This window comes from Photobacterium sp. BZF1 (assembly GCF_014349205.1).
GTDB lineage: Bacteria > Pseudomonadota > Gammaproteobacteria > Enterobacterales > Vibrionaceae > Photobacterium.
Genome location: NZ_JACSOF010000016.1, coordinates 1 through 57,671, shown reverse-complemented (window position 1 = coordinate 57,671; position 57,671 = coordinate 1). Strand labels below are relative to the sequence as shown.

Genomic DNA, 57,671 nt, shown 5'->3' with positions numbered 1-57,671 from the left:
CGCCAGAACTTGCATCACTTGCTGGATGGCAGTGCTTTTCCCTGCGCCTTCCAACCCTTCAATTACGATAAATTTACCAGTCATTATTTTTGTCTTAGGATTCTTAAATATTCACGGACAGCACGGTTGTGTTCAGTCAGTGTTCTCGAGAATTTATGGCCGCCTTTGCCATCAGCCACAAAGTAGTAATAGGTGCTGTCGTCTGGGTTGACTGCGGCAAGTACCGATGCTTCGCTTGGCATGGCGATAGGCGTCGGCGGCAAGCCGAACATGGTATAAGTGTTATACGGCGTCGGTGTTTGCAGATCGCGCTTACGGATCCGGCCTTCGTACTTATCACCCATGCCGTAGATCACAGTTGGATCCGTCTGCAGGCGCATACCCTTATGAAGACGATTCATAAATACCGAGGACACCAAGCCGCGCTCGTCATCCACTGCCGTTTCTTTCTCGATGATCGACGCCATAATCAGCGCTTCATACGGGTTTTTCAATGGAATTTCAGCATCGCGCTCATCCCATGCTGTGCCCAGCAGGTTCTGCATGTCGCGGTAAGCCCGGCGTAGCAATTCCAGATCTGACGTACCGGCTGTGTAATGGTAAGTTTCAGGCAACAGGTAGCCTTCCAGCTTTTCGACATCAGCACCTAGGGCTTTAGCAATATCTGCTTCACTCATTCCCTCTGTTGCGTGGGTCACGTGCGGCGCTTGCTGTAATTGTGCCAGCCAATCGACAAAGCGCTCACCTTCCACTAAAGTAATGGCAAACTGCTGCTCACGACCAGAAGCGACCAGCGCAAGCACCTCTTTCAGGCTCATCGCCGGGTTGATCTGATAGGTACCTGATTTCAAGTTTGCCAATTGCGGTTCAAGCCTTGGGATCCAGCGTGTCCATGGCGACTCGGCAAAAAGGTCCTCTCTCACTAACTGGTTGAGCAGGCCACGGTATGACGTACCAGCCTTAACGGTCAACAAGACTTCCTGTTGGTTTTCCGCCTGCATATCCAGCGATGATTTCACTTGCTGATAAGACCACCCCAGTCCACCAGCAGCCACTAGGCCCAGCAGGATCACAGCTATTGCCAACTTCTTTAGCACGTGTACAACCTCTTGTTCAGTTCACCCAGCAAGGAGCGCTGGGCAAATGTTATTCCATTGATTTCATTAACTGGCACTAATGCCATAAGGGCATTAGTAATAAAGACTTCATCAGCACAAAGCAAGCCATCGAGCGGTGAATTGACAATTTCTAAACAATAATCCAATTCGCTTACCAACTGTAATACGTGCCGCCGCATGACTCCCCTCACACCCGACAACTCAAGGCTAGGGGTATATACGGTGTTACCTTTGCGCCAAAAGATATTTGAGGCAATGGACTCCACCACATTGCCAGCAACATCCAGTACCACTGCATCCAGCCACTGGTGCTGCTCCGCTTCCCTTTTAAGCATTACTTGCTCTAGCCGGTTGAGATGCTTAAAACCCGCTAGCATCGGCGAATGTGACAGACGTTGCTGGCATACTCCCAGTGCAATGCCATCTTGTTGCCAACTCTCATAATGTGCAGGCCACGCAAACTCAGACACAACAACTTGCGTATCCTCGCAACCTGAGCCGCTGTATCCCCGGCCACCACTCCCCCGACTGATCAGCACCTTGATGCCACCTTTATGCGGGTAGTTGGCTGCCAATTTGCAGACCAACCCGGTGAGATCATTCCAATCAGGCTCGGAAATAGCCAGCAAGGCAAGGGTTTCCTTTAATCGCTCAAGGTGAAAGGGCCACAGCCGGATTTCACCATTTTCTACCAGCATAGTCGTAAAACAGCCGTCGCCGTACTGCATCGCCCGGTCTGTTACCGCAACCTGGTTGCCTGGTTTCCCGTTGATCAGGATCATCGTGCTGCCTACCTGCTAGTTTCACACTCGATAGATAAAAAAACGGCCCGGTGCATAACACCGGGCCGCTATATGATAACAGGTTATCGTTAGATTTTCTTGAACAGCAATGAGCCGTTTGTACCACCGAAACCGAATGAGTTACACAGTGCGTACTCAAGGTTTGCCTGACGCGCTTCGCCTGGTACGTAATCCAGATCACAGCCTTCATCAGGGTTGTCTAGGTTAATTGTCGGCGGAACAGCCTGATCAACCAGAGCCATGGCAGTAATAATAGCTTCAACAGAGCCAGCAGCACCTAGCAAGTGACCTGTCATAGACTTGGTAGAAGAAACCATCACTTTATCTACGGCTGCGCCCATTGCACGCTTGATACCTAGCGTTTCAGCAACGTCGCCTGCAGGGGTAGAAGTACCGTGAGCATTCACGTAACCGATTTGGTCAGCATTGATACCAGCGTCACGGATAGCCGCTTCCATTGCCAATGCACCACCAGAACCGTCAACGCTTGGTGAGGTCATGTGGTAAGCATCGCCACTCATACCAAAGCCAACAAGCTCTGCATAAATTTTCGCACCACGTGCTTTGGCGTGCTCATATTCTTCAAGCATCATCATACCGGCGCCGTCGCCCAGTACGAAACCGTCACGCTCTTTGTCCCATGGGCGAGATGCGCCTTGAGGATCGTCGTTACGGGTAGAAAGTGCTTTAGCAGCTGCGAAGCCGCCCATGCCTAGCGGAGTCGATGCTTTTTCTGCACCACCAGCTAGCATCGCATCGGCATCACCGTATGCGATCATACGTGCAGCATGGCCAATGTTGTGAAGGCCAGTTGTACACGCGGTAGAGATTGCGATATTTGGACCACGAAGACCGTGCATGATAGACATGTGGCCAGCAATCATATTTACAATTGTTGATGGAACAAAGAACGGGCTGATTTTACGCGGGCCCTTCTCCATCAATGATTGATGGTTAGCTTCAATCAAGCCAAGACCACCAATACCAGAACCGATAGCAACACCGATACGGGCTGCGTTTTCTTCAGTGACTTCAATGCCAGAGTCTTTTAATGCTTGGACGCCTGCTGCAATGCCGTATTGGATGAACAGATCCATTTTACGGGCATCTTTCTTCGACATGTATTCTTCACAGTTGAAGTCTTTGACCATACCAGCAAAACGGGTAGCGAATGCGCTAGCATCAAAATGTTCAATAGTGCTGATACCGCTAGTACCGGCTAGTAGGGCTTTCCAAGATGATTCAACAGAATTACCTACCGGTGATAGCATACCCATGCCAGTAACAACTACGCGACGCTTAGACACGATTAATTTCTCCGGGAATTGGGGATAAAACAGGTTTCAAAAGAAAATCAGGCGGTCATGGTGACCGCCTGGAGGGAGTTCTTTAATTACTCAGAAGCGCCAACAACGTAGTCGATTGCAGCTTGAACTGTAGTAATTTTTTCAGCTTCTTCGTCTGGAATCTCAGTGTCGAATTCTTCTTCAAGAGCCATTACTAGTTCAACAGTGTCTAGAGAGTCAGCGCCTAGATCGTCAACGAAAGATGCTTCGTTCTTAACTTCTGCTTCGTCTACACCTAGTTGCTCAACGATGATTTTTTTTACGCGTTCTTCGATGTTGCTCATTAATCTATTTCCTTAAAACAAGAATTCGCTAATGCGATTTGCTGTAGTTTATTCAATACTGCAAAAGTTGCAATACTCAAGATGCTGGTCAAACCACGATTTTCGGTGAAAACTAGTTGAGTTTGACTTGCATCATCAAGTTATGCAACTTTTTTGATTAAATCATGTACATGCCGCCATTGACGTGCAAAGTTTCACCGGTCACATAACCAGCATCTTCAGAGGCCAGGAAGGCCACTGCTGCTGCGATTTCACGCGGATCACCCAAGCGACCTGCCGGTACACCAGCCAGTGTGGCAGCACGCTGCTCGTCGTTTAGGGCTTTTGTCATGTCGGTTTCAATGAAACCTGGTGCCACAGCGTTCACCGTAATGCCACGAGAAGCGACTTCACGTGCCATAGATTTAGTAAAGCCGATAAGGCCCGCTTTAGCCGCTGCATAGTTAGTCTGGCCAGCGTTACCCATGGTACCTACCACTGAACCGATGCTGATAATACGGCCGTGACGCTTTTTCATCATTGCACGCAGTACCGCTTTAGACAGGCGGAAGATAGACGTCAGGTTAGTATCCATGATGTCTTGCCACTCGTCGTCTTTCATACGCATCAGTAGGTTATCACGGGTAATACCTGCATTGTTAACCAGGATGTCTACATCACCGAACTCTTCTTTGATCTGCTTTAGCACAGCTTCAATAGACTCTGGTGAAGTGACATTTAGCGCAAGGCCTTTACCATTGTCACCCAGATAAGCGCTGATCGCTTCTGCGCCGTTGTCAGAGGTTGCAGTACCGATAACCGTTGCACCACGTTCAACTAGAATCTCGGCAATCGCACGACCGATACCACGGCTCGCACCTGTTACCAGCGCAATTTTTCCTTCCAGGCTCATTGTTAATCCTCTTTGATGAAATGTGTTACTTAGCAGCGTCAAGGCTAGCGGTATCATTAACCGCTGCGCCGCTCAGTGAACGATTGATTCGTTTTGTTAGGCCAGTCAATACTTTACCAGGGCCAAACTCAAGCAGAGACTCAATACCTTCAGCAGCCATACGCTCAACAGATTCTGTCCAGCGAACAGGGCTGTGCAACTGCTTAACTAGCGCTGTCTTGATAGCAGCAGGATCAGTCTCTGTTGCTACGTCAGCGTTATTGATGACTGGTAGTACTGGCGCAGAGAAAGTGATGTTCTCTAGGGCATCTGCCAGTTTGTCAGCAGCAGGCTGCATCAGTGCACAGTGAGAAGGCACAGAAACAGGTAGTGGCATTGCACGCTTGGCACCGGCTTCTTTACAAAGCACGTTAGCACGCTCAACCGCTTCTTTGTTACCTGCGATAACAACCTGGCCCGGTGAGTTGAAGTTAACTGGCGAACACACCTGGTCTTGGGCTGCTTCTTCACATGCCTTGGCAATTGCGTCGTTGTCCAGGCCAATAATGGCAGACATCGCACCGATACCAGCAGGGACAGCCGCTTGCATAAGTTGGCCACGTAGCTCAACCAGCTTCACAGCGTCTTTGAATTCGATAACGCCCGCACAAACTAATGCCGAGTATTCACCTAGGCTGTGGCCAGCCAATACTTCTGGCTGAGCGCCACCCACTTCTTGCCATACACGCCAGATAGCCACTGAAGAAGTCAGTAGCGCAGGCTGGGTACGGTGAGTTTGATTTAGGTCTTCAGCTGGGCCGTCTTGTACCAGTGCCCACAGGTCATAACCCAAGACTTCAGATGCCTCAGCAAAAGTTTGCTTAACCACATCGTACTGCTCAGCCAAATCAGCCAGCATACCTACGGTTTGAGAACCTTGACCCGGAAATACAATCGCGAACTTAGACATTCGAGAATCCTTATTCTGTGTAACTGAAAACTCAGTTTTGCTAAATCGGGCGAATAGATAATCCTTACTCGCCCAAACTAAATAAAAAGATGGTGTTTAGAACTTCACCAGCGCAGAGCCCCAGGTGAAACCGCCACCAAAGGCTTCAAGCAGAAGCGTCTGACCACGCTGGATACGGCCATCGCGGACCGCTTCGTCGAGTGCTGTCGGTACCGTTGCTGCAGAGGTATTACCGTGACGGTCCAATGTAACAACAACCTGATCCATCGACATCGACAACTTCTTCGCTGTTGCCTTGATAATACGCAGGTTTGCCTGATGCGGAACCAACCAATCGAGTTCTGACTTATCCATATTATTGGCAGCCAGCGTATCCTTCACTAGGTTGGACAACTGGGTAACGGCAACTTTGAACACTTCGTTGCCTGCCATGTAAAGCCACTTGTCGTCACTAAATGCTTGGCCGTGTTCTGGCGTAGCAAGGCTGAGTAGACCACCAAAATGGCCATCAGCATGAAGATGAGTAGAAATTATACCCGGCTCTTCGCTAGCACCGATGACAACAGCGCCTGCACCATCACCAAACAAGATGATCGTCGAACGATCTTCTGGATCACATTTGTGTGAAAGCGCATCGGCACCGATCACCAGAACATTTTTCGCCATACCCGTTTTGATATGCTGATCTGCAACACTCAAGGCATAAACAAAACCAGAACAGGCCGCAGCAATATCAAACGCTGGACAGCCTTTGATATCCAGCATACCTTGCACTTGGCAAGCGGCCGATGGGAACGCGTGGCTCGCACTGGTAGTCGCTACAATGATCAGGTCGATGTCATCTTTTTCAATGCCTGCCATTTCAATAGCATTCAATGAAGCCTGATACCCCATCACCGCGACAGTTTCGTCTTCGGCGGCAATGCGGCGCTCTCGAATACCGGTACGAGCAACAATCCACTCATCACTGGTTTCAACCATTTGTTCTAAGTCGGCATTAGAACGTACTTGCTCCGGCAGATAGCTGCCAGTACCTAAAATTTTGCTATACATGAAGACTAATAATGCCTCTCGAGTAAGACTTCTTCCAAACGGTCACTGATTTTTGTCGGTATTTGCCGTTTGACCTCGTGTACCGCTTCACCAATCGCATTGGTAAAGGCAGTTGTATCAGCACTACCATGGCTTTTCACCACAATACCGCGCAATCCTAACAGACTCGCGCCGTTATACTGGTCGGGGTTCAACTGTTTCAAGCTATTAAATAGGTCACTAAACAGCCATCTAGCAATCAACCGTTTAACCGGATTACCGTAAATAGCACGTTTGATCGCACCAATAAACAGGTTAGCCACGCCTTCGCTGGTTTTCAGGCTGACATTACCGACAAAACCATCGCAGACAATCACATCCGCCTTACCACTATAAAGCTGATCACCTTCAAGATATCCGATGTAATTGATATCTGGCGACTCGGCCAGCATTTCGGCACAACGCTTGACGAGATCATTACCTTTAATCTCTTCTTCACCAATATTGAGCAACGCAACCCGTGGAGGGACAGCATGTCCCTGTTCAGCCAATACTGACCCCATTACCGCAAACTGGAACAGGGTATCGGCATCACAAGAAACATTAGCCCCTAAGTCTAGCAGCCAGGTCTTGGTCTCGTTCTGAGTCGGAATAGCAGAAACCAATGCAGGGCGATCTACCCCAGGTAACTGCTTGAGGATATAACGGGACAAAGCCATCAAGGCGCCGGTATTCCCTGCACTGACACAGGCATCGGCTGAACCTTCTGAAACCGCTTCTAAAGCTGCACGCATTGACGAGCCTTGGCTACGGCGCAACGCTTGAGACGGGCGGGTATCGTTTGCTATTACGTGGTCGCAGTGAACAATGCGAAGACGAGGGTGATTCGTTTGATTCAGGAGGGATAGTTGGGCAGTGATCGCACTTTGATCACCAAATAAAATGACTTTGAGCTCTGGGAATTGCAACAGTGCCTGCACGGAGGCAGGCACTGTTACATGAGGACCGAAGTCCCCGCCCATTGCATCAAGTGCAACGGTTAGACCACTCAAGGCTCAACCTTACTTGTTGATAACCTTACGGCCACGGTAGAAACCGTCAGCAGTTACGTGGTGACGTAGGTGAGTTTCACCACTTGCAGAATCTACAGATACAGCTGCAGTTGTTAGTGCATCGTGAGAACGACGCATACCACGTGCTGAACGTGATTTTTTGCTCTTTTGTACGGCCATTAACCCTACTCCTGTTAAATTACTTACTTAGATTTTTCAATACTGCAAACGGATTCGGACGCTCATCAGCAACGGGGATCTCACCAAAAGTCATGTTTCCACTGGCTTTGCAGTCAGCTTCATCATGCATAGCGACTTGAGGTAATTCCAGAATCAATTCGTCTTCGACAATTTGAATCAGGTTGATCTCACCATTTTCGTCGACATCAGCCGGCTCATAAGCTTCCGGTAAATCATCTGCTGCCTCTGGTTTGAGGAGCGGACTGTAACAGAACTCAACACGATACTCGTGTTTGAATCCTTCCTGACATCTCTGACAGGTCAGCATCACTTCGATATCTGCGCTACCGCGCATAAATGCGATTCGACGCTGGTCCAAGTCAAATGACAAGGTGACGTTTGCATCACGTGTTACGCTCTGCGTTGACTCGGCCAATCGCTCAAGTAATTCGGCTTTGATGATGCCATCATAGTCGAGTTTTTTTTGAGCAGCGCGAACCGGATCAACCGTAAGCGGCAATTTTACCTTTTGCATAGGGCGCGAATATTAGCCTTGTAATCAGTTTGAGTCAAAGGAAATGTGTGCGAATTAACAGCATTTAGCCAATTCGTATGCTTGATGCCTGATACAAGCTCTCCAGCACTGCCACTTCCACCATTTTGTCTGTTATCTGCCTATCCACCAATAACTTGTACTGCTGCACACATCAGCTCAAATAACACACAAAAAGTGGTGAAAACCCAACCAGCAACCCCGCTTTACTTACCATTATAACGTAGCCTTCACAAAGCAAGATGCGTAGACTAACACAACCTAGCAATAACCCGGTAATCGTCATGCACCAACCAATACTCCTGGCTTCAACCTCCCCTTTCCGCCAATCACTGCTACGGAAACTTGCCCTGCCCTTCACCACGGCCAAACCTGATGCCGATGAGACCCCATTACCCGGCGAGCAAGCCGAGCAGTTAGTGATCCGGCTTGCAGAAGCAAAAGCAAAGGCCTGCGCCAGTGAGCATGAAGAGCACCTTATTATAGGCTCCGACCAAGTTTGTGTGATTGATGGCCAAATCATTGGCAAGCCCCATACAGTAGAGAATGCTTGCCGCCAACTCAAAGCCGCCAGTGGAAAAACCATCACTTTTTATACAGGGCTATGCCTACACAACGCCCAAACAGGCGTTAGCGAGGTTATCTGTGAGCCTTTCCATGTCCACTTCCGTGAGCTGACCGATGAAGAAATCCACAATTATGTCGAGCGTGAGCAACCACTCAACTGTGCAGGCAGCTTCAAGAGTGAAGGGCTTGGTATCGCCCTGTTCGACAAACTGGAAGGTCGCGACCCAAACACCTTAGTCGGTTTACCGCTCATCGCATTGCGGGAAATGCTCGCCAAGCAAGGCATCAGCGTTCTATAAATAAACGGCAGTCTGAACTGCCGTTTTTTTTGTCTAGAAGCAATATAAGGATGGCATTACGCTTTACGGCGCAGTTTCTCTACCGCCTGTTTAAGCTTCTTCTCCATCGGCGCACTGATGTCCATCTGCTCATCACTGCCCGGGTGGGTAAACTTGATGTTTGCCGCATGCAAGAACAAACGGTCTAGCCCAGCCTTTTTGGTAAAAGCGTCAAAACGCGGATCGCCATAGCGGTCATCCCAGGCTATCGGGTGGCCGGTATACTGGCAGTGCACACGGATCTGGTGGGTGCGGCCTGTTACCGGGCTCGCCTGTACCAGAGTCGCTTGCTCTAGTCGCTCAAGTACCTTGAAACGGGTATCAGACGGCTTGCCATTCGGGTTAACCCGGACAATGCTGTTGACCTCGTTTTTTAGCAATGGCGCCGTCACTTTCTTGCAACTCGCCTTCCACTCGCCCATCACCAAGGCAAAGTAGTATTTCTGTACCGTTTTGTTGCGGAACTGCTCCTGTAGCTTACGCAGCGCAGAACGCTTCTTCGCTACCAGCAAGATACCGGAAGTATCACGGTCGATACGGTGGACAAGTTCAAGGAAGCGCGCATCGGGACGCAGAGCCCGCAATGCTTCAATGGCGCCGAATTTCAAGCCACTGCCACCATGAACCGCTGTACCGGACGGTTTGTTGAGGATCAGCATGTGGTCATCTTCATAGATGATGCACGCCTCAAGCTCAGCGACCTTGTCCAGCTTAGTGCTAATCGGTGCTTGGTCTTCTTTTTCCGGTACCTTTACCGGAGGAACCCGAACAAGATCACCGTCCTGCAATTTGTATTCTGGTTTTATACGTTTTTTGTTCACTCGCACTTCACCTTTACGCAAAATGCGGTAAATCATACTTTTTGGTACATTTTTTAGCCGTGCGCGAAGAAAGTTATCGATCCGCTGGCCTGCAAAGTCATCAGATATTTCGATGAACTGCACTTTTGGTTTATCATCTTTCATGGGTTTCATTCTAACATGCATGCAAAGCAGATTGCCGCAAAAAAGTCACCCTGCTATCATTGGCGTGCAGAGGTAGGAAAATTTGCCTACTTTGCCAACAGGGTGAACAGAATAACACCCGACTGATGACTATATATACCGCTCTGATGAAAAACGCAGCATGTGGCGTAAGACGTTTATTTCTTCGGAGTGTTTTTTTAGTGCCCTTTAGTGGCAAATTATTTATTGGTGTGACAGATACCGCCGTCACCATCGGTGAGCCAGCTGTACATTTTCAGATCTAAACATCTTGGTACAGTTGGATGATACGTGTTGCCACATAGCACCCCTGAATTCCAGCCGTGAGGTTGCATTTGAGATCAGACTTGGGGTCCGGCACCACCAGTAAAGACACGTTGCTAAGTGCACTAGCACATGAAAAAAACGAGTACAATATAATGAAAAGAATGTTGATTAACGCAACTCAGAAGGAAGAGTTGCGCGTCGCATTAGTTGATGGACAGAAGCTGTTCGATCTTGATATCGAGAGCCCTGGCCACGAATCTAAAAAAGCAAATATCTACAAAGGACGCATCACACGTATCGAACCAAGTCTGGAAGCAGCGTTCGTTGACTACGGTGCTGAACGCCACGGTTTCCTCCCTCTTAAAGAAATCGCCCGCGATTACTTCCCTGCTGACTACTCTTATCAAGGCCGCCCTAATATCAAGGAAGTGCTGAAAGAAGGTCAGGAAGTTATTGTTCAGGTTGACAAAGAAGAGCGAGGCAACAAAGGCGCCGCCCTTACCACCTTTATCTCTCTTGCAGGTAGCTACCTGGTACTAATGCCAAATAACCCACGTGCTGGCGGTATTTCTCGCCGTATCGAGGGTGAAGAGCGTACCCAGCTGAAAGCGGCGCTAAGCACGCTTGAATTGCCTCAGGGCATGGGTCTGATTGTACGTACAGCCGGTGTTGGTAAATCTGCTGAAGATCTGGAATACGATCTGAACTACCTACTTAACCATTGGGAGCGTGTCAAAGACGCTGCTGACTCGGCACCTGCGCCTTTCCTTATTCATCAGGAAAGTAACGTGATTGCCCGTGCTATTCGTGACTACCTACGCCGTGATATCGGTGAGATTGTTATCGACAGCAAGAAAATCTTTGACCGTGCCCGCGATCACATCCAACAGGTTCGTCCAGACTTCCTGTCCCGTGTGAAGCTATACGAAAACACAGAAACACCGCTGTTCAACCACTACCAGATTGAAAACCAGATCGAATCCGCCTTCCAGCGTGAAGTTCGCCTGCCATCTGGTGGTTCGATTGTTATCGACCCAACTGAAGCACTGACCTCAATCGATATCAACTCTGCCCGTGCAACCAAGGGTGGCGATATCGAAGAGACTGCACTTCAAACTAACCTTGAAGCCGCAGACGAAATTGCTCGCCAACTTCGCCTTCGTGACCTTGGCGGCTTGGTGGTTATCGATTTCATCGATATGACGCCGGTACGCCACCAGCGTGAAGTAGAGAACCGACTGCGTGAAGCGGTACGTATGGATCGTGCCCGTGTTCAGATCGGCCGTATTTCTCGCTTTGGCCTGTTGGAAATGTCTCGTCAGCGTCTGAGCCCGTCTCTTGCTGAAGCTAGCCACCATGTGTGTCCTCGCTGTAGCGGTACTGGTGTCATCCGTGACAGTGAGTCTCTATCGCTTTCAATCCTTCGCCTGATCGAAGAAGAAGCACTGAAAGACAATACCTCTCAGGTACTGGCCATTGTGCCGGTGGCGATTGCCTCGTACCTGCTTAATGAGAAACGTCGCTCGGTACAGTACATTGAGAAATCACACAATGTACGCGTGATCATCGTACCAAATGCCAACATGGAAACCCCTCACTTTGAAGTGGTCCGTGTCCGTTCTGGTGATGAGCACGATACGCTGTCTTACAACCTGCCAAGCACGTTGGAAGCACTGCGTGAAGCCGAGTCAGCAGAAACGGCTCCACAAGAGCGTGTAACGAAGAAACGCGAAGAGCCTGTTCTTCAGGGCTTCAGTGCACCGACACAAACACCTTCAACGCCGAAAGCCAAGCCACAGCCAACTAAGAAAGCGGCACCGGCAGCCAAAGCGAGCGAAGAGAAGCCAGGTTTCTTCAGCCGTATCTTCTCGGCAATTGCAAGCTTCTTCTCAGGCCCTGAGCAGGAAGAGCAGCCTAAAGAGAAGAAAGAGGCGAATAAACGTAACCGTCGCGATCGCAAAGACAACCGTCGCAACCAGGACAACCGTCGTGGTGAGCGTCAGGAAGGCCGTCGTGGTGAGCGCCAGCAAGACAACCGTCGTGGTGGCAAAGACAACCGCCGTGGTCGTCAGGAACGTACAGACCGCCAAGAAGCGGACAGCAACAAGAAGCAGCAGGTAGCTGAGCAGCGTGAACAGCGCCAGGCGCGTCGTCGCAATGAAAAAGCGAAAGACAAGCCGGAGCAAAACGCTGAGAAGCCAACCCAGCAGCAGCGTAAAGACAAAGACCAGAAACGCCAGCGTCGTGACCGTGATGATGCCCAGGCCCAAAAACCTCGTCGCGAACGCGATCAGGAGCAAAAAGCCAAAGCTGACAAGCCGGTTGTTGAAGAGCAGCGTCAGGAGCAGGAAAAAACTGCCAAGGTGAAACAGCGCCGTCAACGTCGTGAAATGCGCAAGAAAGTGCGTATTGTCGACAATGCCGAGCTGAATGCAGCCGAAGCGGCGAAGCCTGAAGTTGCTGAAACACCAGTAGCGAAGTCAGAGCTTCAAGAAATGGGCACTGCGATGGCTCAGGAAGCGAAAGCAGTTGCAGAAACATCTGAAGAGAAAAACGGTGAGCAAGAAGGCCAGCGTCGTAACCGCCGCTCCCCTCGCCACCTGCGTGCAAGTGGCCAGCGCCGCCGCCGTATCCGTGACACCCGCCCTGAGAAAGGTGAAGACATGGAGACAATGGTGACAGACGCTGTCGGTCACGCGGTTGAAGAAGTCACCGATACCCTGAACGATATCGAAAATGTGGTTTCAATCGTTGAAAAACGTAAACCAACCGTTCGCCTGAAGAGCGGCGTTGCATCGCCTGAAATGGCAATGGGCAAAGTATGGCCTGCAGCAGGTAAGCCAGCAGTTGCGGCTATCGAAACTCCTGCTGAGACTGAAGCGCCGGCGACAACAGCAGCACCTACCGCTGAAGTTGCTGACAAGGCGGCTCCTGCCCTAGGTGGTGTTGCTATGCCTGAGCTTGCTATGGGTAAAGCTTTCCCACTGCGTGCTGAAGTGGCTGCACAACCAGTAGTTGAAGAAACTGTTGTCGAAGAAGCTGTTGTTGAAGAAGCTGTAGCTCAAGAGCCAACAGTAGAAGCACCTGTTGCTGAAGAGCCATCACTAGAAGCGCCTGAAGTTGCAGAAACAGCAGAAGAGACTGCTGAAGAAGCACCTAGAGCGGAAGCAGAAACTGATGTCGCTGCAGCTATTGCTGCTGCACAAGCTGCAATGCTGGGTATGCACGCACAGCAGGCGGCTGAAGAGCAAGCAGAAGAAGCACCGGTAACGGCTACTGAAGCAAGCACTGAAGCGCCAGTAGAAGAGGCTAAAGCCCCTGTTGCTGATATTGAAACGGCCACTGCGCAGATTTGTGCCACGTCTCCACGCGGCCAGCATGCAACAGCTGCCATGGCAAAGGCACCAGCCCCGGCGGAAACTGCTGAAGCTGAAGTCGTTGCTATTGCACCGCTACGTGAAGCACGCTTCGCAGCGCGCCAAGCAGGTAGCCAGACAGCAACTAGCCACGCAACGTCAAGTGCGCAGTCTACGATGCCAAGAGCATAGTAAGCTAACGCTTGCAACCTGATAGAAAAGCCATGCATAATTGCATGGCTTTTTTTTGCCTGCAATTTCCCCGTTAACTGGGCCCTCCCTTTGCAATGACTGCAACTTTTCACTAATAACATTACTGACATCAAACTTTCTTACACTAAGTAACAGGCAGGATGAATAATTCAGCTTGAAAGTTGAACTGAATCACAGATTTCTGTAGGATCCGCGGCTTTGTAGCCTTAATAGCAAAGCTACTCCAATCAATCACCAGAGTCAGATCAAAACCTATAAGCATGTTTGAATTCCCACAATTTTCACGACAATCCGTCAAGAATGACGTTCTTTCGGGGCTTACAGTTGCCCTTGCCCTTGTACCTGAAGCAGTAGCATTTGCCTTTGTCGCTGGTGTTGACCCAATGGTTGGCCTTTACGCTGCCTTCATCGTTGGCTTGGTAACGGCTGTACTTGGCGGTCGTCCGGGTATGATCTCTGGTGCTACCGGTGCTATGGCCGTTGTTATGGTCAGCCTAGTCGCAGAACACGGTATTCAGTACCTTTTTGCCGCCATTATGCTGGCCGGTGTTCTGCAAATCCTAGCCGGTGTCTTCAAGCTTGGTAAATTCATCCGGATGGTACCGCATCCGGTAATGATCGGCTTCGTTAACGGTCTGGCTATTGTTATCTTTCTCGCCCAGCTGGGTCAGTTCAAAGTACCGGATGCAACCGGTGCCCTACAGTGGATGCAAGGCTCCCAGCTTTACGTCATGCTTGGCTTGGTTGCCCTAACTATGTTCATCATCCACTTCCTGCCAAAGCTAACCAAAGCAGTACCGTCTTCACTGGTTGCGATTATCACGGTAACCGTGCTGGTTCATGGCCTTGGCTTGGATACCCGTACGGTGATTGATTTCGTCCGTTCAATGAGTGGCGATGCCAACGCGACCCTGGCAGGTTCACTACCGACATTCGCTATCCCTGAAGTGGGTTTCAACATGGAAACCCTGCGCATTATCTTGCCATATTCTTTGATTTTGGCGGCTGTCGGCCTGATTGAATCGCTGTTGACCCTGACGGTTATCGACGAGATGACAGGTACTCGCGGCCAAGGCAACCGTGAGTGTGTGGGCCAGGGCGTTGCTAACGTCACCTGTTCTGTTTTTGGTGCAATGGGTGGCTGTGCGATGATCGGCCAGTCGATGATTAACATCAACTCTGGTGGCCGTGGCCGTCTGTCAGGCATCACAGGTGCGGTTGGCCTATTGCTGTTTATCCTATTCGGCTCGTCGCTAATCGAAATCATCCCTCTAGCTGCACTGGTTGGTGTGATGTTCATGGTTGTTATCGGTACCTTTGAGTGGGCAAGCTTCAAGATGGCCCGCAAAGTGCCTAAACATGACTTCTTCGCCATTATCTTGGTAACCGGGGTAACCGTTGCATTTGACTTGGCACTGGCTGTTATCGTTGGTGTGATTTATTCTGCGCTAGTCTTTGCCTGGAAACATGCCAAACACATTTACGCATCAAGCTATGTTGATGACAATGGTTCGAAAGTCTATGCACTAGACGGCCCGCTGTTCTTCGGTTCGGCAGCTAACTTCCTTGAGTTGTTCGATGCTAAAAACGACCCTGCTGATGTGATCATTGATTTTGCAAAGTCACGTGTTGCGGATCACTCAGCAATCGAAGCCATTGATACGATTGCCGAGCGTTACGCTAACCAAGGTAAGACATTGCACATCCGCCACCTAAGCCCTGAGTGCCGCTCGCTACTGAAAAAAGCGGGTAACTTGGTGGAAGTGAACCTGATGGAAGACCCAACTTACAAGGTTGCCACCGATACGCTTGGTTAACCCCTTTGGTTGAGTAGAAACAAAAAAACGCCCGCATTAATCAATGCGGGCGTTTTTATTGATAGGATTACATTACTTGTATCAGGGGCTGTTAAAGTTTATCGAGTAAACCATCTGAGGCTTCTTCGACTAAATCGAGAACATAATCAAAGCCGCGCTGGCCACCATAATACGGGTCTGGAATTTCCTCGACATCAGCCCGGCCGAATTCCAGAAACAGTGCGAGCTTACGATGGAGGTGGGTTGGGCAACTGCGCTTGAGGTCACGCAAGTTATCGTTATCGGCAGCCAAAATCAGGTCAAACACTTCAAAGTCGCCTTCTACCACCTGCCTGGCACGGATCCCCTCGAAACTATACCCCCTCGCCTCGCCGGCAGCACGCGCACGGTGATCGGGCAGTTCGCCTTGGTGGTATCCTATCGTCCCGGCTGAATCCACCTCGATATCTACCCCTCGCTCTGCAACCTTCGCTCGCAGTACCGCCTCTGCCGTCGGTGAACGGCAGATATTGCCCATACATACCACCAAAATCCGTTGCGTCATTGTCACTCCTTAACCGCGTATGATTGCTATTAGCTTTGCTCGTTGTTCTTCGCAGTATAAGCGCTCAAACGGATAAAATGGACGATGTCCTGAGTAAATCGGTCAACTGTTTCCTGAATTTGCTCGAAGCGTAACATTTCGCGGTTATTTTCCAGCACATCTTTGGCCAATATGACACTGACACGCTCAGCAAGGATTTCTTCGGTCTGGCTATCAAGTAACTGGGACTCCACCAAAATACGGACATTCCGATCCCTTGTGCCAAGCAGGGCCTTGGCACCACCAATCAAAGCACCATAGGGCAATATTTCAGTAATTTTGAGATCCTCCATATCGGTACTGGCCCGGCTTATCTCTACACGCAAAATAGCCGTTTTATCACCCAGCTTATCAACAATCGGGACCCCAGCAGAGAGCTCCTCCTCAAGCAAATGCTGCAGCCTAACCGAGACCCTTTCTAAAACCACTGGCGGGATCTGGTGTACCGTTTGGGTGCGCTGATGAAGCCCAACAGGCTCAATGATCAATTGCTGATAGTCTGATAACGCCACTTGCGGAGACACCCACTGCAAGCCATTAGCGTCTTTAATGTAGCTCACCTCTTCAAGCTGATGACTGTTTGCCGCCGTAATGACAGCCTTCTCATCTTCTGTAGGTAAACGACTTGAACACCCAGCCGATATCAAACAACACAAAACCACCAACCAACGCATAACCTTCCCCCAGCAAATTAAATTTACAGTATGATATGCGCATTAAAATCTATTTACTAGTCGTCAAGATAACATTTAGCACTTTTTTGCCTCTGTACTTTGCTGGTATCTCAACAAAGGTTGAAGTAACGTATTGTCTTTCAAAATTCAGCAAGGCCGCTAACCATGTCGCTCACTCTCCCGGCGTTAAAGCAACAAGGACACATTTTCCTGATCGCACTCGCTTTCTTTACCCGTATCCCAATTCCGGCAGATACCCCCTATTCCGCCGAACTGTTAAACAAGGCCAACCGATACTTTGCCTTGGTTGGCCTGATAGTCGGTCTAATCAGCGCGGTAAGTTTCTGGCTGGCCCATCTTGTATTACCTGCCTCTGTCAGCGTGCTCATTGCCATGGCAACAAGCCTGCTGATTACCGGTGCTTTTCATGAGGATGGATTGGCTGATGTCTTCGATGGGTTCGGCGGGGGTTGGCAACCGGAACAAAAGCTAGAGATTATGAAAGACTCGCGGCTCGGTACCTATGGAGCAGCGGCTCTGTTTGTCGTTCTAGCCATAAAGTGGTCAAGCCTGACAGCCCTCGCAGAAATATCCCCGGCCTTCACCGCTCTAGCACTGTTCTGCCTTCATGGTTTAAGCCGTGCTGTTGCAGCCAGCCTTATCTTCAGCTATCCCTATGTTCGCCTGGATGAACAAAGCAAGGTCAAGCCACTGGCCAATGAGCAAAGCCAACAAGATTTGTGGGTTTTAATTATCACCAGTTTCTTTATATTACTGTTTTTGCCACTGCCAATGGCACTCATTCTCACCACCGCCCTGCTACTGGTTCGTTATGCCTGTGGCCGCTGGTTTACCCGGCAACTAGGGGGCTATACTGGAGATTGCCTTGGCGCATGTCAGCAACTAGCTGAAATTACAGGTTATCTGATCATATTGGCAATGGTAGCCCAACTATAAAAAGGATCATCATGGTAGATCAAAACCAGAAAGACAGCCGCTACAAAGCCCGCCAACAAAAGGTCAAAGCGGAAATCGATGCCAAAGTTGCCTCTGCGCAAGAAGAGAAGGGGCTGTTTCTGATCATTACCGGTAATGGCAAGGGTAAGTCCACATCCGGTTTTGGCACCATCGCCCGTGCGGTGGGGCACGGCCAGAAATGTGGCGTCGGCCAGTTTATCAAAGGCACCTGGGACTGTGGCGAGCGCGCCTTGCTCGAGCAACATAATGTTGATTTTGCCGTCATGGCAACAGGCTTTACTTGGGAAACCCAGAATAAAGAAGCAGATACCGAAGCTGCCCAAGCCACCTGGGCGGAGTGTAAAAAAATGTTGGGAAGTGATAGCTATGATGTCATTCTTCTCGATGAGCTGACCTATATGGTGACCTATGGCTACATTGAGCTAACTGAAGTCATTGAAGCCATTAAGAACCGTCCAGCATCACAGTCGGTGATTGTGACTGGGCGTGGTGCCCACCGGGAACTTATTGAAATGGCTGATACTGTTTCCGAAGTTCGCAATATTAAACATGCCTTCGAAAGCGGTGTAAAAGCCCGTAAGGGTGTGGACTGGTAACCGAAAAGTTAGTGTAAAGTAGCCACTTGTTGCTTGATGGTGGCTACTTATCCATCTCGATCTTTGTCACATTTTTTACTTGACCCTTGGCAAGAAAAAGCCAATATTTGGCTCATAACAGGTCTATTAATCAAGGCCAATTACAAGTCTTACAAGGGACACAAATGCCTTCACATTTACCAAAAAAATTCAGTGAGATATTCCTCAAACTGTTCCATATTCTCGAAGCTATCTTGCTTGTTGGTATCACCTTGGCCACTCTGGCTGCCATGATCAATGAATTCATCGTGATCTATACCAACCGCCAGATTGCGCTGACAGATATCTTGCTGATGTTTATTTACCTTGAAGTGCTGGCGATGGTACAGCAGTTCGTTACCAACGGGAAAATTCCTGTTCGTTATCCGATTTACATCGCAATCATGGCAATAGCGCGCTATATCACCCTCGGTATGAAAGAACTCGATGGTGCCTATATTGTCTGGCTATCAGTTGCCGCCTTTATCCTAGCCGCTGCAACCTTGCTCATCCGCGTCGGCCACCATTACTGGCCTTACGAAGATGCCGAAGAGCCCGGCTACCGTAATTCGCACGATTAAACGTAAAAAGGGAGTGAATATTCACTCCCTTTTTTAATATACGTTTATTCTTGGTGCGATTGAGACTTCTTGGATTTGTCCAGCTTGTTCCTATAGTAAGTCTCAGCTTTTTTGACGACCTTGTTATGCATTTTCGCGCGAAGAGATTCAAAGTCTGTCACCGTCAAAACCCGTTTTAAACTGTTAATTTCTACCTCACCAATTTCCTAGATACACTCAACCATCACAGCAGCAGCTAAAAACAAACTGCCAAACCCCAACAATATATGATAATTTTTAATCAATTATATACTCAATTAATTGCTTGGTTGAATATTTTTTATCGTGATTTACAAAACTTTAATTACTCAATTCATTTTAATATACAAAAAAAACCAGTGACCGAAGTCACTGGCTTGCTTTTCAAAATCGCTTATTTGATTAAGATAAATTAAACAATCATTTGCGCTATCGTATACCCAAACGCACAAGCCGAAACCACCCCTATCAACCCCGGAACCATAAAACTATGGTTAAAGTACCATTTACCAATCTTAGTTGTACCAGTGACATCGAAGTTGCAGGTCGCGATATCCGATGGGTAGTTTGGAATGAAGAAATAGCCATACGTTGCAGGCATCAAACCTATCAGTAGTGCCGGGTTCAAACCCATGGCCATACCGACCGGCAGCATCATACGTGCTGTTGCTGCTTGGCTGTTTACCACAACAGAGACAATGAACAGTGCGAGCGCAAAGGTCCACGGGTAATCCTGAACCATCTCAGTAATCCCGGTTTTAAATGAAGGCATAGCATATTGGAAGTAGGTATCACTCATCCAGGCAATACCAAAGATAGCAATGGCCGCCACCATACCCGACTTGAACACCACCCCTTCAGGGACTTTCTGCACATTAGTACGGGTTACCAATAAAATTAGGCCGCCAAAGGCCAGCATCATCATCTGGATGATCACCGACATTGGGATCGGTTTAGCACTGTCGCCAATAGTACGAATCTCTGGCACCATCGCAACAACGACAATCGATACCAAGGCTAAGATGAAAAGCAGTACCGCATGTTTGGCTGATGTCGGTAGTTTCTCGTCTAATGATGTCGCAGTGGTATGAAGGATTTTATCTTTCCATAGCGGGTCGCGCAGGCGGCGCTGGTATTCGAGATCTTCAGACAAGTCTGCGCCACGGCGTAAGCTATACAGTGACAACAAGAAGGTACCTAGCAACGTCGATGGCACGGTAACCATCAGGATAGTCAACAGGTGAATACTCTCCTGTACGCCGGATAACTGCGCAAGGTAGTAAACAACAGCCGCCGAGATTGGACTTGCCGTAATGGCTAGCTGGGAAGCAACAGAAGAGGCAGCCATCGGACGCTCTGGGCGGATACCGTTCTTCAACGCGACATCACCGATAATCGGCATGATGGAGTAAACCGCGTGGCCGGTACCCAGCATAAATGTCATGGTATAAGTCACTAAGGGTCCAAGGAAAGTGACACGTTTAGGGTTACTGCGCAGGATACGCTCAGCCACCTGTAGCATGTACTTAAGGCCACCAGCCGCTTCCAGAATAGACGCACAGGTCACCACCGCCAGAATGATCAGCATTACAGTGATTGGCGGTGAAGTCGGTGGCATCCTGAAGACAAAGACCTCAATCAACAAACCAAGGCCTGATACAACCCCTAAGCCAATACCGCCAAAACGGCTACCTGCGTAGAGCACCAATAGGAGAAATAAAAACTCCAAGTACAGCATATTCGCTATCTCCCTATATCGAAACATTTAACCCAAAAGGGGTAGTTAATTGAAATTGGGAGCATAATGGCAGTATGAAACTTGTAGCTAATTGATACTTATCAATTTCTACAAGTTAATTTCTGCAGGTGAATTGAAGTGTGAATAATAGCGTATAAACGCCGTACGCTAAGCGAAAAATAGCTACACAAAGCGTACTAGTGACAAACCAGATATTAACCTAACCGCTACATTTTTATCGTGGCACAAATAAAAATAGCTGATGAGATAGTCAGTTACCCCTCATCAGCCATTGCTGTAATTTTCATTTAACGTATTTAACTTACCGGCTCGCCAGCGGTACGGTAGGCCTCGGGCATTCGGAGACGTGGCATAAGTTCGCATCGATATCTTGGTTACCGAGCAGTCGTAGCCACAAGTTCGGGATCTGCGCTAACCTTCCTCTTGGGCTTTCGACCCTAACAGGGTCTATATTTGTCCATTCATCTTGTTTTTCTGCAAGGGCAAACTGGAACGCAAGCTGCTCTCCCATTCCCAACCGTAGATCTGACGCCACCAATTTAGACTGGCGCAGCTCGTATTTAATAAACCCACCCGTGAAATGCTCGAGCATTTGTTGGTGCTCAGAAGCAAGTTGCTCTGGCCAAGCCCCTAATGGCTTTTGCAAAAAATCTATTTCAGTATCACCATCCAGTACCGAGGATAAGCCTTCGTAATAATTATCTTCACCTTTTACCACCACTCGCCAAAGCACGGTATTAAATGGCGTTGGGGTAATAAAGACCGGCTGTCCGGCAAGCGGCGTGCCCTCTAACTGCTGCTCAACCCTGCTATCTATGATATTCATCGCACTGACCGACCAAACGATATATAGCGTTGAAACCGCAAGCCCTGCCGTACAAAGCTTGGCGATACGATCACGCCACAATAGGCTCGCCAAAATCACAAGCAATAACGGGATAGTGTAGAGCGGGTCGATAATAAACAAGCTAGGCATAGCTACCGGCACATTGATCGGCCAGAATAACTGGGTGCCATACGCGGTCATCGCGTCAAGTAGCGGGTGGGTGATCAAACAAGCTGCAACCAGAAGCCAAAGGTGATTGAAACTAAAGCGGGTTGGCCGCCATTTTTGCCACAACCAACTCAATAGAAAAGAGAAAGGCAGAAGGACAAACAGCGAGTGGCTAAATCCACGGTGCTTCACCATGTCCGACACCGGATCACCATAGCTGATCATGACACCAAGATCCGGCAATGTGCCCAGCGCCGCACCAGCTAACAAAATCTTTGGGGAACACTTCCTGCCTGCTACTGCACCGGCGACCACTGCCCCTAACGCCGCTTGTGTTACTGAATCCACAATTATTCCTTATTCATTTTGTGAGCCGCCACCTTATCAGAGCTATTAGTAGCTACGCAACAAGTTACAAAATTGTTTACATATGAAAAGGACTTGTTCTGAAAACTAGGTTTTGCTCGCAGATCGATAACGTAATATTCGCTACGGTAAATCAGGCAACACCCATCAACTTTGATAAAAGGAAGATGCAATGCCAACAAAAGTCTCGGAATACATGACACGCAAAGTCATCACCACCTCCCCAGAAACCGGTCTCAGAGAAGCCTTCTTTTTGATGCGCGACGAAAACATTCGTCACCTGCCCGTCGTCAATGATGACGGCGAACTGGTCGGGATTGTGAGTGACAGAGAACTCCGCCGCCCAGGTTGGGTCGATGAATCTCCAGAAATCGGCCACGAATACCACCTGACGGATGAGTGGCACATCAGCGATGTGATGATCCGGGATATTGTCCATGTCCGTACCTACGACACCCTGACCAAAGCCATCAGTACTGTATTGGACTTCCATGTCGGCGCTGCACCGGTGCTGGACAAAACGGGGCAACTGGTCGGTATGTTGTCGGCTATTGATCTGCTAAAAGCCTTCCAGGATATTTTAGAAAGCCAAAAATCAGCCAAGAAAAAAAAGCAATTGGCTTAAACCATAAAAACCATAGCCCTACCCCGCTGTAGGGCTTTCTAAAATACATTTCCCCTCTGCCTAACAAAACCTACCTTATATATCGTCTATCTTTACCAATGAACTCCTTCATTGAGTAAATAGCGATGACCCTAGCAATTACTGACTACGAACGGGTGTGGATTGATGGACTAAACCAAGGTACGGTATCAGGCGCAGATGAAGCCTTTGCGGCGACTGGAATTATTCATATTGCAGGCGCACCATCACCGAACCTTTCCGTTTCAGAGTTCAAAAATCTGGTACAAGGCTTGTTAACCGCATTTCCAGACTTGCACTTAACGGTTGATGACCAAATCGTTTCGGGTGATAAAGTCGCGACAAGATGGACAGCTGTCGGAACCCACACCGGGCCATTAGGCGATACCGCCCCAACCGGGCAACCGGTTAAGTTCGAAGGCTTGATATTGGACCGTGTCGTAGACGGCCGTGTCGTTGAACGCTGGGAGCAGTGGGACCAAATGGGGATGCTCCAGCAATTAGGTGTGGTGTAATGCTGTAAATGACCACGTGCTGTTTCCACTAGCACAAAGCAACCCAAACAAAACAGGGAGAGCAACTGCTCTCCCTGTTACTTCAGATGGATATCTCACCTGGGCGCTAGTTAAAAAGCCCTTTGAGCAACTTATCTGCGGCCTTCTTGATATCCTCATTTTCGGCTTTGTCACCCAACAGCTTCTCTAGGCCACGCTCTACCTCGCGTTGCGCCTTCTGCTCTAGCTCATTGTTCTGCTTTAGCAACTGGGCAATATTGAGCGAGAACGCCGGCTCACTCCAGCTGCCTTTGACATCAATCGGCACAGTCAGATCGGCGACTTCATCAATATCTTTACCGCCCTGCCCTTTACTGGTGGCAACCACAGAGGTATTTACCGCAAAGTCGATCGTTTCATCGACTAGGCTGGTCGAGCCATTGCCGTTGATACGCAGCAATGGCGAATCGATATCAAGGTTATTGGTTGAAGCGACCCCTTTACCCAAGTTGATAGTCGAAGACATCGCTGAAAAGTCCGTCTTCTTCTCTTCCTTGACGTACTCTGCCTTTTGCCCCTTCAAGGTCGCACGGGCTTCACGGATCATCTCAGGAACATTGACGCCATATATCGCCCCGTCAGCAAAACGGATATCAATAGTACCGGCAATATTTTCACGGATACGCTTTTCAGCTAGGCCTGTACCTGAAACATTAACCGTGATGTCACCAGTGCCGGCCAAGGTATCATTTTGCGCGACGTCCACCAGCAAAGGTTGAACTTGTACGCCTTTGATCTGCTTGGTAACACGGTAAGTGGGCAACTTACCGTTAGCATCGATTTTGGCTGTGCTGTGGATAGTGCCTTGGTAAAGCTTGGCATCAAGGCCGCTCAAATCAAACACACCATTTTTCACCGTCATCGCCAATGTCACATCACTCAAATGAGCGTTCGCAGCTTTGAATTGGCCAACCGTAAGTTTACCGGCCAGATCGAGTGTTTTCAGCACACTCAGATCAGGCTCTTGGCCTTTTTCCTTATCATTTGTAGCACTTGAATTATTTCCGGCTGCACCTGCTTGCTGCACCTCTCCATCACTGGCCTGAGATGGAGCACTCTCACTCCCTGTTCCAAGGAAAGCATCAACATCGATGTTGTCTGAAGACAAATCAAAGCGGATCACTGGGATATCAGCCGACTGGAAAGAAGCATTACCGGCCAGAGCCAGTTCATCCACTGTCGCCTTGAGTGAAGGTAGCTCTGCCAACCCATTGTCTAAATGGTATTTGGCATCGGCCTCTAGGCCAATTTTCATTTCAGGGCGTGGTAGGCTGGCACCTTTGGCATCAACACTCACCTTGGCGGCTTTCAAGTCAATGACTTTAACCGCTTCATCCACCATTAACTGGGTAGAACCCTGGGTGTTGAAGCTCAAGTCCGGCACCTGGCCTTCAATAGCAAAATCAATCGTTGACCACTCACCCAATTTGAAACTATCCAGCGAGATATTGGCATTGCGGATATCATTGGCCGCATCTTTTGCGCTGGCCTTCAACGACAAGGCTTTAAGCTCTGCGCCATCAAGCGCCTTGGCAATTAACAGCTCTGTCTGGCCTTCCGCACTGAAGCTCAGCTCGCCAGCTTTACCGGCAATATTGAACTTGGCGGCAGTCCACTCTCCCGGCGCAAATTGGTCGAGGGAGAAATCAAGGCGCTCAACTTCCGTCTGGCTACCCGCTTTATGATCAATAATCAGCGCGCTAGCATTGTTAATTTCAACGCCAGCCAAGGTTATCTGCCATGCTTGTTGCTCGGTTTGAGAGCCAGCTTGTTCCGCCTCTAACGATGTTGACTCGGTCGCAGATTGGTCTGCGTTATCACCAGCCTTATCTTGGCCCGAAAGACCATCTAGGTTGCTGACGCCATTTTCAAGTGTTTGAATAAACACTCGGCCACCCAGCAAACTGACATTACCAATTTCCAATTGCTGGGAGAATAACGGCATGACAGAGACGGACAGCTCCGCCTGTTCGAACTGGGCAAGGTTTGGCTCGGCAAAACCTTGCGGATTACGAAATTCTGTTTTGCCAATGTCAAACCCGATACTCGGGAAGAAGCGCCAACTGATATCGCCGTCAATCACCAAATCACGGCCAGTTGCTTTTTTCACCTGCTCGGCAATCATCGGCTTGAACTGGTTGGGATCAACCAGTGCCACCAAGGCCGCGATACCTACAACCGCAACGACGATAATCGCCAGCAAAGCCATTATTATTTTTTTCATTACATCCCCATCTTTTCATCCATGCCCATCAATCGAGCCTAGCGCAAAGTACTCTGATCCCATTGTGGCATATAGCCCATGGACTTCAAATAGATAGAGTGTATAGCCAAAGATGGGTTCCTTTGTATTACCTAGGTAAAAGTTTTCGCTAGGTAACAGTTTTCACTAGGTAAAAAAATAGGCAGCGTAGTGCTGCCTATTTTTATATTCACTAGTCATGTCTGACGTTAAGCACGTAGCAACTTGGCAATGTGTGCTTTTAGTACGTCAATCGCGATACGGTTTTTACCGCCACGAGGGACAATGATGTCTGCGTACTGCTTCGATGGCTCGATGAACTGCATGAACATCGGACGAACAGTCTTCTGGTACTGCTCAAGAACAGATTCCATGGTACGGTCACGCTCTGCAACATCACGCTGAAGACGGCGCAGCAGACAGATATCTAGCGGCGTGTCCATAAATACACTGGCGTGCATGATTTCACGCAGGCGAGGATCAGTCAGCAGCAGGATACCTTCCAGGATGATCACCTTCTTCGGTGTCAGCGTGGTGGTTTCAGTCATACGCGTGTGTTCGCTGTAGCTGTACTGAGGCACTTCCACCGCTTCACCGCGGATCAACTGCTCAAGGTGGTCACAAAGTAGGTCGTGATCCAAGGCATTTGGGTGGTCGTAGTTGGTCTTTACCCTTTCATCCATGCTTAGGTGGCTTTGATCGTTGTAGTAGCAATCTTCCGTGATAACACCGATCTGATGATCGCCTACTTTTTCTTTTAGCTCTTTATAAACTGTGCTGGCAATCAGACTTTTACCGGATGCAGAGGCACCTGCAATACCGATAATAACGCATTGGTGAGAGTGTTCAGACATATCAGAAAGCACCTGTAAAACAACGTGGCGTAGTGGACAAACCGTAACAAAAAGCCCACGTCCCATCACTCACTGTGTCGGGAAGTGGCTCAAATAGGCATAAATAAACCGCCTGATTATAGGCAGATGTAGGGGCAGATGCCAGTAAAAAAGCGGCATCTGCCACGTTTGCTCAGAAACTCTGCAAGTTTGACCAAAGCAATGGTTTACATTGTACGAATTGTGATCTGCTCAGCTACCGGTGTACCTTGCCAATAGAGGCGACTCGCCACCGAACCGGCTAGCTGGATGTATGCTTGCGCCTGCTCAGAATCAGGTGATGCCGCCACTGTCGGCTTACCGTTGTCGATATCTTCGCGAATTTTGATATGCAATGGCAATTGTGCCAACAGCGGAACCGCATACTCCTGGGCCATGCGTTCTGCCCCACCCGTGCCGAAAATAGGTTCATGATGACCACAGTTGCTACAGATGTGATAACTCATGTTCTCAACAACACCGAGAACAGGCACGTCGACCTTGTTGAACATGCTGACCCCTTTGATAGCATCAGCCAAGGCCAGATCTTGAGGTGTAGTCACAACGACCGCCCCGGTAACGGGGATCTGCTGCGCCAGTGTTAGCTGGATATCACCGGTACCCGGTGGCATATCGATAACCAGATAGTCCAGATCCGGCCACCAGGTCTCGGCAATAATCTGGGATAGCGCTTTTGAAGCCATCGGACCGCGCCAAATGGTCGCGCTGTCAGCGGGCACCAAATATCCGACTGAGTTGGTATATAGGCCGCATGACTCAATCGGCATCATCATTTTACCGTCCGGTGACTGGGGTTTCTCATCGACGGTTCCCAGCATCATTGGCACAGATGGGCCATAGATATCGGCATCCAACAGGCCGACTTTGGCCCCTTGAGCTTGCAAACCTAACGCAAGGTTAACCGATGTGGTCGATTTACCCACCCCGCCTTTGGCCGAGCTCACCACAACAATATTCTTTACACCGTTGAGCGATTGCTTATCACCGGCAGCCAATGGCGCCACACGGCAGGAAATATCGAAATGGATGTCACTGGCAATATGATGAAGCTGCTGCTGGGTAATGATCCATTGCTCTAAAAGCTCTGCAACTTGGCTGGCGGCAAAAGGAAACGTCACCGATATTTTACCGTCAGCCGACACCGACACCACATTGGTCGTCTCGGCCCACTCTTCGTGTAACCAAGGGTGTTCAAACTGGTTCAACCAACGGCAAATATCTGCCACGCTTTCGAAACGGGTAATTGAGTCATTGCTCATGATCTTTTAGCGCTCCACATTTATTGTTTACCTACATCCTAACACCGATGCTTATTTAGCGCCCCATTTTACCGTGATTTACAGCAGATCCTCCTAGGCAAGGTGCTATCCATCAGGTAGTATTTACAGCTACGTTTTTATTACCCATCACGAGCGAAATAAGACATTATGGCTGCAAATCCAAGAAAAATTCTGGTGACCTGCGCCCTACCGTACGCTAACGGTTCTATCCACTTGGGCCACATGCTTGAGCATGTACAAGCGGATATTTGGGTGCGCTATCAGCGCCTTCGCGGCAACGAAGTTCATTTCATCTGTGCAGACGATGCACACGGTACTCCAATCATGCTTAAGGCCCAGCAGATGGGTATGGAACCTGAGCAGATGATTGCCGAAGTGAGCAAAGAGCACCAGGCTGACTTTGCTGGCTTCGATATTAGCTTTGACAACTACCACAGCACGCACTCTGAAGAAAACCGCGAGCTGGCGTCATACGTCTACACCAAGCTAAAAGAAAACGGTTACATCACCAACCGTACTATTTCTCAGCTGTTTGACCCTGAGAAAGAAATGTTCCTACCGGACCGTTTCGTTAAAGGTACTTGCCCTAAGTGTAAGTCTGAAGATCAGTACGGCGACAACTGTGACAACTGTGGCGAAACCTACAGCCCAACTGAGTTGATCAACCCGAAATCTGCCGTTTCTGGCGCAACACCTGTAATGAAGGATTCTGAGCACTTCTTCTTCGACCTGCCTCAATTCGAAGGCATGCTGAAAGAGTGGACCAAGTCTGGTGCCCTTCAGGACGAAACCGCCAACAAGATGCAGGAGTGGTTCGAGTCTGGCCTACAGCAGTGGGACATCTCTCGTGACGCACCTTACTTCGGTTTTGAAATCCCTGGTGAAACTGGCAAGTACTTCTACGTGTGGCTAGATGCACCTATCGGTTACATGGGCTCATTCAAGAACCTTTGTGACAAGCGCGATGACCTGAACTTCGACGAGTTCTGGAACAAGGACAGCTCAACCGAGCTATACCACTTCATCGGTAAAGACATCGTTTACTTCCACAGCCTATTCTGGCCTGCAATGCTAGAAGGCGCGGGCTTCCGCAAGCCGGACAACGTATTCGTTCACGGCTACGTAACAGTAAACGGTGCCAAGATGTCTAAGTCTAAGGGTACCTTCATCAAAGCGGGTACATACCTAGAGCACCTAGACCCAGAATGCCTACGCTACTACTACGCAGCGAAGCTTAACAGCCGTATCGATGACCTGGACCTTAACCTTGAAGACTTCACCCAGCGCGTTAACAGCGACGTAGTGAACAAGATTGTTAACCTGGCATCACGTAACGCTGGCTTCATCGCCAAACGCTTCGAAGGTAAGCTGTCTGATAACTTTGCCGAGCCTGAGCTGTACGCTGAGTTCGTTGCTGCTGCTGATCGCATCGCAGAGCTATACGAAACTCGCGAGTTTAGCCGTGCAATCCGTGAAATCACGGCACTGGCTGACAAAGCTAACCAGTATGTTGACGAAAAAGCCCCTTGGGTTGTTGCTAAGCAAGAAGGCAAAGATCAGGAACTACAGGAAATCTGCTCAGTCGGTATCAACCTGTTCCGCGTTCTAATGACTTACCTGAAACCTGTTATGCCTCAGCTAGCTGAGCGTACGGAAGGCTTCCTCAACGAAACCCTGACTTGGGACGGCATTGCCCAGCCGCTAACTGGTCACGAAGTGACTAAGTTCAAGGCACTGTTCAACCGCATCGACGCTAAGAAAGTTGAAGCTATGGTTGAATCTTCAAAAGAAGATGCAGCCGCTGAAATGGCAGCAAAAGAAAAAGCAGAAGCGGCTAAGACCGAAACGGAGCTAAGCAAGGAGCCTATCGCAGACGAAATCGAGTTCGATGACTTTGCCAAGGTTGACCTGCGTATTGCCAAGATCGTTTCTTGCGAATCAGTGCCTAAGGCTAACAAGCTACTTAAGCTTGAGCTGGACCTAGGTGGCGAAACCCGTCAGGTATTTGCTGGTATCAAGTCGGCTTACAGCCCTGAAGACCTGATCGGCAAGCACACTGTAATGGTCGCTAACCTTAAGCCGCGCAAGATGAAGTTCGGCATGTCTGAAGGTATGGTACTGGCAGCTGGCCCTGGCGGTGAAGATCTTTGGATCCTTGAACCGCACGAAGGTGCCAAGCCTGGCATGCGCGTAATGTAATACGCCGGTCTTAACAGACACCAAAATTAAACCAGCTCAATAGAGCTGGTTTTTTTATGCCCGATAAAGACTCAATTTTTATTTCTGCGACGGAAGACAAGGCAAATCAATATATAGTTAATAACACCCTTTACGGATAAAACAGATTTTCAAACAGGACAACCTTACCTTCATTGTTCACCCAAGAGGGATACGCTGTGAATCGCGATAATGAAAACCTAAAGCACACACTGTCGAGTGCATTTACAGCTTCACTCATTCGCTTTTCCGTCATCGCTTTTATTGTTTTGGTATGTTTTTGGGCATTTTTACCCTTCCTGCCGATATTAATGTGGGCCCTCGTGCTTGCAATTGCACTCTACCCTGCCCGTTTGTTCTTGGAAGCTAAACTGGGTTGGTCTGCTGCAAAAATATCGACACTTATTGCGATTGTCGGTGTGTTATTGCTCGGCGTTCCTACCGCTATGGTGGGTAACTCCTTTGCATCTAAAATTTTCGGTGCTTACGAAGCTTATGAAACAGGCGCCCTGATCGTTCCATCCCCCACTGACAGTGTCAAAGAATGGCCATTAGTCGGTGATAAAATGCATGAAGCTTGGGGGGAAGCGGCTGCAGATTTACCTCAGTTCATAGAAAAGCGCCAACCTCAACTAAAGAGTTTGTCCACTTGGTTTGTCGACAGGGCGAGTGGCGCGGCGCAAAGTGTTTTCCTAATGATTGGGGCCATTATTATCGCCGGTATTATGCTGGCCTGGGCCGAGCCTGCCAGTCGCTCTATGCGACGGATCTTCATCAGTTTTTCCAACAACGAAATAGGCCCGGAGTTACATCAACTCACCACGGCGACACTTAGACAAGTTGCCATAGGAGTCATAGGTATTGCCTTCCTTACTGCTATGGTCTTTGGTGCGACCGTTGCACTTGCTGGTGTACCCGCAGCAGCGTTATTTACCTTAATTGCTTTGATGTTCGCCATTATGCAGCTACCTGTCACCATTGTGGCCCTTGTTGCTGTTGGGATCTTATGGTCAAGCGGGGAATCATCGGCCATACACAACACGATATTTTCAATCCTAATCATTGCAGCAAGTCTGGTTGACAACTTCCTGAAGCCAATGATTCTTGGTAGGGGGTTGGAAGTCCCGATGCCTGTTGTCTTGATTGGTGCGGTTGGCGGCATGATGTCAGGTGGCATATTAGGAATGTTTATTGGTGCTGCTTTTCTTTCTGCCGGATACCAAGTTTTCATGAAGTGGGTAGATTCAGAAAGCGATAGCGCGATTACTGACACAAAAAGCAACCAGCACAATAGTAATGAGTCGAATTCCTAGCACTTCAACGACACATTATTTTGTCAGTCCAAAACCTATTGCCTCCCGCAAAGGCAGTATTTGTCGAAAAAATCACCATGCGAAGGTTTTCAGCCCACACCATTTCATTAACTTTTTTTACATGTGTTAAAAGACAAAATAATGGTGATATCTAATTTTTCAGTTTTGAAAACTGCTAGGTAGATCGCAAAAAGAAAAAACAATTGCTGAAGCGCATTTTCACAGTGATATACGCAGATCAAATATAAACCATCATAATCAATTATTTAGCAAATTAACGCTTTATACCCCACAGCTATCGAATAAACCGATACCCATGATTTATCCGATAGATTGGCTCGAATATCCCGATGTGATTGAAATCATTTGTTACAATTTGACATCAATTGAAACAACAGATTAGTACCAAATGAACTACATCCGCATAACCTTAGTAACTGTGCTTTGGATTTTTTCCCTGCCTTGGATGGGCAGGTAATTCACAAGCGGGCAATAAATGAGCGCAAGTAATTAATAGTTCTCATTGAAACACTCATCCCCCAGGCAGTTATCAAGGTATTGTGATGCCACAGAGTCTATTACGTTACACCAACATACTCAGTATCGTTGGTGATTTGATCAGGGTAGAAGTACCCAACCTCTCCTCGAGCAATGCGAAGGCCAAGTACGGCGATCTTGCGATGATTGAGCAAAACGGCGAAAACTACTCGCTTGCCCAGATCATCAAAATCGACAATGAAGAAGTTTCCCTTCAGGTCTTTGCTGGTTGTAAGGGTCTATCGACCAATGCCGCCGTTTGCTTCCTTGACCAACCGATGCAGGTTACCTATTCACCAAACATCCTAGGTCGTATCTTTAACGGTGCCGGGCAACCCATTGACCATGGCCCCGAGCTAGAAACAGACCCTAAAGTCGAAATCGATGGACCTTCAGTCAACCCGGTCCGCCGTACACTGGCAACCCGTATGGTGCGTACCAACGTGCCGATGATCGATGTATTCAACACCTTGGTTGAATCACAGAAAATCCCAATTTTCTCTGTTGCCGGTGAGCCGTATAACAAATTCCTAGCACGTATCGCGATCCAGGCGGAAGCCGATGTCGTGGTCTTCGCTGGCATGGGGCTTATCTATGATGACTACCACTTCTTCAAAACCCAGTTTGAAGAGGCCGGTGTATCATCGCGTACCATCATGTTCGTCAACCAAGCCTCGGATCCAACCGTAGAGCGCTTGCTTGCGCCAGATATGGCCCTGTCAGTCGCCGAGCACTTTGCCGTTGACGAAAGCAAGAAGGTATTGGTATTGCTGACCGATATGACCTCCTATGCCGACGCCATGAAGGAAATCGGCGTTTCGATGGACAAGATCCCAGCCAACCGCGGCTACATGGGTGACCTGTACTCGCAACTTGCCAAACGCTACGAAAAAGCCTGTGACTACAAAGGGGCTGGCTCTGTCACCCTACTGGCAGTGACTACCATGCCGGGCAATGACGTAACCCACCCGGTTCCGGATAACACTGGCTATATCACAGAAGGGCAATTCTACCTCCACGATGGCGTCCTTGACCCATTCGGCTCCCTGTCCCGTCTTAAGCAGATGGTGGTAGGTAAAGAAACCCGTGAAGATCACAGCGCCATCATGAGCGTGATGATCCGCTTCTATTCCGACTCCGTTGAAGCCCAGCAGAAACAGGCTATGGCATTCGAACTGTCAGAGTATGACAAGAAGACGCTGAAATTCGGTAAGTACTTCAAGGACAACTTCATGACGCTAGATGTCGACATGAGCCTTGAAGATGCACTGGACTTTAGCTGGAAGATCCTCGCGGAATGTTTTGATCCGGAAGAAACCCTGATCAAAGACAGCCTGCTGGAAATGTACTGGCCTTATCCAGAGCAGTTGGATCTGGAAGCGGAAACAGCAGGGGAATAATCCATGGCAAAGGTAGCACTTAACAAAAGCTCGCTAAACAAGCAAAAGCGGAGTTTAAAAACTTACAACCGCTACCTGCCTGCGTTGGAACTGAAGCGTCAACAATTAATGCTGGAGCGTAAGAAAGCCGAGAGCGCTTTGCAACAAGCCAAACAGCGCGTCGCCGATTTGCGCGCCGTGGTTGAGCAAGCTATCCCGATGCTCGCGTGCAAGGAAATCAACGTCAACAACCTAGTCAAGGTCACTGACGTTAAGCTTGCCACCCAGAATATTGTTGGCTGCCGGGTCCCGGTCGTCGAGTCCATCGACGTTGAAGTGACCCCATACAGTTATCTTGCCCGCCCGCACTGGGTCGATAGTGTGGTACGTCAGCTGAAAGAAATGGTTCGTTTACGTGTTGAGCTGGCCGTTTACCAGCAGCGTTATGAATTGATCAGCGATGCCACCCGGATCACCAGCCAGCGTGTGAACTTGTTCTCGAAAGTACTGATCCCTGATACCCAAGAAAGTATCAAGCGGATTGGTATCTACCTATCAGACCAAGAACGCGCGGCTGTAATGAACGCCAAACTATCGAAGCAAAAAGTGCTGGCTCAGCAAAAGAAAACGCAGGGAGGCCAATCATGAGTATCAAACAGTTAAAACGGTTAACACTCGGTGGCCAAGCCTCTCGCCGGGAAGAGATCCTGATCGCTTTGCAGGCGCTGGGATGCATGCACCTCATTCCTCTTAGTCAGGATGATGCCGATGCCAACCATGCAATGGCGATGCAGCAACCTTCAGACGCCAGCGAGGCACTCGCCTGGCTGAGCCGCGTCGAGCGTCGGCGCCGCCCGGTCAAGGACAAGGATTTGGTTGATGTCGATGAATTGGTCGCACAGATTCTCGAGAACAAACGCCATATCCGTGAGCAGCAGGACAAGCGCGACTTGCTTAAGGAACGCCTGCAGTTGCTTCGCCCTTGGGGGGAGTTTGAACTGCCTGATATCAGCACAATCAAAAACTTGCGCTTCTGGTTTTACCTACTGCCATTGAAAAAGCTGTCTGCGATGTCAGACGTAGAACTACCTTGGCAAGAGGTGCACCGTGATCAGAAAAACGCCTATGTTGTCATTGTGTCTGAGTCCGAGCCCGATCCCGCGTTGCTTCCGATCGACCGTTCCCACATTGGTGGCAATAGCCTGTCCAAAGTCGAGGAACACCTCGAGATTGCCGAACAGCACCTTGAGGACTTGATGGCAGAGCGTGAAGCCCTGACCCGTTGGATCTACCCGCTGAGTCAATCACTGGCGGCGAGCCAAGACAAGGCAGAACTGCTGCTTGCTTCATCAGGTGTCCAGGACGAAGGCGAGTTCTTCCTTATTCAGGGGTGGATGCCTGCCGATGCCCAGGACGCAGTGATAGAAATGGCTGATGTCTATGGTTCTGCGGTGTTGTTCGAAGATCCCAAGGATGAGGACCAACCACCAACATTACTGGAAAACTCCGAGCTTACTGGGGGCGGTGCAGAAGCGATGGGCTTCTTCCAAACGCCTAACTACCGTGCCTGGGACCCAGGTAACCTGGTGTTCTATTCATTCTCATTGTTCTTCGCAATGATCATGAATGATGCCATGTACAGCGCCATCCTCGGCCTGATCATCTTGTTCTTCCGTGAAAAGTTTGATGCTTCAGAAGAAGGCAAACGACTGAAGAACATGGGCTTGTTCATGTCTGGGTTAGGTATTTTCTGGGGTGTGCTGGCAGGTAGTTACTTTGGTATTTCACCAAGCGAAGGCAGCTTCTGGGACTTCTTCCACATCATCGATATGAACGATTACAACGCCATGATGCGGCTTTCGGTCTTTATCGGTGTCATGCACCTGATCACCGCCAATGTGATGACGGCCTATATCAACCGTACCCACAAGCGGGCGTTTGCACCTCTTGGTTGGGCGGCCCTGATGTTTGGCGGCATGTTGATGTGGTTCGGTGTGACGGGTGCAGTCTGGAGTTGGTTCGGCAAAGGACTTGGCGGACTGTTGATGCTCGGTGGCGCTGGGCTTGTCTGTGTATATAGCAGCGACCGGCCAATCAACAGTCGCAAGGACATGGCATTGCGGGTACTCGATGGTGCCAAGGCGATTTACAACATTACCAGCGCCTTCGGTGACATCCTGAGCTACATGCGTTTGTTTGCGCTTGGCCTGTCAGGTGCATCGCTGGCAATGACCTTTAACTCACTTGCCGGCCAAGTTGTCGAAGCCCAGCCAGTCTCTGGGGTACTGTTTGGCGGCCTGATCTTATTGCTTGGCCATATCTTGAACTTCGCACTCTGTGTCATGAGTGGTGTGGTTCACGGTATGCGCCTGAACGTTATTGAATTTGTTAACTGGGGACTATCCGACGAAGGATACCCATTCAAAGCTTTTCGGAAGAAAGAGGATTAAAACATGGAACAATTTGTTATTGCACTTGGTTGGTTGGGCGCGTTCGCTCCTGTTGCACTGGGTGCTATTGGTTCAGCTATCGGCTGTTCGGTAGCCGGTCAGGCAGCCTGTGGTGCCATGCTGGATGTTGAATCTGGCTACGGTAAATACATCGGCCTGTCTGCCATGCCTTCCTCTCAGGTTATCTACGGTATCGTGATTATGTTCACCCTTGCCGGGATCGGTGTTGATGCAGAAACGGCTGGCGGCCTGTTCGGTGTTGGCCTGATGACAGGTCTAGCACTTCTTTTCTCTGCTATCTACCAGGGACAGGCGGTATCGGCAGCCATCAACGCTTCGAAGAACAAGCCTGAAGTATTCGGTCTTTCTATTGCTCCAGCGGCAATCGTAGAAGGCTTCTCAGTATTTGCTTTCGTATTTGCGCTAGTGATGGGTGCCAACATCGGCGCATAAGGAACAGACCATGCCAGTAGAAAATCAAAACACCACGCCTGTCTCGGCAGGGATCAAGCAACTGGTCGACACCCTCCGCCAAGAAGGTGTGGATGCCGGTAAAGAAGCAGCAGATCAAATCATTGCCGAAGCGCGAGAAGAAGCCTCAACGATTGTTGCAGAAGCGCGTGATAAAGCCGGCCTAATCCTGGGCAATGCCCGTAAGGAAGCGGACTTTATCTCAACCGCAGGTAAACAAGCGTTTGAAATGGCTAACCGTAACGCCATTTTAGAGCTGAAAGCGTTCTTGCAAGATGAATTTGCCAAGCAAATCCAAGCTACCGTCGGTACCCAGTTAACAGACGAAAAGCTACTGCAGCAGATGATCCTCGAAGTCGCAGGCCGCAGCGCTATCAAATCCGATGAGCCTGTTGAAGTTATCTTGCCGACCCGTGTTGTGGGTGTGAATGATTTGAGTGCCAACCCTGAAGAGCTTAAGGAAGGTACCCTGATCCACTTCGCGGTGGCGCAAGCCGCTGAAATGCTGCGTGAAGGGGTCACTTTCAATGTCAATGAAGATAACAAGAACGCCGTTGTGTTCCGCTTGAAAGATAAAGATATCGAAGTGGCGCTGTCGGATGAAACCGTTACCCAGATGATGCTAAACCATCTCCAGCCACGTTTCCGCGCGTTGTTGGAAGGTATCGTCAAGTAATATAGAAGAGGCAGGCTTGCCCTGCCTCTCCTTTAACAAGGAACGTATATGTCTGATAAAGCATATCATAGCTTGTTGACGTCACTGCCGCATATCGATTCGCTGTTTAACAGTAAAATCACGCCGATCTCGCGTTACCAGTTGGAACGCCGATTGAGTGCACTCACCTTTGATGAGCGTAAGCACCTCAACATGATTGAGCAACTCATGCATTGGGATCGCACCAAGGATGATGCCGATGATGCCGAGCTGATCAAATTCGCCACCCGTGCGCGCAGTGAAGTCAAAAGCAAAGTACTTCGCGATCTGATTGATTGGCGCCTGGATATGCGAACGGTTGTTGCAGCCCTGCGCCGCAAAAAAGCTGGGGAAAAAGCACCTTCTGGCCCTCGCTGGAGTTTCGGTACGCGCTATGAGTTCATCCGCCGTAATTGGAATGTGCCCTACTTTAACTTGCAGTTCGCTTTTCCATGGCTGCCGGATGTTGCCCGGTACATGGAGCACGATCAAAGCCTCGAGCTTGAAAAAGCCTTATTAGAAGCGGTTTGGGAAGAACTTGATCGCATCAGTACCAAAGAGCGCTTTAGTTTCGAAGCTGTTGTTATTTATCTCTTGCGCTGGAATCTGGTATTCCGCTGGACCACCTACAACAGCGAGATTGCCATCGAGCGATTCGACCAACTGGTAGAAAATGCACTGGGCGAGTTCGCCAGTGATCTACCGCATTAATTTTGAAAACAGGTTGTTCAATGAGCACAGAATTAATCAATAAAACGCCGACAGCCCACGTTACGGCTGTCATTGGCGACACGCTGACCATTCGCCTCAACGATGGGGAAAAAGGTCAACTGGTAAAAAATGAAGTCGTTTATGTACTGCCAAGCCGCAAGCAGACCGATGGCCTTGATGAAATGCTAATGGCAGAAATCTTGCGTGTTCGCGGTGATTCCGCCGACATCCAGGTTTATGAAGACACCCGGGGTGTTGCTGTCGGTGACAGCATCATCCAAACCGGCGAAATGCTCAGCCTCGACTTGGGTCCGGGTATCTTGGCGCAAATCTATGATGGCCTGCAAAATCCACTAGAGCGTCTGGCACAGATCCACGGTAAATTCCTTAAACGCGGTGTGCAGGTTGATGCCCTAGATAAAGCAGAAACCTGGGCCTTTACTGCCGTTGCCAAGAAAGGTGACAAACTCCGTGCCGGTCAATCGCTTGGTACAGTACAAGAAGGCCGTTTTACCCACCAGATCATGGTGCCCTTCTATATTAAAGGTGAAGTCGAAGTTACCTGGATCCAAGAAGGTAACTTTACCGTTGATACCGTCGTTGCCCACATTACCGATAACCGAGGTAAAGAGCATAACCTGACCATGGTCCAGAAGTGGCCAGTCCGCCAGTCTATCGCCAACACCCTGACCAAAAACGGCGGAAAGACCCAGCGTAAATTCCCGAATGAGCCACTGGTTACAACAACCCGTACCATTGATACTTTCTTCCCGATTGCCCGTGGCGGAACTGGCTGTGTACCGGGGCCATTCGGCTCAGGGAAAACGGTTCTTCAGCACGGTATCTCCCGTTACTGTGATGCCGACATTGTTATCGTGGTTGCCTGTGGTGAGCGTGCTGGTGAAGTAGTTGAAACCATTGAAGAATTCCCTCACCTACCGGATCCTAAACACGGCGGTACCCTGATTGACCGTACCGTGATCATCTGTAATACCTCGTCCATGCCGGTTGCTGCCCGCGAGGCCTCTATTTATACCGGCCTGACCCTGGGCGAGTACTACCGCCAGATGGGCTATAACGTCTTGCTATTGGCTGACTCAACGTCTCGTTGGGCACAGGCAATGCGTGAAACGTCGAACCGCCTAGAAGAGATCCCTGGCGAAGAAGGTTTCCCAGCGTACATGGACTCGGCTATCAAGGGCGTTTACGAGCGCTGTGGCGTGGTTGACAACGAAAACGGCACTGACGGCTCACTGACGATGATCGGTTCGGTTTCCCCTGCCGGCGGTAACTTCGAAGAGCCGGTCACACAGTCGACCCTAGGTACCGTTAAGACCTTCCTTGGCCTGTCGTATGACCGCGCCTACAAGCGCTTCTACCCGGCAATTGACCCGTTGATTTCCTGGTCACGTTACCTCGACCAGCTTGAAGACTGGTATGCCGAAAACCTAGGTCCTGAATGGGTACCAACAGTCAAGGAAATGAAAGCACTGCTATCGACCGGTGACAGCATCGGCCAGATGATGCAGGTAACCGGTGAGGAAGGTATTTCGCTCGAAGACTACGTCGTTTACCAGAAAGCACTGTTCCTTGACATGGTTTACCTACAGCAAGATGCCTTCGACGAGGTCGATGCGTCATGTAGTTTTGAGCGCCAGCAATTCATCTTTGCCAAGGTGGTGAAAGTCATCCGCACTGAATATGACTTTGCTGATAAAGCCGAAGCACGTAAGTACTTTACGGCCATGACGCGTTACTTCCGTAACTTCCATTACGCCAAAGACAATACTGCCGAGTACCACGATTACGTTTCACGTATCGACATGCTATTGGAAGATACCGTAACCACGGCAGCATAAGCTTTAAAATCATAAGCTTATATATAGCAACCAGCATATCTGTTATCAGATGGTGCTGGTTTGCTATACCCCAGACTTCATACCCTAAAAACACATTCGGGATAAATATATATTCCAATACAACCCGACCAAACACCCCACCCAAATTTTGGCTAAATATTAGAATTAACCACTACCCGACAACCCTTTTCGCAGCGAATTTAACCTTCTCGTCACACCTAATCCTTTCTAGGCATTCAACCCCATGAAATCCTACAAAAGCGAATGTTAACAGTGGCTTTCCCTGACACCTAAAATCAGGTGTAAACTCGGCGAAACCTTAGCATATTTTCGCTCAAATCGATTTATCAGCACAAAAAACGGCCAAAAACTGCCGAGTGCGTTAAAATTCAGTTAATAAATATGTTTTCGGAATATCGTACTGTCTAAAAAAGTGTGATCTGAAACATATCTTTGATTATTGCACGGCATTTTACTTCGCTTTAACACGTGAAGTGCTGTTAACCTGCTCCGCGCTCTGGTGAAAGATTTTCAGAGTGAATAATTATAAGGAGTGTTTTATTCATGCAAGCACAAAAGAAAAAAATGTCCCTGACCGGCCGCGTTATCCTGGGTATGGTTCTGGGCATCTTGACAGGATTCATTATTCGTTCACTTTTTGCTGAATCATCTTTTGTCCACGAATATATTGTGAATGGCCTGTTCGAGGTTGGCGGTGCAATCTTCATCGCAAGCTTGAAGATGCTAGTCGTGCCATTGGTATTTGTCTCGCTGGTATGCGGTACAAGTACACTTAAAGACATCAGCACACTGGGCCGCCTAGGCGGTAAAACGTTGGCGTTCTACCTAACTACGACCGCAATTGCCATCACACTGGCACTGGTCATGGGTAACGTGTTCAAGCCAGGTGCAGGCGCAGACCTTTCTGCCGCAACCACTTTTGCTTCTAGAGAAGCGCCGTCACTGGGCCAGGTCATTATCGACATGTTCCCGACCAACCCAATCAGCTCGATGGCTAACGGTAACACGCTGCAAATCATCGTGTTCGCTATCCTGTTCGGTATTGCTATCAGTGCTGCGGGTAAGCCGGGCGAGCGTATTGCCGGTATCTTCGCTGATCTGAACGAAGTGATCATGAAGTTGGTTGCCCTGCTGATGAACATCGCCCCATTCGGTGTATTCTTCCTGATGGCAAAACTGTTCACAGGCCTAGGTCTTGATGCGATTTTCAACCTATTCGGTTACTTCCTGGTACTGACTTGTACCCTGCTGCTGCACGGTATCGTTGTTTACGGTTCACTGTTCAAGATCTTCACCGGTTTGAGCCCGAAACTGTTCCTGAAGAAGATGGAAGACGCGATCATGTTCGCTTTCTCAACGGCTTCTTCAAACGCGACTATTCCAGTCACCATGGAAACAGCGACCAAACGTCTTGGTGTTAAGAACCGTATCGCCTCATTCACTGTACCGCTAGGCGCAACCATCAACATGGATGGTACTGCGATTATGCAAGGCGTGGCGACGGCCTTCATTGCCCAGGCATTTAACATCGACCTGACCATGGGTGATTACCTAATGGTCATTGCAACGGCAACCCTGGCTTCGATCGGTACTGCTGGTGTACCAGGTGTGGGCCTAATCATGCTGGCAATGGTATTGAACCAGGTTGGCCTGCCAGTTGAAGGTATCGCTATTATCATGGGTGTTGACCGTCTGCTGGATATGATCCGTACTGCAGTTAACATCACGGGTGACAGCTGTGTAACCTGTATCGTTGCGAAATCTGAAGGTGAGATGGATATCGACCGCTTCAACGACCCGCATGCGGGTGAGAAAGAAGAAGAAGTCCACCTACACCCGATTTCAAACTCTTAAGCAACGGGTAACAATTTCCCCCTAATTCAAGGCTCCCAACAGGGAGCCTTTTTTATTACAAGTTGCTGACTATAGCTCTCCCCCTAAGCTTTTCAGGTACGGCTTCACCGGTATCAGCTTCTGCACCAAGATATGACATTCCTGCACCACCACTGCACCATTATCGACCTCGTCTTATAGACCCAGCGAACACACCAATATAAGCCATTGATAATTAAAGATTAAATATTTCCGTCATCTGAACCATCATGGAATAATGCTTGCAGCTTTACTAACCAGAACCGGACTCGTGTGTTTAGGGAGGCTGCATGCTCTACTTTATTCTTACCCTCTGCCTAGTCGGCATAGCGCTTGGTACCGTCATCATTCGCTCCCGCCAGCAACGCGATATACTGCAAAGCCGTTTTAACCAAATTATCGGCCTGCGCCAGCTCATCCACTTACTGCGTTTCCATCGCCGCCAGTCACACCAAGCCCTGAAAAGCGTTCCACCGCGTTCGGAGAGCCTTAGTGAATCTATTGCGATCAAGACCTTGATCCATAGCTTGATCAACCAGGCAGAAACCGCCAATAAACCGATGTACCGTATTCTCGACAAACAGCTGGGAACGATTTTGGATGAGTGGCCAAGATATTCTGTCCAGCGCAACCAATCCACCCATGGCAAAGCGATCCGCCATGTTCTCTATCTCATTGACGATACCCTAACCCAGTGCTTGATCACCTCAGAGAAAGAAGATTTATTCAAACACTACCAAGGTACGTGGCCTGTGATGCTCAATGCCATAGACAGCCTGAGCCGGTTCCGTTACGCGATTGAGAATTACAAGATGGGTAGTGATGTAATGGCTAGGGAGCTTGGGCTCCACGCCCAGATCCTCAAACGTAGAATGGCACAACTGCATTTACCGGATGATCCTGCCGTGCCGCCGCTCATCATTGATAATTTGTTTATCCAGTATGAAAATATCGATTTAAACGCCCACGATAAGGAATTGGTCAAATACCACCTCTACCAGTTCTCGCTGGAAGCGTCAGATACCTTGTTCCACTTATTTGATTTAGTGCTTAGCCATATCGGGGCAGAGCTGTCGATTAAGTTGCCGGAGTTGGCAGCAAGGGAAGATAAAAAGGTCGTGCAAATAATTGCCCGGTACTAAGACCGGGCAATGGGGAGAGGAGCAGTTTGTTTTTTCTAGCCTAGGGCTTTAGAAAATTAGGTGTGCAATCGCAACGATAATCGGCAGTGTCACTAGTGTACGCAGAACGAAGATTGCAACCAATTCAAGGAAGTTAATTGGCACCTTGCTGCTAAGGATAACCGAGCCTGTTTCTGACATGAAAATCAGCTGGGTAACAGATAGTGCTGCTACAACAAACTTGGTCAGCTCAGCGTTGATGCTAGAGGCTGCAATAATTGACGGTACATACATGTCGGTGAAACCTACCAGCATGGTCTGCGCTGCCGCTTGTGCCTCAGCCACGTTAAGTAGCTCTAGTAGTGGAACAAATGGAGCGCCAAGTAGCGAGAACAGAGGAGTCGTTTCAGCAACAACCAGGCCAAGTGTACCGATTGCCATCACCACTGGCAGGACACCAATCACCATATCCAGCGCGTTGTGGAAACCCTCTTTGGCTACCGAGCCAAGGCTTTTCACTTTATCAGCACGCTGCAGGGCTAGGTCCATACCAAAACTCATGGCTGACTGGCCTTCAGGTACCAGCTCGTCATCACGGTTAGGTGCAGTACCATCGATATAGACATCTTTTTTGTATGACAGTGGCGGCAGGAACTGAATCACCATGGCTGCAACTACGCCTGACAAACAAATCGCAGCATAGAAAGGCACGAAGTAATTCTGCAGGCCAACCTGGGTCAGTACCACCAGCGAGAAAGAAATACCAACCGGTGAGAACATGGTCGCAACAACAGCAGCTTCACGGGCTGTGTACTTTTTCTGCTCGTACTGCTTACTGGTCAAGATTACCCCAACCGTACCGTCACCCAACCAAGATGAAATACAGTCAATCGCAGCGCGGCCCGGTAACCTGAATACAGGACGCATGAACTTACTCAGCAAGGTACCTAGCAGCTCCAGCAGGCCGAAATTAAGCAGTAGCGGCAGTAGCAAACCGGCAAAGATGAAAGTGACAAACAAGGAAGGCAACAGATCATGCAACACCAAACCACCGGTATTTTCATTCCAGAACATTTCTGGGCCTACCTGGTGAAGTGCCGCCAAAGTAAATACTGCACCCAAGGTACGAATAACCAACCAAGTCGGACTCAGTAGGAAAAGGCGAGTTAGCAAAGGAGATTGAGTTACAAAAGTAGGCTTTGCCACACTTGCCAATACTGAAACAGCAGCAGACAAACAGATCACCGCCGTCACCAACGGCAGGATAGCGTCACCCAGCACAGCCTTGAAGCCTTTAGCCATAAGGGCTAACGGGAAGGTAAAGTCACCGTTGACGGTCAGCGGCGCCAAGAAGAAGAACAAGCCCAGTATCGATGGAATGGCGAACATCAGCACATTCCTGCTGGTCTTGTGGTTGTTTTGCGCTAAAAGGGTATCTGTCATTCTACTGCTTCCTGAATGATTACACTTTCAATAAAAGTGAATAATTTCTCAATAGCGCGATTATATCGATATATCTTTCAGAGACAAGCCCAAACAGCAAAAAAAATCACATTTAGAGAATATAAATTCACACTTAATACTAAAAAAAGCCCGCTAAGATAGCGGGCCGAATAGGAACTAGCAAACAAACACTAACAATGAAAATCAATTACCCGGTTTCTCCGCCTCGCTGCCAATTAGCCTCTATCCAGTGGCTAATGTGCTGCGCCACATCATGCGGGCGCTCCATCGTGGCTAAATGGCCGCAATCATTGAGTATGTGCAAGCTTACTTGCGGGATATGCTCTGCCATTTTCAAGTGGTTCGACACCGGACATAAGGCATCGTCCCTGCCGCAGATGACCAAACTCGGCACCCGGATATCCGCCAGCATAGGTCTGGCATCTGGCCGGGTTGCCAATGCCTTGGCATGGGCGATGAAAGCTTCGATACCGATGTTGTCGGCCATACCGCATATCGAGTCAGTCAAGGTTACATCCGCCATACGGCTTGGATGGATAAGGACAGGGAGCAAAACCTCTCGCGTAATGGCAGAAAATTCACCGGCTATTGCACGGTCCACCAATGCATCGCGTTTCTCGGTTACGGCAGGCATCTCGTCGGCGGCGTTGGTATCAATCAACACCAACCCCTTTACCCTTTCCGGCGCCTGACGATAGACTTCGAAAGCCAGTATCCCTCCCATCGACAAGCCACCGAGGATGAAGCTCTCCGGTGCCTCTTCCAATACCTTGTTGGCGAGCGCCTGCATAGAATCGACCACATCCAGGCTGGCACACTCGGGAGCGACCTGCTTCGGCAAAAGAGCATTGACCGGCTCAAAAAGTTGCTGGTCGCACAGCAAACCGGGTAACCACAATAGCGGGAGGGATTGGTTCATCACAATACCTCTGGCTTTTCTGGTTGGTCACTACCAAGAATGCAGTAGGTAAAACTTTCGCCGCGGACATTGGCAAGGCTGATTGCTGCACCAACAGGGACATTGAGGACATCACCGGTGGTCAACAATACTGTGGCTGACTCCCCCTGATGGCTGATTTCTACCTCGGTATCACCGCTGAAGTTAATCAGTACCTGCTTCTCCTTGCGGGTATGCATAGGTAGCTTGGCCTGATTTTCCAGCTTATAAGCCTGAATACTGACATCGTCATGGCTTTTGACCTGATAGTCGTAGTTAGCAAGAGGACTGCCGGTCAGGGCAAATTGTTGATACTCCACGCCGGCAAAATCATTCGCCACAGGGCGGTAGTCCTTCTGCAGGGCTACAAACGGCATCATCTGCTCTGTGGTATAGGTGTCAAACTGCTGCATTTGCTGTTCGGTCAGCAATGGCATCAATTCATCTTCGGTCGGGACCTCATCACCTGCCTGGGTATCTGCTAGGCTACCATCAGCGCGTAGGTATAAACCGTGGCCCTGGCTATTCTTGATGACTTGGGGATGCCAAATGACACCGCCGCCCGAATCATCCCCGCCCAGCACGGAATACATAAAGCCATAATCGCGGCCGACAACTTCAAAGCCGCGGAACAGGTTGGTCGGGATAGAAATCACATCGCCTTTGGACAATACCGCATCATGCTCGCCATCATTGCCCCAGTAGAGGCGGAACTGGCCCTTGAACACCACAAACAATTCAGCCGTGCGGTGGGAATGAAGGGAGTTTTTGATCCCCGGCGGCTGGCCTGCTGCTCCAATATTGAAGCCAGCGGTATCTCGGATATGCACGTGCTGGCGGCTGCTTTCGGCTACACCGGCCCCAATAATACAAAAATTATCTTTCAGGTGGCTGCCCGGCGTGCGCGCATCGATAAACGCACTGGTACCCGGGATCAATTCCATGTAACGGACAAGTTGTTGATTAATTTCTTGTTGTAAGTTCATTTTCCATATCCTTTTGGTAACAGAGAGGATAGCTTGCAATTGAGCACCCGCTCCCACGCTAGGCTCCCAGCGGGCGGCCACCATCTACCGCCAGTGTCGTACCGGTAGAAAACGTCATTTGCTCGGCAGCCACGACAACGGCTTTTGCCACTTCCTCTGCATTGGCCAGCCTTTTCAGCGGTGTTGATTGCTCTTGCTGGTCACGCCACTCACTATCCAGCCCTTTGACAAACTCGGTATCGACCAAGCCCGGTGCAACCGCAAGTACGCGAATATCGGGGGCCAAAGCCCGTGCCAGTGAACGGGTCATGTTTTCAACAGCAGCCTTGCTGGCACAGTAGGCAATATTGCTGCCCATCGCCGTCTGCGCGGCTATAGAGGTAATATTGACCACACAACCGTTCTTGCCTTCCAGCAAAGGGCGCATGGCGCGGACCATGGCAAACGGGGCTCGGACATTGACTTCGAAGATCTGGTCGATAAGCTCGTCTGTCAACGAGACCAAATCATCGTGGGCCACATACTGCGTAGTCCCGGCACAGTTGACCAGCAGATCCAGCCCCTGCCCGTCAGCCGCCAGTTGGTCAGCCAAAGATTGAATGCTTTGGCTATCGGACACATCGAGTTTGCAACTACGATGCCCCTGACCTGCCATGCCGGCAAGCACCTGGTTGGCCGCCTCGGCATTGGCATTGAAGGTAAGGATAACTTGGTAACCTGATTGGGCGAGGTGCTGGCTGATGGCGGCCCCCAGGCCGCCACTCCCACCCGTTACCAGAGCGAGTTTGCTCATGACAACGCGCCCTCCTCGTCCAGTTTCTTGTATCGGCGGACACGGATATCTGCTTGCTCTTTATGGCCGGCAAAACCTTCCAGTGCACATAGACGCGAGCAGTATTCACCGACTTTCAGCGAAGCCTCTGCCGTTACGCGCTGGTAGGTACAGGTCTTGATGAACTTACCAACCCATAGGCCGCCGGTATAACGAGCCGCTTTCTTGGTCGGAAGGGTATGGTTGGTACCGATACACTTGTCACCGTAGGAAACATTGGTTTCACGTCCCAGGAACAGCGCACCGTAGTTAGTCATATTCTCAAGGAAGTACTGTGGGTCGCGGGTCATTACCTGGACGTGCTCGGAAGCAATATCATCAGCAACTTCCACCATTTCTTCGTAGCTGTCACAGACAATCACCTGGCCGTAATCATCCCACGCCTTACCAGCCACTTCCGCTGTCGGCAAGATTGTCAGCTGACGCTCGATCTCTTTGATGGTCTCAATGGCAAACTGCTCTGAGTTTGTCAAAAGGACCGCAGGAGAGTTGTAGCCGTGCTCAGCTTGGCCTAGTAGATCAGCGGCAGCCAGTTCAGGGTCACAACCTTGCTCATCTGCAATAACCAATGTTTCGGTTGGACCTGCAAACAAGTCGATACCCACTCGGCCAAACAGTTGGCGCTTAGCTTCGGCAACAAAGGCGTTACCAGGGCCGACAATCATATCAACAGGCAGGATTGATTCGGTTCCCAAGGCCATTGCACCAACGGCCTGAACACCACCAAAGCAATAGATTTCATCGGCTCCGGCCATCGCCATTGCGGCTACAATGGCAGGGTTCGGCTCACCGTTGAATGGAGGAGCACAGGCAATAACACGTTTAACACCGGCAACTTTGGCAGTCAGGACACTCATGTGTGCAGAAGCAACCAGCGGGTACTTACCGCCAGGGATGTAACAGCCAACACTGTTTACCGGTACGTTCTTGTGGCCCAGCACAACACCCGGCAGCGTTTCGACTTCAACATCTTTCATTGAATCACGCTGGATCTGGGCAAAGTTGCGGACCTGCTCTTGGGCAAACTCGATATCATGGCGCGTCGCATCGTCCAGGCTATCGATACAGGCCTGGATTTGCTCCTCTGACAGGCGGAACTGGGCTGGTGACCAGTTATCAAATTTTTCCGATAACTCACGCACAGCGCTGTCGCCACGCTGTTGGATATCCCCAAGGATCCCCTCAACGATACCGCGTACCTTTGCGTCATTGGATGCTGAAACTTCTTCTGTGATGCCTTCTTTCAGAAAACGAGCCATGTATGTTTCTCCTTGCTTCAGTTTTGATTACGTATGCATTGTTATGAAAAATTTTTTTATCGTTCTGACTTTATTCCAGCTGGTTGGATAGGACTAAACAACCAAATGACTACGAATGCAAAATACATTAAACAAAAAATTTACAACAAGCAAACAAAAACATCACCAAACCAAAGATATTTTTTATCCTACTGATTTAACTGAATTTAAGTTAATCACTCCAGATCGTAGGCAGTTATAACCAGCGCTATTGACCCGATTAAGTCGATGTTTTCACCTCACCATTGTTGCCAAAAAGTTAATTTAAGGATATTTATCTTGCATACCTTTCCAATACAAAAACCAAGTAACAAGGAACCGTTATGCGCTTTTCATCACAACTTCAACAACCCGTACAACTTGGGACTTTCGTTAAAACCCCGCATCCCCATATCATTGAAGTATTAGCTCTAGCCGAGCTGGATTTCCTGATCTTGGATGCCGAGCATTCGCCTTATGACAGGGCTTCCTTGGATCTCTGCATCATGACCGCACGGTTATCAGGACTACCGGCACTTGTCAGGATCCCGGATGCGGCACCGTCAACCATACTCAATGCCCTGGACTGCGGGGCAACAGGTATCCAGGTGCCCCATGTATGCTCTGCCAGCCAAGCCGAGGAAATCGTCAAGCGCAGCCACTACGGTGAAAATGGTCGTGGCTATGCCGGCTCAACCCGTGCAGCCAACTATGCGACCAAGCCGATGGCCGAACACCTTGCTACGAGTAAAACAGCCACCACTGTTGTTGCCCAGATAGAGGACCCTGAAGGTGTCGATAATGTCGATGCTATTGCAGCCGTCGAGGGTATCGATGCCTTGTTCATCGGCCAGGTCGACCTTGCCGTAGCCTATGGGGCTCCCTCGGTTCAAGCCGATGTGGTAAGGGACGCCAGTTTGAAAGTCATTGAGGCCGCCAAGCGAAACAACAAACCGGTAGGCATGTTCGTCGCTGATGCCAGTCAAATTTCTGCTTGGAAAGAGGCCGGGGTCTCTTTCTTTGGCCTGGCGTCTGAGCATAAAATGATTATTGATGGATTTAACCGACAGCGCGCCGCCTTGTAAGGCGCGAAGTTTACACTAAGGAGGTCGTTATCAAGGCCAAAGTCACCTCGGTCGATGTTGCCAAAATGCTGGGCGTTTCCCAATCTACGGTATCAAGGGCATTCAACCCCAAGGCCAGTATTAGCGAAAAGAAACGCCAGATGGTGCTCGATGCGGCAAACAAGCTGGGTTATACACCCAATGCCATCGCAAGAAGCCTGATCTCCAATCGTTCCGGGTTGGTTGCCATCGCCCTCGATAGCGAGAGCAACCCGATGTACGATTTGCAGACCCGCAAATTGGCCAGTGCCATCCAAAAACGCGGCGGGCAGGTTGTACTCTGCCCGATCGACAAGGATGATCTGGATTTGGCCATTTCCCGTGCCATCGAATATCAGGTCGATGGCCTGATCATTGCCACCAGCCGCCTGACAAGCCGGGCATTTGCCCAGTGTGAAAAATTCGGCGTCCATTTGTGCCTGATCAACCGCTACATAGAAGGGGTAACCGCCAACAGTGTTGGCTTGGACAACCTCCATGCCGGTATCCAGGCTGCCGATTACCTACACGGCAAAGGGTTCGAGCGGATGATATACATCAGCGGTGATGCAGGGTCGATGACCAGTGAGGAACGCTGGAAGGGATTCTCCAAGCGGCTAAGTGAGCTTGGCCTACCGGCCCCCGATTACATCCAGTGCCAGTATAACTTCGAGTCAGGCCTCGCCGCAGCCAGCGAGATCCTTGCCAAGCCCCACCAGCCCCAAGCTATCTTCTGCGCCAACGATATCCTCGCCCTCGGGGTAATTGACGGCCTTCGCCAGGCTGGTAAGGCAGTCCCTGGGGACTATGCCGTAATGGGAGTCGACGACATCCCGATGGCAAGTTGGCCGGGCTATAGCCTGACAACCATCGCCCAGCCGCTGGATCAGATCACCCAACTTGCCGTCGATGATTTGCTCTCGCGTATCCAGCAAGAGCAAGAAGCGAGCGGCGAGTACCTGATGCGCCAGGGTGTGGTCATCGAACGAAGCAGTACCCTAGCCTAAGCCCCTTGCTAAACCCTACCCAAACCAGCGTGTCATGCGCTGGTTTTTCTTTGCCTCAGCAAAAGCCACATCACACCTCGCTACATTTATGTTAAATAAATGTTGACTTTAATTGCCTATGATTTATTTTTGGATTCGTATGCAAAAAGATAACAATTATTCAACACAACCAACCCTACTAATGAACTACTGTGATGCATAACAGTATTCAAAGGAGATAAAAATGCGTAAGTTTGTCTCGATCGTCTGCTCAACAATCCTTTTCTCAACCACTTTGACTGCGAATGCAAGCACGGTCATCCGTCTCGGCCATGACAGCCAAGAAACCTCCCCGGTTCACCAGTCCATGGTCTATTTCGAACAAGAACTCGAGCGCCGCTCCAACGGGGAAATCGAGGTAGAGATATACCCTGCAAGACAATTGGGTGATGTGAGGGAAACCACCGAGATGGTTCAGCAAGGCAACCTCCAGATGACATTCGGCGCATCCATCCTATTGGCTCCTTTTGTCCCAGAATTCAACGTGCTTGATGTGTTCTACCTGTTCCGCGATGCCGATCACGCCCACAAGGCACTCGACAGCGATGAAATCGGTGGTCAGTTACTAGGTGCTATGGAGAGCAAGGGTTTCCACGGCCTTGGCTTTATGGAGGTCGGCTTCCGCAGTATCACCAACAGCCGCAAACCAATTGAAACCGTTGACGACCTCAAGGGGCTGAAAATCCGTGCGGCTTCCAACCCGACCCAAATCAGCGCCTGGCGCTCTATCGGTACGGCCCCAACCCCTCTGTCGTGGGGTGAAATCTTCACTTCGCTTCAGCAGGGCCTGATCAATGCCCAGGAAAGTGGCCTTTACTCCATTTATGCAGAGCGCTTCTACGAAGCCCAGTCTTACCTGTCACTGACCAACCACATGTATACCAACTACGTGTTGTTTATGAACAAGCCGTTCTGGGAGTCCCTAAGCGCAGATCAGCAGAGCCTAATCAATGAGGTCACCGTCGAAGCCATTGCCAAGCAACGCAAACTTGCTGCCGAACTGAACAGCAACGTTATTACCCAGCTAGAGGAAAAAGGGATGGCAGTCAATGAGGTACCCCAGGCTGTGCGTGATCAGATGAAAACCCGGATGAATGCGGCTATCTATGACTCACTGCGTGAGCGCACAGGCGAACAGCTATTTGACCAAGTTATCTCTGCAGTCGAAGCCCTGTAACCACCAGCTTTGAGGGAAGGATCCTATGCCGTTAGTCCGTTGGTTGGACAAGCACTTCGAACCCACGCTGATCATTACTGCGATCAGCCTGATGACCGGATTGCTCTGTCTACAAATTGTGTTGCGTCTGTTTGACGCAACCATTCCCTGGGCCGAAGAGCTGGCCCGTTACCTGTTCGTTTGGGCGATGTACCTCAGTATCAGCTACTGCATCAAGGATGACCGCCATATTCGGATCCGGGTTTTGGTCGACTTACTGCCCAAGCGGGGCCGTGAAGTGGTGTTGGTTATCGCCGACCTGATCTTCATGGCATTTTCGATGTCCGTCGCATGGTTTGGCTACCAGGTCGTTATGCGGAGCCTGGCACTGGGACAGATAGCCCCGGCGCTGGAAATCCCGATTGCCGTACTCTACTGCTCCGTCTTGGTGGGTAGTGTACTGAATATAATCAGGCTTTCATCGAGCATCTGGCGGCGTGTCGCCTTGATACGCGGTACCCGGGAGTCTTACCAGGAGGTTCAAGGATGACATCAGCGTTGTTGTTTGGGTCATTTGGCCTGTTGTTAATGATTGGTGTGCCAGTCGGCATAGCACTGGCCGGTGCCAGTATGATCGCCATATTGAGCCTGCCCTTCCTCAATATCGAATTTCTGGTACAGGGTCTCGCGACCGGACTCGATTCCTTCCCGCTGCTGGCCGTGGTGCTATTTACCCTCGCCGGTAACTTGATGAGCCAGGGCGGTATTTCCAATCGCTTGCTGCATGTTGCCGAGACATTCTTCGGTCACTTTACCGGTGGTCTCGGTATTGTTGCTATCGTAGCCTGTATGTTCTTTGCCTCAATCTCGGGCACTGGATCGGCCACGGTGGCGGCAATCGGCCTGACAATGATCCCGAGTATGGTCAAAAAAGGCTATGACCGCAGTTTTGCCGGTTCGCTTATTGCCTGCTCTGGCGGCATAGGGGTGATCATCCCCCCGAGTGTTGTGATGATTGTCTATGCCATCACAGCTGAAGTCTCGGTAACCTCTATGTTTATGGCAGGTATTGTGCCGGGTATTGTGGTCGGTGTCGTCCTTATTGCCTATTGCGTTATAGTCTCCAAGCTCAAGGGCTACTCTGGCAATGAGAAAAAATACTCATGGCAAGAACGATGGCAGGCGATCAAGGACGCGATTTGGGCGATGCTGTTGCCGGTGATAATACTCGGTGGGATCTACTCGGGGATCTTTACCCCTACGGAATCTGCCGCTATCGGGGTTGCCTACGGCATGTTCTTCGGCGTATTTGTCTACAAGGAGCTCGATGCCAAGAAAATCCGCAAGATTATCCTTGAGTCCTCGTTGTTGGTCGGTGCCGTGCTGGTCATCGTGGGGGCTTCCGTAACCTTCGGCCGGATCCTGACGCTTGAAAGACTACCGACCGAAATAGCCCAGTTCATCTTGTCCCTGACCGAAAACAAGATAGCCATCCTGCTGGCCATTAATTTATTGTTACTGGTTGTGGGGACATTCATGGAAACTCTGGCCGCCATAGTCATCTTGACGCCAATCTTGCTGCCGATAGTAACAGCACTGGGTATGCACCCAGTTCACTTCGGTATTGTTATGATCGTCAACCTGGCAATAGGCTTTGTCACCCCGCCGCTCGGGGCCAATCTATTTATGGCAAGCCAAGTCGGCAAAATCCCGATAGAGCAGCTCTCCCGTGCCATTTTGGGCTGGATAGGCGCGATGATTGTCGCACTGGCACTTATAACGTTTATTCCCTCCCTCTCGCTCGCACTACCGGGCTTGTAATAAACCATACTGCAAGGGGGCATTCGCCCCCTTCTTTTTGTTGCCGTATACCTGAAAGGCAGCATTTTCATCCAACAACTATCTACCCCTGCCATATATCCAGCATTTTAGCCACCATCCCGCCTTAGCACTCCTTTGCACGGAATATTAAATTACTCACTTATGCAATCACTTTTCAGGATAAAAAAACACCACTTGTTAAAAATCTGATCCGCGCCACGCATTTTCAATTGTTCCAAAAACAGTTTGTTGACATATCTGCAACATCCGCTAGTTTGAATACGTAACCAAAAACATAACAACTTATTAACTTGTCAGACTGATAGGAGGTATTTATGGCCATGGCCGGCTTTGATCCAAGATGGCGTGATTTTCCAGATTACATTCTTGGTATTACCAAGGAGATTTGGGAAGACCGGGGGTTGCATACCCTCCACCACTACTACTCACCCGATATTATCGTCCGCACCCCGAGCGGTATCTCAACCGGTAATGAAGGTGTCATCAGCGCTACCATGGCGACACTGGCAGAGTTCCCTGATCGTACCCTCTTCGGAGAAGACGTGATTTGGAGCGGCAGTCCAGAACAAGGCATGCTTTCCTCTCACCGTATTACTTCGACAGCTTCCCACCTAGGTGACGGGGTTTACGGCAAGGCCAGCGGTACCAAACTCCGTTACCGCATCATTGCCGATTGCCATGCTATTAACAACCAAATCAATGACGAGTGGCTGATCCGCGACCAAGGCGACATCGCCAAGCAACTGGGGCTGAGTGCGGAAGAATACGCCCGCCAGTTAATCGAACGTGAAGGTGGGGTTGAAAAGAGCCCATTCCCGTTCACCCCGGCTCAAGATATCGAAGGTCCCTATCTTGGAATTGGTAATGACAATGAATGGGGAAGCCGGTTCGAAGATACCCTGCGCAAATTGATGAATGCTGAGTTCTCAACCGTTACCAAAGATTATGACCGCGCCTGTATGGCGGAATACCCTGGCGGCAACTCAGCCCTTTCCCACCATGAAGTTGACCAGTTCTGGATGCAGCTACGTTCAGCCTTTCCCAATGCCAAATTTACCGTCCACCACCGCATTGGCCGCGAAGATCCAATGATGGCGCCGCGTGCTGCTATCCGTTGGTCGCTGCAAGGCAAACATGAAGGCTATGGTGCTTTTGGCAAACCTACCGGTGCCGATGTGTATGTGATGGGGATAAGCCATGCCGAGTTTGGCCCGTGGGGCCTGCGCCGCGAATTCACGCTATACGACCAGACAGCGGTATGGAAACAAATCCTATTGCAACAGGGATAAACCGCTACTCAGCCTTTTAAATCCATATCAAAAAGACAACAAGGGCCAATAAGCCCGCCCAGACTCAACACTGTAAGGATGCAAAATGTCACTGAATATCATCGAGAAGTTCTACCAAAATTACTTCACTGCCAGCCAGTCCGAGCAAGCAGAGGTTGCCAGCAATGCCCTTAATGCCGATGTTAAATGGTGTGTTGCTCACCCTGTCAATGACCTAAACGGGCCACAGGCTGCCGACGAAGCGTTTCTTGCCCCGCTCAAGCATGCCCTGCCCGATGCGGAGCGTCGCCCGTTGATTGTGATGGATGGTGAGTATGAAGGACGTACTTGGTACAACTCGACCGGTTATTTTGTCGGGACATTCGAAAACAGCCTGTTTGGCATTCCGGCCACTGGGAAAACCCTTTACCTTCGCTATACCGAGATGGTCTGCGTTGAGAACGGCCAGATCACCGAGTCTTACCTTATCCCAGACTTTATCGATGCAATGAACCAGGCCCGTGTCAATCCGATGCGCCGCAGCCTTGGACACGATGGATTGGTCATGGCACCGGCCACCGCCGATGGTTTCAACCGCGGTGAAGTGTGTCCCGAGCGCAGCGAAAAAAGCAAGCAACTGGTCGAGGATATGCTGGGATGCCTTGGCCGCTTCGATGGCAAAGATCTCTACTCGATGGATCTGGAAAACTACTGGCACAGTGACTTCATGTGGTACGGCCCGGCAGCTATCGGTACAACGCGGGGAATAAAAGGTTTCCGCAACCATCACCAAGCCCCGTTTGTTTTCGCCTTCCCGGACCGCAGCGTCGACATCGAGCTGAATATTTTGGCCCAAAATGACTACGTAAGCACAGGCGGTTGGCCTCACATGCACGGCACCCACACCGGACATAGCGGCTGGCTGGGATTAGCCCCGACCGGCAAGCATATTGAGCTTAGGGTCATGGATATCTGGCGCCGTGACGGTGAACTGCTCAAGGAAAACTGGGTTGCTATCGATATTGCCCACATTATGTTGCAGCTGGGCTATGACCTGTTCGGGCAGATGAAAGAGCAACTAGAGGGCCCTGCTTATGCATGAATTCGGACTATTAAACTGGACCATTCTCGGTGGTTACATTGTTCTCACCCTGATCCTGGGTGCCGTCATCGGTAAAAAAGTCACCTCGGCAAAGCAGTTCGCCCTCGGTGACAAAAATATCCCTTGGTGGGCAATTGGTATCTCGGTCGTCAGTACCTATGTCAGTGCGATGTCGTTCCTCGGTGGTCCGGCATGGTCATACACCGAAGGGTTGTCGGTCATTGCCATCCACCTCAACTACCCGCTGGTGATCTTCTTCATCGTGTCGGTGTTTATGCCGTTCTTCTACAACAATGGCCTCACGTCGATCTACGAATACCAGGAGCGCCGCTTCGGCAAAGCGTCCCGCTTGACACTATCGGTTATCTTCCTGATGAAGCAGGCACTGAGTTCGGCGGCTGTACTTTATGCAACCGCTATGATCCTGGAATTCATCACCGGTATCGATGTGGTCTACTGCATCATGATTGTTACTGCCATCGCGCTGGTATACACCGTCATGGGGGGGATTGCCGCGGTTATCTGGACTGACGTTATCCAGGCCTTCATCCTGTTTATCGGGGCCTTCATTATCATCGAAGCGGTGTGGAACGGCATGCCGGCTCCTATGACCGAAGTGCTTGCCGATCTCAAGGCCCAGGGCATGACCGACGCGCTCAAGACCAATATGGATCTCAGCCAGGTCACCACCGTTTGGGCTGGTGTGATAGCCATGACCATGTTCCACACTACTGTTTACGGCGGTAACCAGATGATGGTCCAGCGTTGTATGGCAGCAAAAAGCATGGGTGATGCCAAGAAATCTATGCTGATGATGGGCTATGTCGCCTTCTTCATCTACTTCTTGTTTATCGTACTGGGTGTGCTGTTCAACGCTTACTACGAAGGCAAGCCTTTTGAAAACGGCAATACCATTATCCTGCAATATGCCAGTGAATATGGTGTTCCGGGCTTGATGGGTATCATTGCCGCCGCCATCTTGGCTGCCAGTATGTCGAGCCTCGACTCGGCGTTCAACTCGATGGCGACAGTATCGGTTGCCGACTTCTACAAGCGCTTTTACAAGCAAAACGAATCAGAAGAACACTACCTCAAAGTATCTCGCTTCTTCACTGTGACTTGGGCCCTGTTGGTTATCATCCCTGCCTTGATGTTTGCCACCAGCACAGGTTCGGTCCTTGAGGTACTGAGTAAAGCCGGTTCGTACTTTGTTGGTGCCAGCTTCTGTATGTTTGTCCTAGGCTTCTACTCCAAGCACATTACCGAAAAAGGCCTATTAATCGGTGTCGCAGCCAGCTTCCTGGCTATCTGGTATGTTGCCGTTGCTACCGATATTTCATGGCCTTGGTACTGTGTGATCGGTGTTGTGGTCAACAGTGTGGTGGCTTGGGTTGCCAGCCTTGCACTAACTGGCAAGCAAACCGAGATGCACCGCTACACCGTCAAGGGCCAGCAGGATGAGTACCAACGCCTGAACAAGCCAACCATGGACAATGGCTGGTATCTGGTACCGGGTAAAGTCGATAAAGCAAGCTATGGCCTGCTTGTGATGTTCGTCGTCTCGCTTGCCTTCTTGTACCTGTTTAATGCCCTTATCGACAACAGCAATGCGCTGGTTATCTTTGGCTATGCCTGTGCCTATGTCTTCGGTGGTAGCATGGCATTGTCACTTATGGCATTGAGGTACCGCTCGTTTATCGGCAAGAGCTATGTGGTGGGTACTGCCAGCACCATGACCCTGATGCTTGTGATGCTGTCGCTGTTTGATATCTCGGGCTTCTGGTTCTTTGCCGCAGGCTTGCTACTCAGCCCAGCCTCGGTATGGGCTGCCCAGAAAATGTCGTCAGCACCGGTTACAGAAACCGAAGATGACGTCAGGGAGTCGAAAACAGCCTCTGCCACTTCACGCTAGCGCAAGGCGGCCCAGCAGGGTCGCTTTTGCAATCAATATACAGTCATGCAAGTAATAAAAAACCCAGCCAATTGGCTTAATGCCGATCGTTTAAGGCACTTGAACGATCCTAATATTGCGTAATAATCCCTACCAGCTTTTGTTGGTAGGGATTTTTTATATGTTGGTTAAT

Annotated in this window: 50 protein-coding genes and 1 pseudogene (1 of these 51 running past the window's edge); 27 read left to right on the top strand and 24 right to left on the bottom strand. The window is 49.7% G+C overall.

All coding sequences use genetic code 11. From position 1 onward, the window contains the following. The 11 genes from tmk to yceD form a co-directional block, all read right to left on the bottom strand. Positions 1-84, bottom strand: partial view of a dTMP kinase gene (tmk, locus tag BIZ37_RS05385; RefSeq protein ID WP_187460612.1) — the 5' portion only. 546 nt of this gene lie to the left of the window's left edge; only the first 84 of its 630 coding nucleotides appear in the window; its start codon is at positions 82-84; its stop codon lies beyond the left edge, outside the window. Then, the gene (gene mltG / locus BIZ37_RS05380; RefSeq protein ID WP_187460611.1) at positions 84-1,097 is read right to left on the bottom strand and encodes an endolytic transglycosylase MltG; all 1,014 of its coding nucleotides are present in this window, start codon (positions 1,095-1,097) and stop codon (positions 84-86) included. Before mltG ends, tmk begins: the two co-directional genes overlap by 1 nt. Then, a complete protein-coding gene (pabC, locus tag BIZ37_RS05375) occupies positions 1,091-1,900 on the bottom strand; it encodes an aminodeoxychorismate lyase (protein ID WP_187460610.1) in 810 nt (269 codons plus the stop codon). Before pabC ends, mltG begins: the two co-directional genes overlap by 7 nt. Before the next feature lie 89 nt (positions 1,901-1,989). Then, positions 1,990-3,228 (bottom strand): beta-ketoacyl-ACP synthase II, encoded by a 1,239-nt coding sequence (fabF, locus tag BIZ37_RS05370; RefSeq protein WP_187460609.1) that lies wholly within the window; start codon positions 3,226-3,228, stop codon positions 1,990-1,992. An 86-nt stretch (positions 3,229-3,314) separates the two neighbouring features. Beyond that, entirely contained in the window at positions 3,315-3,551 is a 237-nt protein-coding gene (gene acpP, locus BIZ37_RS05365) for an acyl carrier protein (RefSeq protein ID WP_007467184.1), read from the bottom strand. Between the two features lie 157 nt (positions 3,552-3,708). Next, a complete protein-coding gene (gene fabG, locus BIZ37_RS05360) occupies positions 3,709-4,443 on the bottom strand; it encodes a 3-oxoacyl-ACP reductase FabG (protein WP_107300140.1) in 735 nt (244 codons plus the stop codon). Between the two features lie 25 nt (positions 4,444-4,468). Beyond that, complete coding sequence (gene fabD / locus BIZ37_RS05355) at positions 4,469-5,392, bottom strand: ACP S-malonyltransferase (protein WP_187460608.1); 924 nt, start codon at positions 5,390-5,392, stop codon at positions 4,469-4,471. Positions 5,393-5,488: 96 nt separating this feature from the next. Further along, entirely contained in the window at positions 5,489-6,445 is a 957-nt protein-coding gene (locus tag BIZ37_RS05350; protein WP_107300142.1) for a beta-ketoacyl-ACP synthase III, read from the bottom strand. Positions 6,446-6,450: 5 nt separating this feature from the next. Beyond that, a complete protein-coding gene (plsX, locus tag BIZ37_RS05345) occupies positions 6,451-7,476 on the bottom strand; it encodes a phosphate acyltransferase PlsX (RefSeq protein WP_187460607.1) in 1,026 nt (341 codons plus the stop codon). Between the two features lie 9 nt (positions 7,477-7,485). Further along, positions 7,486-7,656, bottom strand: coding sequence for a 50S ribosomal protein L32 (rpmF, locus tag BIZ37_RS05340; RefSeq protein WP_039468809.1), 171 nt, complete (start codon positions 7,654-7,656; stop codon positions 7,486-7,488). Positions 7,657-7,675: 19 nt separating this feature from the next. After that, on the bottom strand, positions 7,676-8,191 hold the full coding sequence (yceD, locus tag BIZ37_RS05335; protein WP_107300144.1) for a 23S rRNA accumulation protein YceD: 516 nt from the start codon (positions 8,189-8,191) through the stop codon (positions 7,676-7,678). A gap of 302 nt (positions 8,192-8,493) precedes the next feature. Between yceD and BIZ37_RS05330 the strand changes: the two genes are divergently transcribed. Next, complete coding sequence (locus BIZ37_RS05330) at positions 8,494-9,075, top strand: nucleoside triphosphate pyrophosphatase (RefSeq protein ID WP_187460606.1); 582 nt, start codon at positions 8,494-8,496, stop codon at positions 9,073-9,075. Positions 9,076-9,131: 56 nt separating this feature from the next. Here BIZ37_RS05330 and rluC read toward each other — a convergent pair whose 3' ends face one another. After that, on the bottom strand, positions 9,132-10,079 hold the full coding sequence (gene rluC, locus BIZ37_RS05325) for a 23S rRNA pseudouridine(955/2504/2580) synthase RluC (protein WP_187460605.1): 948 nt from the start codon (positions 10,077-10,079) through the stop codon (positions 9,132-9,134). A gap of 446 nt (positions 10,080-10,525) precedes the next feature. Between rluC and rne the strand changes: the two genes are divergently transcribed. Beyond that, positions 10,526-13,912, top strand: coding sequence for a ribonuclease E (gene rne / locus BIZ37_RS05320; RefSeq protein ID WP_187460616.1), 3,387 nt, complete (start codon positions 10,526-10,528; stop codon positions 13,910-13,912). Positions 13,913-14,193: 281 nt separating this feature from the next. After that, positions 14,194-15,750 carry a SulP family inorganic anion transporter gene (locus BIZ37_RS05315; RefSeq protein WP_187460604.1) on the top strand — a complete coding sequence of 519 codons (1,557 nt, stop codon included), beginning with the start codon at positions 14,194-14,196 and terminating at the stop codon, positions 15,748-15,750. Positions 15,751-15,841: 91 nt separating this feature from the next. Here BIZ37_RS05315 and BIZ37_RS05310 read toward each other — a convergent pair whose 3' ends face one another. Both BIZ37_RS05310 and BIZ37_RS05305 read right to left on the bottom strand, forming a co-directional pair. Further along, on the bottom strand, positions 15,842-16,294 hold the full coding sequence (locus tag BIZ37_RS05310) for a low molecular weight protein-tyrosine-phosphatase (protein ID WP_187460603.1): 453 nt from the start codon (positions 16,292-16,294) through the stop codon (positions 15,842-15,844). A 29-nt stretch (positions 16,295-16,323) separates the two neighbouring features. Further along, positions 16,324-17,007, bottom strand: a complete 684-nt coding sequence (locus BIZ37_RS05305; protein ID WP_187460602.1) for a DUF3313 family protein — start codon at positions 17,005-17,007, stop codon at positions 16,324-16,326. A 165-nt stretch (positions 17,008-17,172) separates the two neighbouring features. Here BIZ37_RS05305 and BIZ37_RS05300 point away from each other — a divergent pair, with 165 nt between their 5' ends. The 3 genes from BIZ37_RS05300 to BIZ37_RS05290 all read left to right on the top strand — a co-directional run bounded on the left by BIZ37_RS05300 (position 17,173) and on the right by BIZ37_RS05290 (position 19,180). Then, complete coding sequence (locus tag BIZ37_RS05300) at positions 17,173-17,964, top strand: adenosylcobinamide-GDP ribazoletransferase (RefSeq protein WP_187460601.1); 792 nt, start codon at positions 17,173-17,175, stop codon at positions 17,962-17,964. 11 nt (positions 17,965-17,975) lie between these two features. Further along, positions 17,976-18,581, top strand: coding sequence for a cob(I)yrinic acid a,c-diamide adenosyltransferase (cobO, locus tag BIZ37_RS05295; protein WP_187460600.1), 606 nt, complete (start codon positions 17,976-17,978; stop codon positions 18,579-18,581). Between the two features lie 164 nt (positions 18,582-18,745). After that, on the top strand, positions 18,746-19,180 hold the full coding sequence (locus BIZ37_RS05290; protein WP_187460599.1) for a phosphate-starvation-inducible protein PsiE: 435 nt from the start codon (positions 18,746-18,748) through the stop codon (positions 19,178-19,180). Positions 19,181-19,610: 430 nt separating this feature from the next. On the opposite strand, the gene BIZ37_RS05285 is transcribed toward BIZ37_RS05290, so the two are convergent. Beyond that, the gene (locus tag BIZ37_RS05285; protein ID WP_187460598.1) at positions 19,611-20,936 is read right to left on the bottom strand and encodes an anaerobic C4-dicarboxylate transporter; all 1,326 of its coding nucleotides are present in this window, start codon (positions 20,934-20,936) and stop codon (positions 19,611-19,613) included. A 322-nt stretch (positions 20,937-21,258) separates the two neighbouring features. After that, entirely contained in the window at positions 21,259-22,299 is a 1,041-nt protein-coding gene (locus BIZ37_RS05280; RefSeq protein ID WP_187460597.1) for a metal-dependent hydrolase, read from the bottom strand. 190 nt (positions 22,300-22,489) lie between these two features. Between BIZ37_RS05280 and BIZ37_RS05275 the strand changes: the two genes are divergently transcribed. After that, complete coding sequence (locus tag BIZ37_RS05275) at positions 22,490-22,942, top strand: HPP family protein (RefSeq protein WP_187460596.1); 453 nt, start codon at positions 22,490-22,492, stop codon at positions 22,940-22,942. Between the two features lie 125 nt (positions 22,943-23,067). Then, the gene (locus BIZ37_RS05270; protein WP_187460595.1) at positions 23,068-23,475 is read left to right on the top strand and encodes an ester cyclase; all 408 of its coding nucleotides are present in this window, start codon (positions 23,068-23,070) and stop codon (positions 23,473-23,475) included. A 106-nt stretch (positions 23,476-23,581) separates the two neighbouring features. Here BIZ37_RS05270 and BIZ37_RS05265 read toward each other — a convergent pair whose 3' ends face one another. The 3 genes from BIZ37_RS05265 to apbC all read right to left on the bottom strand — a co-directional run bounded on the left by BIZ37_RS05265 (position 23,582) and on the right by apbC (position 27,908). Next, positions 23,582-25,738, bottom strand: coding sequence for an AsmA family protein (locus BIZ37_RS05265; RefSeq protein ID WP_187460594.1), 2,157 nt, complete (start codon positions 25,736-25,738; stop codon positions 23,582-23,584). A gap of 227 nt (positions 25,739-25,965) precedes the next feature. Beyond that, on the bottom strand, positions 25,966-26,610 hold the full coding sequence (gene udk, locus BIZ37_RS05260; RefSeq protein ID WP_107301439.1) for a uridine kinase: 645 nt from the start codon (positions 26,608-26,610) through the stop codon (positions 25,966-25,968). Between the two features lie 206 nt (positions 26,611-26,816). Continuing rightward, positions 26,817-27,908: an iron-sulfur cluster carrier protein ApbC gene (gene apbC, locus BIZ37_RS05255; RefSeq protein ID WP_187460593.1), complete on the bottom strand. Its 1,092-nt coding sequence runs from the start codon at positions 27,906-27,908 to the stop codon at positions 26,817-26,819. A 168-nt stretch (positions 27,909-28,076) separates the two neighbouring features. Here apbC and metG point away from each other — a divergent pair, with 168 nt between their 5' ends. From metG to BIZ37_RS05200, 11 genes are all read left to right on the top strand, one after another. Continuing rightward, complete coding sequence (metG, locus tag BIZ37_RS05250) at positions 28,077-30,128, top strand: methionine--tRNA ligase (protein WP_107301441.1); 2,052 nt, start codon at positions 28,077-28,079, stop codon at positions 30,126-30,128. Positions 30,129-30,325: 197 nt separating this feature from the next. Beyond that, the gene (locus tag BIZ37_RS05245; protein WP_187460592.1) at positions 30,326-31,459 is read left to right on the top strand and encodes an AI-2E family transporter; all 1,134 of its coding nucleotides are present in this window, start codon (positions 30,326-30,328) and stop codon (positions 31,457-31,459) included. Positions 31,460-32,022: 563 nt separating this feature from the next. Next, positions 32,023-33,396, top strand: coding sequence for a V-type ATP synthase subunit B (locus BIZ37_RS05240; protein ID WP_107301443.1), 1,374 nt, complete (start codon positions 32,023-32,025; stop codon positions 33,394-33,396). 3 nt (positions 33,397-33,399) lie between these two features. Further along, on the top strand, positions 33,400-34,023 hold the full coding sequence (locus tag BIZ37_RS05235; RefSeq protein ID WP_187460591.1) for a V-type ATP synthase subunit D: 624 nt from the start codon (positions 33,400-33,402) through the stop codon (positions 34,021-34,023). Then, positions 34,020-35,825: a V-type ATP synthase subunit I gene (locus tag BIZ37_RS05230; RefSeq protein ID WP_187460590.1), complete on the top strand. Its 1,806-nt coding sequence runs from the start codon at positions 34,020-34,022 to the stop codon at positions 35,823-35,825. Before BIZ37_RS05235 ends, BIZ37_RS05230 begins: the two co-directional genes overlap by 4 nt. Positions 35,826-35,828: 3 nt before the next feature. Continuing rightward, complete coding sequence (locus BIZ37_RS05225; RefSeq protein WP_107301534.1) at positions 35,829-36,278, top strand: ATP synthase subunit C; 450 nt, start codon at positions 35,829-35,831, stop codon at positions 36,276-36,278. Positions 36,279-36,288: 10 nt separating this feature from the next. After that, the gene (locus tag BIZ37_RS05220) at positions 36,289-36,972 is read left to right on the top strand and encodes a hypothetical protein (RefSeq protein ID WP_107301533.1); all 684 of its coding nucleotides are present in this window, start codon (positions 36,289-36,291) and stop codon (positions 36,970-36,972) included. A gap of 48 nt (positions 36,973-37,020) precedes the next feature. Further along, positions 37,021-37,701 carry a DUF2764 family protein gene (locus BIZ37_RS05215; protein WP_107301532.1) on the top strand — a complete coding sequence of 227 codons (681 nt, stop codon included), beginning with the start codon at positions 37,021-37,023 and terminating at the stop codon, positions 37,699-37,701. A gap of 20 nt (positions 37,702-37,721) precedes the next feature. After that, complete coding sequence (locus BIZ37_RS05210) at positions 37,722-39,560, top strand: V-type ATP synthase subunit A (RefSeq protein ID WP_187460589.1); 1,839 nt, start codon at positions 37,722-37,724, stop codon at positions 39,558-39,560. A 564-nt stretch (positions 39,561-40,124) separates the two neighbouring features. After that, positions 40,125-41,435, top strand: a complete 1,311-nt coding sequence (locus BIZ37_RS05205) for a dicarboxylate/amino acid:cation symporter (protein ID WP_107301530.1) — start codon at positions 40,125-40,127, stop codon at positions 41,433-41,435. 308 nt (positions 41,436-41,743) lie between these two features. Beyond that, a complete protein-coding gene (locus tag BIZ37_RS05200) occupies positions 41,744-42,595 on the top strand; it encodes a hypothetical protein (protein WP_107301529.1) in 852 nt (283 codons plus the stop codon). 48 nt (positions 42,596-42,643) lie between these two features. Here the strand turns inward: BIZ37_RS05200 and BIZ37_RS05195 are convergent, their stop codons facing one another. The 5 genes from BIZ37_RS05195 to hisD form a co-directional block, all read right to left on the bottom strand. Then, positions 42,644-44,017, bottom strand: coding sequence for a YjiH family protein (locus BIZ37_RS05195; RefSeq protein ID WP_107301528.1), 1,374 nt, complete (start codon positions 44,015-44,017; stop codon positions 42,644-42,646). A 208-nt stretch (positions 44,018-44,225) separates the two neighbouring features. Further along, a complete protein-coding gene (locus BIZ37_RS05190; protein ID WP_187460588.1) occupies positions 44,226-44,957 on the bottom strand; it encodes an alpha/beta fold hydrolase in 732 nt (243 codons plus the stop codon). Then, positions 44,957-45,961, bottom strand: coding sequence for a cupin domain-containing protein (locus BIZ37_RS05185; RefSeq protein WP_187460587.1), 1,005 nt, complete (start codon positions 45,959-45,961; stop codon positions 44,957-44,959). Before BIZ37_RS05185 ends, BIZ37_RS05190 begins: the two co-directional genes overlap by 1 nt. Before the next feature lie 58 nt (positions 45,962-46,019). Further along, the gene (locus tag BIZ37_RS05180; protein ID WP_187460586.1) at positions 46,020-46,754 is read right to left on the bottom strand and encodes an SDR family NAD(P)-dependent oxidoreductase; all 735 of its coding nucleotides are present in this window, start codon (positions 46,752-46,754) and stop codon (positions 46,020-46,022) included. Further along, positions 46,751-48,052: a histidinol dehydrogenase gene (gene hisD / locus BIZ37_RS05175; protein WP_187460585.1), complete on the bottom strand. Its 1,302-nt coding sequence runs from the start codon at positions 48,050-48,052 to the stop codon at positions 46,751-46,753. Before hisD ends, BIZ37_RS05180 begins: the two co-directional genes overlap by 4 nt. A gap of 362 nt (positions 48,053-48,414) precedes the next feature. On the opposite strand from hisD, the gene BIZ37_RS05170 reads away from it, so the two are divergent. From BIZ37_RS05170 to BIZ37_RS05135, 8 genes and pseudogenes are all read left to right on the top strand, one after another. Further along, a complete protein-coding gene (locus BIZ37_RS05170) occupies positions 48,415-49,155 on the top strand; it encodes an HpcH/HpaI aldolase/citrate lyase family protein (protein ID WP_187460584.1) in 741 nt (246 codons plus the stop codon). Between the two features lie 65 nt (positions 49,156-49,220). After that, on the top strand, positions 49,221-50,180 hold the full coding sequence (locus BIZ37_RS05165) for a LacI family DNA-binding transcriptional regulator (protein ID WP_107301363.1): 960 nt from the start codon (positions 49,221-49,223) through the stop codon (positions 50,178-50,180). 223 nt (positions 50,181-50,403) lie between these two features. Next, positions 50,404-51,396, top strand: coding sequence for a TRAP transporter substrate-binding protein (locus tag BIZ37_RS05160; RefSeq protein ID WP_187460583.1), 993 nt, complete (start codon positions 50,404-50,406; stop codon positions 51,394-51,396). A 25-nt stretch (positions 51,397-51,421) separates the two neighbouring features. Further along, on the top strand, positions 51,422-51,925 hold the full coding sequence (locus tag BIZ37_RS05155) for a TRAP transporter small permease (RefSeq protein WP_187460582.1): 504 nt from the start codon (positions 51,422-51,424) through the stop codon (positions 51,923-51,925). Beyond that, positions 51,922-53,196 carry a TRAP transporter large permease gene (locus tag BIZ37_RS05150; protein WP_107301366.1) on the top strand — a complete coding sequence of 425 codons (1,275 nt, stop codon included), beginning with the start codon at positions 51,922-51,924 and terminating at the stop codon, positions 53,194-53,196. The genes BIZ37_RS05155 and BIZ37_RS05150 overlap by 4 nt, the downstream gene beginning before the upstream one ends. A 335-nt stretch (positions 53,197-53,531) precedes the next feature. Further along, positions 53,532-54,506, top strand: coding sequence for an ester cyclase (locus tag BIZ37_RS05145; protein WP_187460581.1), 975 nt, complete (start codon positions 53,532-53,534; stop codon positions 54,504-54,506). An 85-nt stretch (positions 54,507-54,591) separates the two neighbouring features. Next, positions 54,592-55,587: an ester cyclase gene (locus BIZ37_RS05140; protein ID WP_187460580.1), complete on the top strand. Its 996-nt coding sequence runs from the start codon at positions 54,592-54,594 to the stop codon at positions 55,585-55,587. Continuing rightward, a pseudogene (locus BIZ37_RS05135) lies at positions 55,580-57,164 on the top strand (sodium/solute symporter); the annotation flags it as partial. The gene BIZ37_RS05140 and the pseudogene BIZ37_RS05135, both read left to right, overlap by 8 nt. Positions 57,165-57,671 lie beyond the last annotated feature (507 nt).

Bases quoted from the DNA above. Each gene is read 5' to 3' on its own strand.
- pabC (WP_187460610.1), bottom strand. From the start codon at position 1,900: ATGATCCTGATCAACGGGAAACCAGGCAACCAGGTTGCGGTAACAGAC.
- acpP (WP_007467184.1), bottom strand. From the start codon at position 3,551: ATGAGCAACATCGAAGAACGCGTAAAAAAAATCATCGTTGAGCAACTA.
- fabG (WP_107300140.1), bottom strand. From the start codon at position 4,443: ATGAGCCTGGAAGGAAAAATTGCGCTGGTAACAGGTGCGAGCCGTGGT.
- fabD (WP_187460608.1), bottom strand. From the start codon at position 5,392: ATGTCTAAGTTCGCGATTGTATTTCCGGGTCAAGGTTCTCAAACCGTA.
- BIZ37_RS05350 (WP_107300142.1), bottom strand. From the start codon at position 6,445: ATGTATAGCAAAATTTTAGGTACTGGCAGCTATCTGCCGGAGCAAGTA.
- rpmF (WP_039468809.1), bottom strand. From the start codon at position 7,656: ATGGCCGTACAAAAGAGCAAAAAATCACGTTCAGCACGTGGTATGCGT.
- yceD (WP_107300144.1), bottom strand. From the start codon at position 8,191: ATGCAAAAGGTAAAATTGCCGCTTACGGTTGATCCGGTTCGCGCTGCT.
- BIZ37_RS05330 (WP_187460606.1), top strand. From the start codon at position 8,494: ATGCACCAACCAATACTCCTGGCTTCAACCTCCCCTTTCCGCCAATCA.
- rluC (WP_187460605.1), bottom strand. From the start codon at position 10,079: ATGAAAGATGATAAACCAAAAGTGCAGTTCATCGAAATATCTGATGAC.
- rne (WP_187460616.1), top strand. From the start codon at position 10,526: ATGTTGATTAACGCAACTCAGAAGGAAGAGTTGCGCGTCGCATTAGTT.
- BIZ37_RS05315 (WP_187460604.1), top strand. From the start codon at position 14,194: ATGTTTGAATTCCCACAATTTTCACGACAATCCGTCAAGAATGACGTT.
- BIZ37_RS05310 (WP_187460603.1), bottom strand. From the start codon at position 16,294: ATGACGCAACGGATTTTGGTGGTATGTATGGGCAATATCTGCCGTTCA.
- BIZ37_RS05305 (WP_187460602.1), bottom strand. From the start codon at position 17,007: ATGCGTTGGTTGGTGGTTTTGTGTTGTTTGATATCGGCTGGGTGTTCA.
- BIZ37_RS05300 (WP_187460601.1), top strand. From the start codon at position 17,173: ATGTCGCTCACTCTCCCGGCGTTAAAGCAACAAGGACACATTTTCCTG.
- cobO (WP_187460600.1), top strand. From the start codon at position 17,976: ATGGTAGATCAAAACCAGAAAGACAGCCGCTACAAAGCCCGCCAACAA.
- BIZ37_RS05290 (WP_187460599.1), top strand. From the start codon at position 18,746: ATGCCTTCACATTTACCAAAAAAATTCAGTGAGATATTCCTCAAACTG.
- BIZ37_RS05285 (WP_187460598.1), bottom strand. From the start codon at position 20,936: ATGCTGTACTTGGAGTTTTTATTTCTCCTATTGGTGCTCTACGCAGGT.
- BIZ37_RS05275 (WP_187460596.1), top strand. From the start codon at position 22,490: ATGCCAACAAAAGTCTCGGAATACATGACACGCAAAGTCATCACCACC.
- BIZ37_RS05270 (WP_187460595.1), top strand. From the start codon at position 23,068: ATGACCCTAGCAATTACTGACTACGAACGGGTGTGGATTGATGGACTA.
- BIZ37_RS05265 (WP_187460594.1), bottom strand. From the start codon at position 25,738: ATGAAAAAAATAATAATGGCTTTGCTGGCGATTATCGTCGTTGCGGTT.
- udk (WP_107301439.1), bottom strand. From the start codon at position 26,610: ATGTCTGAACACTCTCACCAATGCGTTATTATCGGTATTGCAGGTGCC.
- apbC (WP_187460593.1), bottom strand. From the start codon at position 27,908: ATGAGCAATGACTCAATTACCCGTTTCGAAAGCGTGGCAGATATTTGC.
- metG (WP_107301441.1), top strand. From the start codon at position 28,077: ATGGCTGCAAATCCAAGAAAAATTCTGGTGACCTGCGCCCTACCGTAC.
- BIZ37_RS05240 (WP_107301443.1), top strand. From the start codon at position 32,023: ATGCCACAGAGTCTATTACGTTACACCAACATACTCAGTATCGTTGGT.
- BIZ37_RS05235 (WP_187460591.1), top strand. From the start codon at position 33,400: ATGGCAAAGGTAGCACTTAACAAAAGCTCGCTAAACAAGCAAAAGCGG.
- BIZ37_RS05230 (WP_187460590.1), top strand. From the start codon at position 34,020: ATGAGTATCAAACAGTTAAAACGGTTAACACTCGGTGGCCAAGCCTCT.
- BIZ37_RS05225 (WP_107301534.1), top strand. From the start codon at position 35,829: ATGGAACAATTTGTTATTGCACTTGGTTGGTTGGGCGCGTTCGCTCCT.
- BIZ37_RS05220 (WP_107301533.1), top strand. From the start codon at position 36,289: ATGCCAGTAGAAAATCAAAACACCACGCCTGTCTCGGCAGGGATCAAG.
- BIZ37_RS05215 (WP_107301532.1), top strand. From the start codon at position 37,021: ATGTCTGATAAAGCATATCATAGCTTGTTGACGTCACTGCCGCATATC.
- BIZ37_RS05210 (WP_187460589.1), top strand. From the start codon at position 37,722: ATGAGCACAGAATTAATCAATAAAACGCCGACAGCCCACGTTACGGCT.
- BIZ37_RS05205 (WP_107301530.1), top strand. From the start codon at position 40,125: ATGCAAGCACAAAAGAAAAAAATGTCCCTGACCGGCCGCGTTATCCTG.
- BIZ37_RS05200 (WP_107301529.1), top strand. From the start codon at position 41,744: ATGCTCTACTTTATTCTTACCCTCTGCCTAGTCGGCATAGCGCTTGGT.
- BIZ37_RS05195 (WP_107301528.1), bottom strand. From the start codon at position 44,017: ATGACAGATACCCTTTTAGCGCAAAACAACCACAAGACCAGCAGGAAT.
- BIZ37_RS05190 (WP_187460588.1), bottom strand. From the start codon at position 44,957: ATGAACCAATCCCTCCCGCTATTGTGGTTACCCGGTTTGCTGTGCGAC.
- BIZ37_RS05185 (WP_187460587.1), bottom strand. From the start codon at position 45,961: ATGAACTTACAACAAGAAATTAATCAACAACTTGTCCGTTACATGGAA.
- BIZ37_RS05180 (WP_187460586.1), bottom strand. From the start codon at position 46,754: ATGAGCAAACTCGCTCTGGTAACGGGTGGGAGTGGCGGCCTGGGGGCC.
- hisD (WP_187460585.1), bottom strand. From the start codon at position 48,052: ATGGCTCGTTTTCTGAAAGAAGGCATCACAGAAGAAGTTTCAGCATCC.
- BIZ37_RS05170 (WP_187460584.1), top strand. From the start codon at position 48,415: ATGCGCTTTTCATCACAACTTCAACAACCCGTACAACTTGGGACTTTC.
- BIZ37_RS05165 (WP_107301363.1), top strand. From the start codon at position 49,221: ATGCTGGGCGTTTCCCAATCTACGGTATCAAGGGCATTCAACCCCAAG.
- BIZ37_RS05160 (WP_187460583.1), top strand. From the start codon at position 50,404: ATGCGTAAGTTTGTCTCGATCGTCTGCTCAACAATCCTTTTCTCAACC.
- BIZ37_RS05155 (WP_187460582.1), top strand. From the start codon at position 51,422: ATGCCGTTAGTCCGTTGGTTGGACAAGCACTTCGAACCCACGCTGATC.
- BIZ37_RS05150 (WP_107301366.1), top strand. From the start codon at position 51,922: ATGACATCAGCGTTGTTGTTTGGGTCATTTGGCCTGTTGTTAATGATT.
- BIZ37_RS05145 (WP_187460581.1), top strand. From the start codon at position 53,532: ATGGCCATGGCCGGCTTTGATCCAAGATGGCGTGATTTTCCAGATTAC.
- BIZ37_RS05140 (WP_187460580.1), top strand. From the start codon at position 54,592: ATGTCACTGAATATCATCGAGAAGTTCTACCAAAATTACTTCACTGCC.